This is a genomic window from Streptomyces sp. So13.3 (genome assembly GCF_005860785.2).
GTDB classification, from domain to species: domain Bacteria; phylum Actinomycetota; class Actinomycetes; order Streptomycetales; family Streptomycetaceae; genus Actinacidiphila; species Actinacidiphila fildesensis.
On record NZ_CP048835.1, the window covers coordinates 6,820,741 to 6,878,411 of the forward strand.

Below are 57,671 nucleotides of genomic sequence, written 5' to 3' on the forward strand. Positions count from 1 at the left end.
TCCCAGCGGTGGCTTTGGCGCGACATGTAGGTAGCCTCGGTGGCACCGCACCCGCGGTGTTCAACGCGGCGAACGAGGAATGCGTCGATGCCTTCCTCGCCGGCCGGCTGCCCTTCACGGGGATCGTGGACACCGTCGCCCGGGTGGTCGAGGAACACGGCCATCCGGATCCGGGAACTCGGCTGACCGTCGAGGACGTCCTTGAAGCGGAAGCGTGGGCACGGGCCCGCGCACGGGAACTGGCTACGGAGGCTGCACGGGTATGACGGCACTCATGTGGGGCGTCGGGATCGTCATCTTCGTCGTCGGCCTGCTGTTCTCCATCGCCTGGCACGAGCTCGGCCATCTCTCCACCGCCAAGCTCTTCAAGATCCGTGTGCCGCAGTACATGGTCGGCTTCGGGCCGACGATCTGGTCGCGGCACAAGGGCGAGACCGAGTACGGCTTCAAGGCGATCCCGCTCGGCGGCTACATCCGCATGATCGGCATGTTCCCGCCCGGCGCGGACGGCAAGGTCAGCGCCCGTTCCACCTCGCCGTGGCGCAGCATGATAGAAGACGCCCGTTCGGCCGCCTACGAGGAGCTGCAGCCGGGCGACGAGACGCGGATGTTCTACACGCGTAAGCCGTGGAAGCGCGTCATCGTCATGTTCGCCGGGCCGTTCATGAACCTGATCCTGGCGGTGGCGCTCTTCGCGGTCTCCCTGATGGGGATCGGCGGAAACGTCACGACCACGTCGATCGGCAGCGTCTCGGAGTGTGTGGTCAAGGCCTCCGCGGCGACCGACAAGGCCACCAAGGCCGATGTCTGCCCGAAGAACGCCGTGGCCCCGCCCGCCAAGGCCGCCGGCTTCAAGGCCGGGGACAAGATCGTCTCCTTCAACGGCAAGCCGGTCAGCGACTGGGACGACCTGTCGGACCAGATCCGCGACACCATCGGCCCGGCCACCGTCGGCGTCCTCCGGAACGGGCAGCAGCTCACCCTGCACCCGACCCTGGTCAAGAACACGGTGAACAAGAAGGACAGCGACGGCTTCCCGATCAAGGGCCAGTACGTCGACGCCGGATTCCTCGGCTTCAGCCCGGCCAACGGCGTCAGGACGCTGACCTTCGCCGAGTCCACCGACCGCATGGTCTCGATGACCAAGAACTCGATCCGCGGTATCGCCGACATCCCCTCGAAGATCCCCGCGCTGTGGGGATCGGCCTTCCAGGGCAAGGAGCGCACCGTCGACCAGCCCGTCGGCATGGTCGGTGTCGCCCGGATCGGCGGCGAGGTCTTCTCGCTGAAGATTCCCGCGACGCAGCAGATCGGCGTCATGATCAACCTGCTCGCCGGAGTGAACCTGTCGCTGTTCCTGTTCAACATGCTGCCGCTGCTCCCGCTCGACGGCGGTCACATCGCCGGCGCCCTGTGGGAGTCGCTGCGCCGCAGGCTGGCCAAGCTGACCCGGCGCCCGGACCCGGGCCCCTTCGACGTGGCCAAGCTGATGCCGGTCGCCTATGTCGTCGCGGGCATCTTCATCTGCTTCACGGCATTGGTGCTCGTCGCCGATGTCGTCAATCCGGTGACGCTCTCCTGACGGATGCGGGAGACGTGGGCGGGTTGCCGTAACCTCGGTAAACGGAGCCCGCCCACGCCGGGACCTTGTTCCACACCCTTGGGGATGCCAAGCACATGACCGCGATTTCGCTCGGAATGCCCGACGTTCCGATCAAGCTCGCCGACCGCCGCCACAGCCGCAAGATCCAGGTCGGGTCGGTCGCGGTGGGCGGGGACGCGCCGGTTTCGGTCCAGTCCATGACGACGACGGTGACGGCGGACATCGGGGCGACGCTCCAGCAGATCGCCGAGCTCACCGCTTCCGGCTGCCAGATCGTGCGGGTGGCCTGCCCCACGCAGGACGACGCCGACGCGCTCGCCACCATCGCCAAGAAGTCGCAGATCCCGGTGATCGCGGACATCCACTTCCAGCCGAAGTACGTCTTCGCGGCGCTCGACGCCGGCTGCGCGGCCGTCCGCGTCAACCCCGGCAACATCAAGCAGTTCGACGACAAGGTCAAGGAGATCGCGAAGGCGGCGGCTTCGGTCGGCACCCCGATCCGGATCGGCGTCAACGCGGGCTCGCTGGACCGCCGGCTGATGGAGAAGTACGGCAAGGCCACCCCCGAGGCGCTGGTCGAGTCCGCGCTGTGGGAGTGCTCGCTGTTCGAGGAGCACGGCTTCCGTGACATCAAGATCTCGGTGAAGCACAACGACCCGGTCGTGATGGTCAACGCCTACCGGCTGCTCGCCGGCAAGTGCGACTACCCCCTCCACCTCGGTGTCACCGAGGCCGGTCCCGCGTTCCAGGGCACCATCAAGTCCGCCGTCGCGTTCGGCGCGCTGCTGTCCGAGGGCATCGGCGACACCATCCGCGTCTCGCTCTCGGCCCCGCCGGTCGAGGAGATCAAGGTCGGCCTGCAGATCCTGGAGTCGCTGAACCTCAAGCAGCGCCGCCTGGAGATCGTCTCCTGCCCGTCCTGCGGCCGTGCCCAGGTCGACGTCTACAAGCTCGCCGACCAGGTCTCCGCCGGCCTTGAGGGCATGGAGGTGCCGTTGCGCGTCGCCGTCATGGGGTGCGTCGTGAACGGCCCCGGTGAGGCCCGCGAGGCCGACCTCGGTGTCGCGTCCGGCAACGGCAAGGGCCAGATCTTCGTCAAGGGCGAGGTCATCAAGACCGTGCCGGAGTCGAAGATCGTGGAGACCCTGATCGAAGAGGCGATGAAGATCGCCGAGCAGATGGAAGCGGACGGCATCGCGTCCGGCGAGCCCCAGGTCAACGTGAGCTGACCGGGGAAGGCCGCTGAGGCCACCTCCGCGAAACTCCCCTCCGCGAGGTAAAGTGCGAAGATCTACCCCCGGCCGTGTGGCCGGGGGTACCCCCGCCCCCCGCGGCCTGTAGGTGAGGCGCACACGTGTTGACGACGACGACCGCGAAGGTCCTGGAGGCCGGCGAACTCGACGCCGCCCTCGAAGTGCTCGACCGCGACCCCGTGTCCAACGCGTTCGTCGCCTCCCGTGTGAACGTCGCGGGCCTCGACCCCTGGCGCCTCGGCGGCGAGATGTGGGGCTGGTACTCCGGCGGCCGGCTCGCCTCCCTGTGCTACGCCGGCGCCAATCTGGTGCCGATCTGCGCGGGCCCGGAAGCCGTCCGCGCCTTCGCCGAGCGGGCCCGCCGGGCGGGCCGCCGCTGCTCGTCGATCGTCGGACCCGCCGAGCCCACCACCGAACTGTGGTCGCTGCTCGAACCCAGCTGGGGCCCGGCCCGGGAGATCCGCAGCCGTCAGCCGCTGATGACCACCCGGGCGCTGCCCGCCGGCATCACCCCCGACCCCCTCGTCCGGCGCGTCCGCCGTGACGAGATGGATGTGATCATGCCCGCGTGCGTGGCCATGTTCACCGAAGAGGTCGGCGTCTCCCCGCTCGCGGGGGACGGCGGGCTGCTCTACCAGGCCCGGGTCGCCGAACTCGTCACCGCCGGACGGTCGTTCGCCCGCATCGAGAACGGCCGGGTGGTCTTCAAGGCCGAGATCGGCGCCGTCACCCGGCACGCCTGCCAGATCCAGGGCGTCTGGGTGGCGCCGGAGTACCGGGGACAGGGCCTGTCGGAGGCGGGGATGGCCGCCGTGCTGCACTACGCGCTGCGGGATGTGGCCCCGGTCGCCAGCCTGTACGTCAACGACTTCAACGCACCCGCCCGTGCCTCCTACCGCCGGGTGGGATTCACCGAGGTCGGAGCCTTCATGAGCGTGCTGTTCTGACGTAATGTCCCGTCCCATGGAAGATGTCGTGGTCGGCCGTCTGGACCTCGAGGAACGGGTCGACGAGGCGCTCGCCGTACAGGCCCTCGCCTTCGGTCTCGACGACGACGAGATCGCCATCCGCCGCCAGATCGTCGTGCGGCATCTCGCCTGCCCCGGCGCCCGCGCCCTCGGTGCCACCACCGAGGACGGACGGCTCGTCGGCTTCGTCTACGGCATGCCCAACGACCGCGCGCACTGGTGGTCCACCGTCGTCCAGCCGTATCTGCGGCACCGCGGCACCGAGCAGTGGCTCGACGGCTCCTTCGTCATCACGGAGCTGCACGTACTGCCCGCCTTCCAGGGGCTGGGCATCGGACGGCAGCTGATCACCACCATCACCGACACGGCCACCGAACCGCGCAGCATCCTCTCCGCGATCGACGTCGAGAGCCCCGCCCGCCGGCTCTACCGGGCGCTCGGCTACCAGGACCTGGCCCGTCCCGTGCACTTCCCCAGCGCGACGAGCCCGTACGCGGTGATGGGCGCGCCCCTGCCGCTGCGCCGCCCGGACCGGCCCCGGGATCCGGCATAACGCATTTCCGTGCCGCCGGACGGGCTGGATATCCTCGCGGGAATCCCCGTCAAGCCCCTGGAGAGCCACCATGGTCCTGCGCATGTCCCGTCTGATGCTCAAGACACTGCGCGACGACCCGGCCGACGCCGAGACCGCCAGCCACAAGCTGCTGGTCCGCGCCGGTTTCGTCCGCCGCTCGTCGGCGGGCGTCTGGATCTGGCTGCCGCTCGGCAAGCGGGTCCTGGAGAACGTCTCCCGCGTCGTCCGCGAGGAGATGGACGCCATCGGCGGCCAGGAAGTGCTGCTGCCCGCGCTGCTGCCGCGGGAGAACTACGAGACGACCGGCCGCGCGGGCGAGTACGGCGACCTGCTCTTCCAGCTCAAGGACCGCAAGGGCGCGGACTACGTCCTCGGCCCGACCCACGAGGAGATCTTCACCCAGGTGGTGAAGGACCAGTGCACGTCCTACAAGGACCTGCCGGTGATCCTCTACCAGATCCAGACGAAGTACCGGGACGAGGCCCGCCCGCGCTCCGGCGTGCTGCGCGGCCGTGAGTTCCAGATGAAGGACTCGTACTCCTTCGACACCACGGACGAGGGGCTGGCCGAGGCGTACCGGGCGCACCGTGACGCGTACATCCGGATCTTCACGCGGCTCGGCTTCGACTACCGCATCGTCTCCGCGGTCTCCGGCGCGATGGGCGGCTCGGCGTCCGAGGAGTTCCTCGCTCCGGCCGCGGCCGGCGAGGACACCTTCGTGGACTGTCCGGCCTGCGAGTACGCGGCGAACACCGAGGCCGTCACCACGGTCGTGCCGCCCGTCGAGGGCGTGGAGCACGGCCCCGTCGAGGAACTCGACACCCCCGACACCCCGACCATCGAGACCCTCGCCGCGCACCTGGGCGTCCCGGCGTCCGCGACGCTGAAGAACCTGTTGGTGAAGGTCGACGGCAAGATCACCGCCGTCGGCGTCCCCGGTGACCGCGAGGTCGACCTCGGCAAGCTCGGCGAGCACCTCGCCCCGGCCGTCGTCGAGCTGGTCACCGCCGAGGACTTCGAGGGCCGCCCGGAGCTCGTCCGCGGCTATGTGGGACCGCAGGGCCTGGGCATCGACTACATCGCCGATCCGCGCATCGCCCCCGGCACCGCCTGGATCACGGGCGCCAACACGAGCGGCAAGCACGCCCGCAACGTCGTCTGCGGCCGGGACTTCGAGGTGGACCGCTACCTCGACGTCGTCACCGTGCGGCCCGGCGACCCCTGCCCGCGCTGCGGCGCCGGACTGCGGCTGGACCGTGCGATCGAGATCGGTCACATCTTCCAGCTCGGCCGCAAGTACGCCGACGCCTTCCAGCTCGACGTACTCGGCCAGCAGGGCAAGCCGGTGCGGGTGACCATGGGCTCCTACGGGATCGGCGTCTCCCGTGCGGTCGCCGCCCTCGCCGAGCAGACCGCCGACGGCCAGGGCCTGTGCTGGCCGCGCGAGGTCGCCCCCGCCGATGTGCACCTCGTCGCGGCCGGCAAGGCCCTGCAGACCGAGCTGGCGCTGGAGGTCGCGGAGAAGCTGCACGCCGCAGGTGTCCGGGTGCTGCTCGACGACCGCGCCGGGGTCTCGCCGGGCGTGAAGTTCACCGACGCGGAACTCATCGGCGTCCCGCAGATCCTCGTCGTCGGCCGCCGCGCGGCCGAGGGCGTCGTGGAACTGAAGGACCGCCGGTCGGGCGAGCGGGTCGAGCTGACGGTCGACGAGGCGCTCGCCCGGCTGACCGGCTGACCGACGACACGGACTAGAGCCAGCTGGCGAACTCCAGCAGGAGTTCGCCGGCCTGGCTGTCGCCGACCGACAGCGCCCAGACGCCCGCCTCGACGGCCCGGAAGTGGCTCCAGCCGCGCAGCCGCTCCGGGTCCACGTCGAGCGCGGCGCCGAGCTTGGCGACCCGGCGGCGGGCCGCCGCCTGCGGGCCAGGGGACGCGGCCAGCGTCTCGACCCGGTCCCGGACCAGCCAGGCGAGGTCGTACGCCCGCTCGCCGACCAGCGGCTTGGGGTCGATGGCCAGCCACGGGCTGCGCTCGGCGGCCAGGACGTTGCCGTGGTGGTAGTCGCCGTGCAGCAGCACGTCCTCGGCCGGACCGGCCAGCAGCTGCTCGCGCAGCGCCAGCGCCTCGTCGATGAGCGGGCGCACCTCCGCCGCCCAGGGCTGCTCACGGCGCTCCCGCAGGTGGTCGGCGAGACCGGCGGTGCAGTCGGCGACCGAGGTGAACGGATGGCCCTCGGCCGGCGCCACCCACAGCCGCTGCAAGGTGGCCGTCGCCTCGAGCATCGCCTTGGGCTCCGGGAGGGAGCGCAGGGACACCTCGCCCTGCAGCCGCTCCAGCAGCATCGCGCCCAGGGTGGGCTCCGCGCGCAGCAGCCGGACCGCGCCGCGGCCGTCCCAGTGGGCGAGCGCGGCGTGCTCGTGCTCGGTCTCGGGGGTGACCATGCCCAGCTTGAGCACGGCGGGGGTGCCGTCCGCCGTCCGGACGAGCACGATCATGCTGATCTGGCCGCCGGGGGTGAACACCCGCTCCGGCCGCAGTTCCCACCGCTCCAGCGTTCCGGCCACCCGGCCCGGCAGCGCCGCGAGCCACTCCCGGCCGGCGTCGCCCTCCCAGGCCCCGATCGTGCGGACCAGCCGGTCGGGCGGGTCCAGCGGAATGGTGCCGGGGCCGCCGGGCTGCGGTGCTGAAGCCATGGTTGTGCTGTCCCTCCGTGGATCTTTCGCGGGCGGGCGTCCCCGCGGGGGGATGCCTTCCCGTTCTGCCGTGTCCTACAGCCCTGACACGGCTCCTTGCGGTGCGGCTCTCACGGTGCGCTCCGCTCGGCCAACCCGGGGAAGGCTACGCTGCCGCCGCGCCACCGCACGGCACGCACCGCCGCCTCACGCAGCGCTCCGGCCGCGTCCCGGCGCGGCTCCCCGGTGGCCGCGCGCACCACATCCCCGTACACACCGGCGACCCGGTCCTCGATCACGGCGGCCAGCCGTACGGCCGCCGCGCTGTCGGTGACCGGGAACGGCAGTGCGTACCCGGCGTCCGCCGGCACCGGTTCCGCGCCGAGGTCCCGCACGGTGCGACTCAGCGCGTCGCGGCGGGCGCGGTGCGAGTCGTAGGCAGCGCGGGCGTCGGAGGCGCGCGGCTTCGCGACCCGCGCACCTATCACCCCATAGGCGTAAACCGCGGCGTGTTCCGCGGCGAGCGCCGCCTGGACCGCGTCCAGGGTCCGCTGTGTCATCTCGTCAGCCCTTCCCCGTCAGCAGGACGACGTGCGCCGCCCCGGCGGCGGCCACTGAGGCGAGCAGCCGGGCGAGCTCGGGCGGTGCGTCGAGCAGCGCGGTAGCGCGGGCGTCCGCGAGCCGGCGTTCGGCGGCGGCGAGCGCCCCGAGCGTGGGGGGAGCGGTGGCGGCGGTGGTGCCGGTGGCACCCGGCGTTCCGGCGGGGGCCGGCTTCGGCACCGTGGCGCCGAACGCCTGGGCGTGCCGGGCGACTTCGGCCCGCAGCGGCGCCAGCCGCGCGGTGAGGTCCGGCCGGGCCGCGAGGAGACCGTCGTAGTGCGCGAGGAGTGCGGTGCTGTCCGCGGCCGCCCGCGCCCGCAGCGCGGCACCCGGCACGGCCGGGGGAGTGTCCTTCAGGGTGTCCGCCGCGGCCGGGGTCCCGCCGGAACAGCCCGTGGCGAGTCCGGCCAGCGCCGCCAGCCCGCCCGCGCCGGCCACCAGCGGCACACCGGCGGCCGAGGCCAGTACCGTCCGTCTGCCCGGCGTCCCTCTGCCTGTCACCGCGCCCCCTCCCGTGATCACCGACCAGAGCGTACCGGGCGGCGGCCGGGCGCGGCCCGGGCGACGGTGGCCGGCCGGCTCCGCCGCAGGGCAGCGCTGGGGGGCGAGCCACGCCGAATCGTCGATCCGGTGTCGGAACCGATAGGCTTTGGGGCGACACGCGACCTTCCATACAACAGCACACGCGGCCGAGGAGTCACCCGGATGAGCACCACCCAGAGCGAGAGGCTGCGCGGATTGCTGGAGCCGCTCGTCGCCAAGACGGGTCTGGATCTGGAAGAGGTCACAGTGACCGCGGCGGGCAGCCGCCGGCAGCTGATGGTCGTGGTGGATTCCGATGACGGCGTGCAGCTCGACGCGGTCGCCGAGCTGAGCCGGGACATCGCCCAGGTGCTCGACGACACGGACGCGATGGGCCAGGGCGAGTACGTCCTGGAGGTCAGCTCCCCGGGTACCGACCGGCCGCTGACCACGCCCCGGCACTTCCGCCGCAACGAGGGCCGGCTGGTCAAGCTGACGCTCAACAACCACGAAGAGCTGACCGCGCGGATCATGGCGCTGGACGAGGCGGGCCTCGATCTGGAGGTCCCCGGCATCAAGGGGCGCAAGCCCAAGCCGCGCCGGGTGGAGTTCGCGGAGATCGCGAAGGCCCGGGTGGAGATCGAGTTCAACCGCAAGAACAAGGACGACGACGTCGACGCAGCGGATACGGCCGACGCCGACACCGACAGCGACGAGAGCATTGAGGAGGCGTAGCCGTGGACATCGACATGAAGGCCCTACGGGGGTTGGTGCAGGAGAGGCAGATTTCGTTCGACCTGCTGGTCGGGGCGATCGAGTCCGCGCTCCTCATCGCCTACCACCGGGAGCCGGGCAGCCACCGCCGGGCCCGGGTGGAGCTCGACAAGTCGTCGGGACATGTGACGGTGTGGGCGAAGGAGGACCCGTCCGAGGTCGCCGAGGGCGCCGAGCCCCGCGAGTTCGACGACACCCCTTCCGGGTTCGGCCGGATCGCCGCCTCCACGGCGAAGCAGGTCATCCTGCAGCGGCTGCGGGACGCGGAGGACGACATCACGTTCGGCGAGTACGCCGGCCGTGAGGGCGACATCGTCTCCGGTGTCGTCCAGCAGGGCATGGACGCCAAGAACGTGCTGGTCGACATCGGCAAGATGGAAGCCATCCTGCCGGTGCAGGAGCAGGTGCCGGGCGAGGACTACAAGCACGGTGTGCGGCTGCGCTCCTACGTCGTCCGCGTCGCCAAGGGCGTGCGCGGACCGTCGGTGACGCTGTCGCGCTCGCACCCCAACCTGGTGCGCGCCCTGTTCAAGATGGAGGTCCCGGAGATCGCGGACGGTTCGGTCGTCATCGAGGCGATCGCCCGCGAGGCCGGCCACCGGACGAAGATGGCGGTGCGCTCCACCCGCTCCGGGCTGAACGCCAAGGGCGCCTGCATCGGCCCGATGGGCTCCCGCGTGCGGGCGGTCATGGCCGAGCTGCAGGGCGAGAAGATCGACATCGTGGACTGGTCGGACGACCCGGCCGACATGGTGGCGAACGCCCTGTCGCCGGCCCGGGTGTCCCGCGTCGAGGTCGTGGACCTGTCGGCCCGCTCCGCCCGGGTGACCGTGCCGGACTACCAGCTGTCGCTCGCCATCGGCAAGGAAGGGCAGAACGCCCGCCTCGCCGCCCGGCTGACCGGCTGGCGGATCGACATCCGTCCGGACATCGAGCCGGAGGGCGCCGAGGAGTCCGGCGAATCGGACACTTCACGCGCCTGAATGTCAACCCACGACTGACCGAACAACCGTGCGTCGAATAACCCGAAGGGGTGAGGTCGGCGCGGGGAGGTAGACTGAGCAGTGTCTGGCCGGACGCGTTCCCTTGCGTGCCCTGAGCGAACCTGTGTGGGTTGCCGGGAACGGGTGGCCAAGAACGATCTGCTGCGTGTGGCGGTGAGCGGTGACGCGTGCGTCCCCGATCCTCGCGGTACGCTGCCCGGTCGGGGTGCTCACTTGCACCCTGACCTGGTCTGTTTCGACCTGGCGGTTCGCCGCCGGGCCTTCTCCAGGGCCTTCAGGTCCAAGGAGACGTTCGACACCGCGGAACTCCGCCGGTACGTCGAGCAGAACACCAAGCCCGTCGAAGTGGCGGCACCGTAAGTGAACGGCACGGGTATCCGTGCGGTCAGGTACCTCGCGAGTCGGAAGTAGGTCGAGATTGCGATGAGCACCACTCGATGAGTACGCGATGAGTACGAGCATGAAGTAGCGACGGTCCGGCGGACGATCACCCCGGACCTAAAAGGAGCGAAGTGGCTAAGGTCCGGGTATACGAACTCGCCAAGGAGTTCGGAGTTGAGAGCAAGGTCGTCATGGCCAAGCTCCAAGAACTTGGTGAATTCGTACGTTCGGCGTCCTCGACGATCGAGGCGCCGGTTGTTCGCAAGTTGACTGACGCTTTGCAGGGGCCCGGTGGCGGAAACGCCGCGAAGCCCGCTGCCAAGCCCGGCGCGCCCCGCAAGGCGACGTCTGCCAAGCCTGGCGCCCCCACTCCGGGTGCGCCGGCCCGTCCCGCTGCGCCGGCTCCCAAGCCGGCCGCGGACGCCCCCGTAACTCCGGCGGCTCCGGCCGCCACGGGCACCGGCTCCACGCCGGCCGGCCCCCGTCCGGGTCCGAAGCCGGCCCCGGTCAAGCCCGCTCCGGCGGCTCCGGTCCCGGTCGCGGAGTTCTCCGCCCCGGCTCCGACCCAGCAGGCGCAGCAGGCCCCGCAGGCGCCGGCGGCCTCCGCCCCGGCGGCTCCGTCCTCCGCGCCGCGTCCCGCGGGTGCCACTCCCGGCCCCCGTCCGGCACGTCCGGCCCCGGCACAGCGCGAAGAGCGCCGTGACGGCGGTCAGCGTGACGCCGCGCCGCGTGGCGACCGTCCGGCCCGTCCGGCCGGCCAGGGTGCGCCCGGTGGCGCCCCGCGTCCCGGTGGCGCCCGTCCGGCGGGTCCCCGTCCGGGCAACAACCCCTTCACCTCCGGTGGCTCCACCGGGATGCAGCGCCCCGGTGGCGCCCCGCGTCCCGGCGGTGGCGGCCAGGGTGCTCCCGGCGGCGAGCGTCCCGCTCGTCCGGCCGGCACGGGTGGTCCCGGTGGCGCTCCGCGTCCCGGCGGCGCCCCGCGTCCCGGTGGTGCGGGCGGTCCCGGCGGTGCCGGTCGTCCGGCTCCCGGTGGGATGCCCCGCCCGCAGAGCTCCGGCCCGCGCCCGAACCCGGGCATGATGCCGCAGCGTCCCGCCCCGTCCGGTGGTCCCGGCGGCCGCTCCGGCGGACCCGGCGCCCGTCCCGGTGGCGGTCCCGGTGCTCGTCCCGGTGGTGGCAGCGGTGGTCCCGGTGCTCGTCCCGGTGGTGGCGGCGGCGGTTTCGCCGGCCGTCCGGCCGGTCCCGGTGCGCGTCCCGGCGGCTTCGGCGGCCCGCGTCCCGGTGGTGCTCCCGGCGGTGGCGGTGGCTTCGGTCCCCGTCCCGGCGGCTTCGGCGGCCGTCCCGGCGGCCCCAACGCCCGTGGTGGCACGCAGGGTGCCTTCGGCCGTGGCCCGAACGGCCGTCCGGCCCGTGGCCGCAAGTCGAAGCGCCAGCGTCGCCAGGAGTACGAGAGCATGCAGGCTCCGTCCGTGGGCGGCGTGCTGCTGCCCCGCGGTAACGGTGCTGCCGTACGACTGCGTCGCGGCTCCTCTCTCACCGACTTCGCCGAGAAGATCAACGCCAACCCGGCGTCGCTCGTCCAGGTGATGTTGAACCTCGGCGAAATGGTCACGGCGACGCAGTCGGTTCCCGACGCGACGCTGCAGCTGCTCGCCGACGAGATGAACTACGTCCTGGAGATCGTCAGCCCGGAGGAGGAGGACCGCGAGCTGCTCGAGTCCTTCGACATCGAGTTCGGCGAGGACGAGGGCGGCGAGGAAGAGCTCGTCTCCCGTCCGCCGGTCGTGACCGTCATGGGTCACGTCGACCACGGTAAGACCCGCCTCCTCGACGCGATCCGCAAGACCAACGTGATCGCGGGCGAGGCCGGTGGCATCACCCAGCACATCGGTGCCTACCAGGTCGCGGCCGAGGTGAACGGTGAAGAGCGCAAGATCACCTTCATCGACACCCCCGGTCACGAGGCGTTCACCGCCATGCGTGCCCGTGGTGCCAAGTCGACCGACATCGCGATCCTCGTGGTGGCGGCCAACGACGGTGTCATGCCGCAGACGATCGAAGCGTTGAACCACGCCAAGGCGGCCGGCGTGCCGATCGTGGTCGCGGTCAACAAGATCGACGTCGAGGGCGCCGACCCCGTCAAGGTGCGCGGTCAGCTGACCGAGTTCGGCCTCGTGGCCGAGGAGTACGGCGGCGACACCATGTTCGTCGACATCTCCGCCAAGCAGGGTCTGCACATCGACAGCCTGCTGGAGGCCGTGGTCCTCACCGCGGACGCCTCGCTCGACCTGCGGGCCAACCCGGAGCAGGACGCACAGGGCATCGCGATCGAGGCTCACCTCGACCGTGGCCGTGGCGCCGTGGCGACCGTGCTCGTACAGCGCGGCACCCTGCGCATCGGCGACACCATGGTGGTCGGCGACGCGTACGGCCGGGTCCGCGCGATGCTCGACGACCGTGGCAACACGCTGGAAGAAGCGGGCCCCTCGACTCCGGTCATGGTGCTCGGTCTCACCAACGTGCCCGGCGCCGGCGACAACTTCCTCGTTGTCGACGACGACCGCACGGCCCGTCAGATCGCCGAGAAGCGTGCCGCTCGTGAGCGGAACGCGGCGTTCGCCCGCAAGGGTGTCCGGTTCTCCCTGGAGAACCTGGACGAGGCCCTGCAGGCCGGTCTGGTGCAGCAGCTCAACCTCATCATCAAGGGCGACGCGTCCGGTTCGGTCGAAGCGCTCGAGTCCTCGCTCATGCAGCTGGACGTCGGTGCCGAGGTCGACCTGCGCATCCTGCACCGCGGTGTGGGTGCGGTCACCGAGTCGGACATCAACCTGGCATCGGGTTCCGACGCCATCGTCATCGGCTTCAACGTGCGCGCCGAAGGCCGCGCCACGCAGCTGGCCGAGCGCGAGGGTGTCGACGTCCGGTACTACTCGGTGATCTACCAGGTCATCGATGAGATCGAGGCGGCCCTGAAGGGCATGCTCAAGCCGGAGTACGAAGAGGTCGAGCTCGGCACCGCCGAGATCCGCGACGTCTTCCGCTCCTCCAAGCTGGGCAACATCGCCGGTGTCCTCATCCGCTCGGGCGAGGTCAAGCGCAACACCAAGGCGCGACTCCTCCGCGACGGCAAGGTCATCGCGGAGAACCTCAACATCGAGGGTCTGCGCCGGTTCAAGGACGACGTCACCGAGATCCGGGAAGGCTACGAGGGCGGTATCAACCTCGGCAGCTACAACGACATCAAGGTCGACGACGTCATCGCGACGTACGAGATGCGCGAGAAGCCGCGCGGCTGATCGCCCACCCGCCGCCCGGCCACCACCCCTGGTGGGCCGTGCTGCGCACGGGCAGTGCATTTCACCGGGGCCGGTCGGCGGAGATATTCCGTCGATCGGCCCCGGCCGTTGCGTGTACCGTTCACATCATGGATCGCGCCTGTCACCAGGGGCGTAACGACGAGGCCTCCCAGGGCGGCTAGCCCTGTCGCCCATGTATGCAGGAACGCTGTCCTTCGACCTCCTCCTCGGCGACGTACATTCGCTCAAGGAGAAGAGGTCCGTCGTCCGCCCGATCATCGCCGAGCTGCACCGCAAGTTCGCGGTCAGTGTGGCGGAGACGGGCGAGCAGGACCTTCACCGCAGGGCCGAGATAGGCATCGCGGTCGTGTCCGGGGATCTCGGACACATCAAGGACGTACTCGACCGGTGCGAGCGATGGATGATCGCCCGGCCCGAGGTGGAACTGCTGTCGGCACGGCAGCGGATCCACGGCGACGACGACTGACCGATCGGCGGTCGGCCGGCGCCTGGAAGACCAGAGCAGTAACGAAGAAGGAGACGGACAAGTGACCGACACCTCGCGGGCGCGCAAGCTGGCCGACCGCATCCGGGTCGTGGTCGCGGAAACGCTGCAGCGGCGGATCAAGGACCCGCGGCTCGGCTACGTGACGATCACGGACACCCGGGTCACGGGTGACCTGCAGGACGCGACGGTGTTCTACACGGTCTACGGCGACGACGAGGACCGTGCGGCGTCCGCCGCCGCACTGGAGAGCGCCAAGGGCATCCTGCGCTCCGAGGTCGGTCGGCAGCTCGGGGTGCGCTTCACCCCGACGCTGACGTTCGTCGCGGACGCCCTCCCGGAGAACGCGAAGACCATCGACGATCTGCTGGCCAGGGCCCGTGCCTCGGACGAGCAGGTGCGCAAGGCCGCCACCGACGCCTCGTACGCGGGCGACGCGGACCCGTACCGCAAGCCGGTGGAGGACGAGGACGACGACACGGACGCCGACGCCGACGCGGCGAAGACCGCGAAGGACGACGACAAGGGCTCCGCGACCGCATGAAGCGCAAAGGCCAGGGCCCGGACGGCCTAGTGATCGTCGACAAGCCGGCCGGGCTCACCTCGCACGCCGTGGTCGCCCGCATCCGCCGTTTCGCGGGCACCCGGCGCGTCGGGCACGCGGGCACCCTCGACCCGATGGCGACCGGAGTGCTCGTCATCGGCGTCGAGAAGGCCACCCGGCTCCTCGGCCACCTCGCGCTCACGCGCAAGGAGTACGTCGCGACGATCCGGCTCGGCCAGACCACCGTGACGGACGACGCCGAGGGCGAGGTCACGGAGAGCGCCGGCGCGGCCGGTGTCGAGCTGACGGCCGTCCAGGACGGAATCGCCAAGCTCAGCGGCGACATCATGCAGGTGCCGTCCAAGGTCAGCGCCATCAAGGTCAACGGCGTCCGGTCGTACACCAGGGTCCGGGAGGGCGAGGAGTTCGAGCTGGCCTCCCGCCCGGTGACCATCTCCTCCTTCGTGCTGCACGAGGACCGCACCGCGACGGCGGAGGACGGCACGGCCGTCCTGGACCTGGACGTCACCGTCGAGTGCACCTCCGGCACCTACATCCGGGCCCTGGCCCGCGATCTCGGCGCGGACCTGGGCACCGGCGGCCATCTGACCGCGCTGCGGCGCACCCGGGTGGGCCCGTACGACCTGAGCAGCGCCCGCACCGTGGACGAGCTCGAAGCGACGTACCAGGCCGACGGGGCGGAAGCCTTCCAGGTCATGCCGATCGGCGAGGCCGCCGCCGCGGCGTTCCCCCGCTGGGACGTGGACGCCGACCAGGCCCGCCTGCTCGTCAACGGCGTCCGCCTCAAGACCGACGGCATGGGCCCCGGCACTCACGCGGCCTTCGACCCCGACGGCCGCTTCCTGGCCCTCGTCGAGGACCGCGACGGCCAGACGAAGATCCTCGCGGTCCTCGTCTGACGCGAGTGCGTGACGCGCGTGCGTGACCTGACGGGATCCGGACCGGCCATCGAGCGGGTCCGGATCCTCGGTATCCGCAGTCGTCGCGCTCCCCTAGGGCACGGTCAGGCCCCCATCGTGGAGCGGGCGTCCGTGTCCCCGCGCGGACGCCCGCTCCACGATCCCCCTCCTGCTCGTATACCTATCCTCCTCACACCCGGAATTCACCCCAACGGGTGGGCGCTCGGAGTGAACTTCGGGGTGTACGGGGGCGCGTTGGGTGCGCGATCAATAGCGGGCGATCACCGTGGGCATACCGTGGAAGGCGGTTGACCAGCGGGGAGGTGCGCGGATGGCGGTGCGGCCCTGCGACGGTGACGATGCCTTGGTGCGGGTGTGCGATCTGGCCGGGCGGCCGCGCGGTACCGGATTCCTCGCCGATCTCGGCGGCACTCTCCTGACGAGTCACGAAGCCGTCGACGGACTGGCCCGGCTGGTGCTGCACGCCCCCGGCGACCAGGTCTGCCTCGTCGGTGCGGACGCGATCACGCCGCTGCCGGAACTGGGACTCGCGCTCGTCGCGACCGAAGGCATCAGTCTGCGGCCGCTGCCGGTCGCCGTCTCCGGGCCCGCGCACTCCGAACGCCGGGTGCGGCTGCGGGCCCGCGGCTGGACGGACGCCGTCGTCGTCGGCACCGCGTCCGTGACGTACACCGCGACCGACCGATTCCATCTCCTGGACGAGGTCTACGAACTCGCCCTCGACAGCCCGGAGGTGCTGCGGGTCCACCCGCAGGCGTCCGGCAGCCCCGTGATCGACGCGGAGACCGGAGCGGTGCTGGCCGTCATCGCCACCGCACTGCACGCCGGGCACCGGGCCGGCGGCTTCGCCGTCCCGCTGCGGGCCGGGTCGGGGCCGCTGGCGGAACTGCTCGCCCGCAACGCCGCCACCGTGCCCGCCTACGGGCCGCACCTCAACCTCGCCGGCGCGCTGCAGTTGACGGCCACCTCGGTCGGTTCCGCGGCCGTACCGCGCGAATGGCGTGAGCCGGTCGCCAGGCCGGGGACCGAGGACGAGCTGCGCGACTTCCTCAGCGGGGGAGGGGACCGCGGACCGCTCGTCCTGGGTCTGGTCGGCGACCCCGGCTGCGGGCGCACCACCGAACTGGCGGCGCTCGCCGCACGCCGCGCCCGGGGCGCGGAGCCCGCCCCGACGGTATGGCTGCGCGGCGCCGAACTGCGGCCGGGCGACGGCGGGTTGAAGGACGCGGTGGAACGCTCGCTGCGCACCGCCGCGCGGATCGTCTCGGCGGCGGCCGGCGACAGCAGGGGCGAGGCGCCCGTCGCGTCCCCCGACGCGGTCGCGGACCTGGCCCGGTCGGCGGGCCGGCCGCTGCTCGTGCTGCTCGACGGTCCGGAGGAGATGCCGCCTGTTCTGGCGCACGCGCTGCCCGACTGGACGGCCGGTACGGCGAGTTGGCTGCGGGCGGGCGGCGTCCGGCTGGTCGTGGCGTGCCGCCCCGAGTACTGGGAGCAGGCGGGCGCCCTGTTCCCCGCCGGGATGCTCCATGTGCCCGAGGAGGCGCCGGCCGTACCGCCCGGCGCCCCGGCCCGCGCGCTGCCGTTCTGCGTCCGGCTCGGCGACCTCCCGGAGCGGCAGGCCGGCCGCGCCAGGGCCCGGTACGGCATCCCGCCCGGGGCGCTGGCCGCGACCGACGCCGCCCATCCGCTGGCCCTGCGGCTGTTCGCCGAGATCCGCGCGGCCCTCCCGGAACCGGCGGTGCCCGACCCGGTGGGAACGCCCGCCGCCGAGGACGCCGTGCCCGGCCGTGCGGAGATCTTCTCGGCCTATCTGGACCTGGTGTGCCTGCGGATCGCCGTCCGGCTGACGGCGGGCGCCGAGAGCCCCGCCCGGGGGACCGCCGTCCGGCGGCTGGCCGCCCGGGTCGCCGGGCAGGTGCACGAGGCGGCGCGGCGCTGTCTGGGGCCCGGCCAGGGCGAGCTGGACCGGGAGTCCTTCGAGGACCTCTTCCCCTGGCGTACGGGCTGGGCCTCGGCCGTCCTCACCGAAGGCCTCGTCGTCCCGGCCGGAGCGGGATACCGCTTCGCGCACGAGGAGTTCGCCGACTGGCTGCAAGGGCTGCACCTTGACCTCGACGAGGCCCTGTTCGCCCTCGTCCACCGGTGGTTCGCCGCCCCGGCGGGCGCCGCGGAGGCCCCGGTCCGGCTGCCGTCGCGCCCCGGGGCCCGCGCTGGTCACGCCCCGGGCACACCGTGCCGCTAAGCCTCCGGTCGGCCCCGCCGCCGCTCCGCACTCGCTTCCGGTGCCCCGCCACCGCATCGGCCCCGTCATCCAGTCCCTGCTGCTCACCGCCCGCCAGTCCGGCCCCACCGCGCTCGCCCGGCATCTCGAAACGCTGATCCACGCCCTCGACCAGCAGGCCGCGGAACCGAGCCGCCTCGCCGCCCCGCCAAAGCCGCAGACGCCACCCCGGACACCGCCCTGGCCACCTGTGGTCGGGGAGCCGGAGGGAGCGTCGGAGGGGGAGCCGGACGCGGCAGCCGCCCCGGCTCCCGCCCTGATGGACCGCCTCATGGACCGACCCGCGTTCGACGATCCGCCGGCGGACGAGGCGGATCTCGACGCGGACACCGTCCCCAACCGGCGGCCCGGTGCGGGGCGCGCGGCGGTACCGCCGCCCCGGAGTCCGGTCGCGCCGGGGCCGGCCCCGGCGGCGGCCCCCGAAGCCGGTCCGAGCGGAGAGTCACGGCCACCCCTGCCCGCGCCGGAGGCGGCCCGGCGGGCGGACGCCGTGTGGTGGGCGGCGCATCTGCTGGGCGAGGTCCTGCTGCGGGTGCCGGACGCCGGCCAGTACCGGGGTGTGCTGCGGCTGCTGGCGGAGCGGATCACCGTGCGGTCGATCGAACGCGGCGGGTTCGGTCCGCAGGGCCTCGGCGGCCTGGCGGAGTTCGGTCCGTGGTTCTGGCGGCGGCTGGAGCTGCCGCTGGGGGAGCGGCTCGACCTGCTGCGGCTGCTCCTGCCCGCCGACGGCCCACCCCCGCAGAACCCGCAGAACCCGCAGAACCCGCATCCGCAGAACGTGCACGGCGTCCCGGGCTCGCCGGGTCCCGCCGAGCGCTTCCTCCCGACCGTCGGGGAACTGCTCTGCGACGCCCCGCGCGCCGCGCTGCCCGTGATCTGCGGCTGGTTCGGCGACGACCGGCCGCTGCAGACGGACACGGCGCTCAAAGGCCCGCGCCCGACCGTGGCCGCCGCCGTCCAGGCGCTGCTGCACACCCACCGGCACCGCGCCGTGGACGATCTGACCGAGGCGCTGGTCGAAGCCGCGCACCCCGGCGCCGATGAACTGCTGGCAGCCCTCGCGGAGGACGAACCGTCGGCGGTCTGCCGCGCCGTCGACCGCTGGGCCCACGAGGAACGGCCCGCCCGGCACGTCGCCGCCGCCGCGTACGGGGTGCGCGCCGCGCCCTACGTACGGTCCGACGCCGACCGGGAACTGCTGCGGTACGCGGCGCTGGCGATGCTCGCCCGCACCGAGGACTGCACGCTGCACGGAGCGGCGCTGGCCCTCCTCGTCCGCGACCCCGCGACCCGCTCCCGGCACCTGCCGGCCGCGCTCACCCACTTCGCCGCGGGCGATCCACAGCTGCCGGCCGGCGCCCTCGCCGCCGCGCTCGCCTCGCATCCGGAACCGGTGCTCGCCGCGTTCCAGGCCCGGCTGCGGGAGCCGGGCGCCGGCGCCGGCGAGGTGCTGCGCGAGCTGGCGGCGGTGACCACTCCCGCGCTGGCCCGCCGCGCGGCCGGCCTCGTACGGGACCATCTGCGGCACCGGCCGGAGGGCGCCGTCCATGCGGCGGAGTTCCTCGACCGGCGGCTCGAGCAGGGCGCCTCCGCCCGCGCGGTGGTGTTTCCGCTGGTCGTGGAGTTGCTGCGGGAACACCCGCCGGAGGTGCGGCGCGCGGTCGCCCCGGTGCTCGCCGCGCCCGGCAGCCACATCTCCCGGCCGATGCGCCAGGAACTGCTCGACGTGGCCCTGGAACGCGAACGGGACGCCGACGTCCTGGACGCGCTGCTCGGCGCCGCAGCGGACGGCTGCGCCCGCCGCCCGCCGCTGCTCACCCGCGATCTCGTGCACCGTCTCGGCCTGCTGCTCGGGCGCACCCCCGAAGGCGCCGCGCACTTCGACCGGCGGCTCGTCCAGCTCGCCGCCGCCTCCCCGTGCTTCGCCCGGCTGGTCCGCGGCTGGCTGGACTCCGACGGCGCCTGGGACGCCGTCATCGGCCCCAGCGCCCGCCGGCTGTGCGAACAACTCGCCGTACCGTCCACCCCGTAGGGGCAGGTCGCGGCCCGTGCCGCGGGCGCGGCGGCGGGGCCGGTGGCTGAGCCCGGCACGGGGACATGGCAGGCTTGGACCCGTACAGGCATACACAGCTATTCGGTACGACGATGAAGCGGAGCGTCAAGGTGCAGCGCTGGCGGGGCTTGGAGGACGTTCCCGGGGACTGGGGACGCAGCGTCGTCACCATCGGCTCCTACGACGGCGTGCACAGGGGGCATCAGCTGATCATCGGGCGCGCTGTCGACCGCGCCCGTGAGCTGGGTGTCCGGTCGGTGGTCGTCACGTTCGATCCGCACCCGAGCGAGGTCGTCCGGCCGGGCAGCCACCCGCCGCTGCTGTCCGCGCACCACCGCCGTGCCGAGCTGATGGCGGGACTGGGCGTCGACGCGCTGCTCATCCTTCCCTTCACCGCGGAGTTCTCGAAGCTGTCGCCCGGCGATTTCGTGCGGACGGTGCTCGTCGACGCGCTGCGCGCGAAGCTCGTCGTCGAAGGCCCGAACTTCCGGTTCGGGCACAAGGCCGCCGGTGACGTCGAGTTCCTCTCCGCGATGGGCCTGAAGTACGACTACGAGGTCGACGTCGTGGATCTGTACGTGCGCGGCTCCGCGGGCGGCGGCGAGCCGTTCTCTTCGACGATGACGCGCCGGCTGGTCGCCGAGGGCGACGTGGCGGGCGCGATGGAGATCCTGGGCCGTCCGCACCGCGTCGAGGGCGTCGTCGTCCGGGGCGCGCAGCGCGGCCGCGAGCTGGGCTTCCCGACGGCGAACGTGGAGACGCTGCCGCACACGGCGATCCCCGCGGACGGCGTGTACGCCGGCTGGCTGCACGTCGACGGCGAGCCGATGCCCGCCGCCATCTCGGTCGGCACGAACCCGACCTTCGACGGCACGGCACGCACGGTCGAGGCGTACGCGATCGACCGCGTCGGGCTGGATCTGTACGGGCTGCACGTGGCCGTCGACTTCCTCGCGTATCTGCGGGGGATGGAGAAGTTCGACTCGATCGACGCGCTGCTGGTGCGGATGGCGGAGGACGTGAAGCAGTCCCGCGAACTGATCGACGCGGCGCCGACACCCGAGTAGCGCCGTCGGCCTAGGACGGTCTGATCAGCCGGGTCTCGTACGCGAAGACGACCGCCTGTACGCGGTCGCGCAGCCCGAGCTTGACCAGGATCCGGCTCAGATGGGTCTTCACCGTCGCCTCGGCGAGGTGCAGACCCGCGGCGATCTCCGTGTTGGACAGCCCGCGGCCGACCTCGACGAGGACCTCGCGCTCCCGGGCGGTGAGCCGGCCCAGGCGCTCGTCACCGTCCGCCGCACCGGTTCCGGCCGGGAGCTGGTGGGCGAAGTTCTCCAGCAGGCGGCGGGTGATCCGTGGCGCGACGACGGCGTCGCCCGCGGCGACCGAGCGGATCGCGGCGAGCAGCTCCTCGGGGAGCGCGTTCTTGAGCAGGAAGCCGGAGGCGCCCGCCCGCAGCCCCGCGAAGGCGTATTCGTCCAGGTCGAACGTGGTCAGGATGAGCACCCGGGTCTCCGGGCAGGAATCGACGATCCGGCCGGTGGCCTCGATCCCGTCCGTGCCGGGCATCCGGACGTCCATCAGCACCACATCGGGCCGCAGCGCGAGGGTGAGGCGGACGGCCTCGGCGCCGTCGGCGGCCTCGCCGACCGGCTCCATGTCGGGCTGGGCGTCGAGGACCATCGTGAAGGCCATCCGCAGCAGCGGTTCGTCGTCGACGAGAAGCACCCGGATCGTCACAGCGCACCGTCCCCGTCCTGGGGAGGATTCAGGGTGAGCACGGCCGAGACCCGCCAGCCGCCGTCCGGCTGCGGGCCCGCGTCGAGCTGCCCGCCGTACGCGGCGGCCCGTTCGCGCATCCCGGGAATCCCGTGCCCGGACGCGGTAGGGGACGGATCCGCGGTCGCGGGCGCGGCGGGGCCGTCGTCGGTGATGTCCACCCGGACGGAATCGGGGGAGCAGCGCACCCGGACCTCGGCACGGGTGCCGGCCGGGGCGTGCTTGAGGGTGTTGGTCAAGGCTTCCTGTACCAGTCGGTAGACGGTGAGTTGGGCCGCCGCGGTGGCCGCGGCCGGGTTTCCGCTGACGCTCAGACGGGTCGGCAGTCCGGCGGCGCGCACCTGTTCGGCGAGCGGCTCCAACTGGGCGATGCCGGGCATGGGATGGCGCAGCGCGTCGGGTTCGTCGGCGCGCAGCACCCCGAGGAACCGGCGCATGTCGGTGATGGCCTGCCGGCCGGTCCCGGACACCTGCCGCATCGCGGCGGCCGCCTTCTCCGGGTGCCGCTCCTGCGCGAAGACCGCGCCGTCGGCGAGCGCGACCATCACCGACAGGTTGTGCGTGACGATGTCGTGCATCTCGCGGGCGATCCTGGCTCGTTCACCGGCCACCGCGAGCTGCGCCTGCTGGTCGCGCTCCCGCTCCAGCCGTCCGGCCCGGTCCTCCAGCGCGGCGAGGTAGGCGCGCCGGGTGCGCACGTTGACCCCGGTCACGGCGGCGGCGATCACCATCGCCGACAGCGCGATGAACGACTGGGTGGTGCGTCCGTGCGTCGCCCAGGTCAACGAGGCCAGCAGAGCGCCGAGTTCGAGCACGCCGACGGCCGACAGCGTCCGGAGCCGGGAGGAGTGGGCGGCCACGGTGTACAGCGCGATGAGCAGCGCGACATCGGCGGGCAGCGGGGCTCCCGCCAGCCATTGGAGGAACGCGACCGCCGCCATGGCACCGAAGACGGCCAGCGGGGCCCGGCGCCGCCACACCAGCGGGATCAGCAGCAGCCACTGGAAGACCACGAGGGATGTCGAGCGGGACAGATCACGGTGAGCCAGGCCCGCCGTCGCGAACAGCAGCGCCGCGGTGAGCACCGCGTCGACGGCGACCGGCGGCAGCTTCGCCCGCACCAGCAGCCTGGCGCGCCCGAGGTGGGCGCGCCAGGACCGCACCGTCCGCCGGAGCGCGGGCGCGGCGGGCGTCACCGCCTCACGCGTCCCGGCGCTTGAGCGCTGCCGCCGCCGCTGCCAGGGCGACGACCGTGTAGAGACAGAAGACTGCGAAGCCGGTCCATGGGGCCAAGATATGCGGCTCCCGGTGGGCCGCCAGCAGCGCCTGTCCCGCATTGCTCGGCAGGTACTCGCTGATGGACCAGGTCGTCGGCAGCGCCTCGGTCAGCAGCGGCAGCACCATGAGCAGCCCGAAGACGGTGGCGATGCCGCCCGCCGTACTGCGGATGAGGGTGCCGAGCGCCACGCTCAGCAGGCCGACGACGGTGAGGTACAGGCCGGCGCCGAACACCATGCGGGCGGCGCCGGGCGCGCCGAGGGACGTACCGATGTGCTGCGACGACAGGATCGCCTGGCCGGCCAGGAACGCGACGAGCGACGCCGTCGTCATCGCGAGGAACGTCACCGCCGTGTACACGGCGGCCTTCGCCCACAGCACCGGAAGCCGTCGCGGGACGGCGGAGAGCGTCGCGCGGATCATGCCGGTCGCGTACTCGCCGGAGACGACGAGGACACCGAGGACCGCGACGGCGAGCTGCGCGAGCAGGAAGCCACGCACGCTCACCCCGGCCGCGCTGAACCTGAGCTGTTCACCCCGGTCCATATGCGGCCAGCGGTTCGCGCTGACCGCGCAGAAGAGCAGTCCGAGGCCGATCATCACGACCACGGCGGCGGTCAGCGTGACGAGCGTGGACCGCAGGGTGCGCAGCTTGATCCACTCGGAGTGCAGCACCCGGAGCTGGGTGACGTGGCCGCGGACGGCGGGGCCGCTCGCGGCGGCCGGGCGGGCGGGGAGAGTGGTCATGCCGCACGTCCTTCGTGATCTGCGACGGGAGGCGCCTGGTACTCCACGGCGTCCCGGGTGAGTTCCATGAACGCCTGCTCCAGGGAGGCCTGTTGCGGGGTCAGCTCCGCCAGCGCGATGGCGTGGTCGGCGGCGATCCTGCCGATCCGGTCGCTGGTCAGACCGGTTACCTCCAGCACCCCCGCCGCCTCCGACGCCACGGTCACCTCGGGACCCGCCAGCAGCCTCCGCAGCCGCTCCGCGTCATCGGTCCGCACCCGTACCGAGGTGCCCGCCGCGCCGCGGACGAACTCCGCCACGGAGGTGTCGGCGATCAGCCGGCCGCGGCCGATGACGATCAGGTGCTCGGCGGTCAGCGCCATCTCGGACATCAGGTGCGACGAGACCAGGACCGTACGTCCTTCGGCGGCCAGGCTCCGCAGCAGATTGCGGATCCACAGGATGCCCTCGGGGCCCAGGCCGTTCACCGGCTCGTCCAGGAGCAGCGTCGCAGGGTCGCCGAGCAGCGCGCTCGCGATGCCGAGGCGCTGCCCCATACCGAGCGAGAAGCCGCCCGCGCGCTTCCTCGCGACCTCGCGCAGACCCACGAGGTCGATCACCTCGTCGACCCGGCCGCGCGGAATGCCCGTCGTGACGGCGAGCGCCAGGAGGTGGTGGTACGCCGAGCGCCCGGTGTGGATCGCACGGGCCTCCAGCATCGCGCCGACCTCGTGCAGCGGGGCCCGGTGGTCGGCGTAGTGGCGGCCGTTCACCGTGACCCGGCCGGCCGACGGGGCGTCCAGGCCCAGGATCATCCGCATCGTGGTGGACTTCCCGGCGCCGTTCGGGCCGAGGAAACCGGTGACGGCGCCCGGCCGCACGGTGAAGCTGAGGTCCTCGACGGCGGTGCGCTCGCCGTAGCGCTTGGTGAGTGCGTGGGCTTCGATCATCGGAAGGTCCTCGTGGCCGGCAGCGATCGGGGGATGCCCCAACGCTAGGCCGCCGACCAGGGCGCGCACGATGACCCACAGGCGGAACTCCCGGGCGCCCGGCTGCATCCCGGGATGGAACGGGACTACACCCGGTGATGTACGCCGCGGTCCGTTCCCCTGCGCGAAGAGGGTCCCGCCGCTGGTGCGGCGGGACGGTGCTGTGGTTACTGCTCCGCGCTACTGCTCCGAGCTATTGCTGAGGCGGCGGCGGGTAGCCGTAGCCCGGCGGCTGCTCGGGCGGTGCCTGCTGCTGCGGCGGCTGCTGCGGCCAGCCCTGCTGGGGCTGCGGCTGGTACGGCTGCGGCGCCTGCGGCTGGTACTGCTGCGGCGGCTGAGGTGCCTGCGGATACGGCTGGCCCGGACCCTGGGGCGGCTGGCCGTGGAACCCGGGCGGAGGCGGCTGCTGCTGGTACTGCGGCTGGCCCTGCTGCGGACCCTGCTGCTGGCCGGGGACCGGCGGTGCCAGGTGCGGCGGCGGGTTCCCGTCGGCGGTCCACAGCCCCTGCGCCTGCTGCGCGCGGATGAAGTCCTCGGCGACCATCGCCGAGAGGTTGAAGTACGCCTCCCGGGTCTTGGGACGCATCATGTCGAGGTCGACCTCGGCGCCCGCGGCCAGGTGCTCGTCGAACGGGACGACCATCACCCCGCGGCAGCGCGTCTGGAAGTGGGCGACGATGTCGTCCACCTTGATCATCTTTCCGGTCTCGCGGACCCCGGAGATGACCGTGATGCTGCGCTGCACCAGTTCTGCGTAGCCGTGCGCCGACAGCCAGTCCAGCGTGGTGCTCGCGCTGCTCGCGCCGTCGACGGACGGTGTGGACACGATGATCAGCTGGTCGGCCAGGTCGAGCACGCCGCGCATCGCGCTGTAGAGCAGACCGGTACCCGAGTCGGTGAGGATGATCGGGTACTGCTTGCCCAGCACGTCGAGGACCCGGCGGTAGTCCTCGTCGTTGAACGCGGTCGACACGGCCGGGTCCACGTCGTTGGCGATGATCTCCAGCCCGGAGGACGCCTGCGAGGTGAACCGCCGGATGTCCATGTAGCTGTTGAGGTACGGGATCGCCTGCACCAGGTCACGGATGGTTGCACCGGTCTCCCGGCGGACCCGGCGGCCGAGCGTGCCGGCGTCCGGGTTGGCGTCGATCGCGAGGATCTTGTCCTGGCGCTCGGTCGCCAGCGTCGAGCCCAGAGCGGTGGTCGTCGTGGTCTTGCCGACGCCGCCCTTGAGGCTGATCACCGCGATCCGGTAGCAGGACAGCACCGGAGTACGGATCAGCTCCAGCTTCCGCTGCCGCTCCGCCTCCTCCTTCTTGCCGCCGAGCTTGAACCGCGACGGCGTCGCGTTGGCACCGGGCCGCTTCGGCTTCGGCTGGTTCTTCAGCAGCCGGTCCGACGACAGCTCGACGGCCGCGGTGTAGCCGAGCGGCGCGCCCTGCACCGAACGCTGCCGCTGGTCCGGCGTCACCGTCGGCCAGCCACCGGTACGCGGATCGGCCGACGGGTCCTCCGCCGGAGCCGGGTGCTGCGGCTGGACCTGCGGTTGGGCCTGCGGCGGCGCGTACTGCTGGGGCTGCGGCGGCTGCTGTTGCTGCGGGGCCGGCGGCTGGGCCTGCGGCTGCTGTCCCGGCGGCGGGAATCCGTACCCGCCGTGCGGCGGCAGCGGCTGCAACGCCGCACCGGGGTTGGCCTCCGGCGGCAACGGCGCCGCGGGCGGCGGGAATCCGTATTGGCGGGCATGGGCGCGGACGCCTCAGGACCGGGCGCGACGGGCGGCTGCGGGCTCCGCTCTGCGGGAATCCGTAACCCTGCTGGGGCGCCGGCGCCGGGGGCCTGGGCGGGGCGGCCGGGGGCAGCGCCGGGTTGGGCCAGGGGCGCCGGTGGGCGGGCGGCGCGGTCCTCGGAGCGGGCTGCGGCAGCGGCGCGTACGTGCCCGGCTGCGGCTGACCGCTCTGCGGGAACCCGTAACCAGGCTGCGGCGCTAGGCGGATTGGGGCTCGGCCACGGGGCGGCCGACGGCGCGGGGCGCGGTCCTCAGGCACCTGCGGCGCCGGGGAGCGTCTGCGGGCTGCGGGAACCCGTACCCACCCTGCGGCGGCTGCTGCGACACTGGGGCTGGGGCTGCGCTCCGGTAAGCGGGAACCCGTACTCGGGCTGCGGCGCGGGGCCGGTGCCGGGGCGGGGCTCTACCAGGGCGCGGGCGGCGGCGGCGTAATGGTCCTCCGGGCGCGGGCGCCGGTGCGGGTCCTGCGGAGCCGGAGCCGGAGCCGGTGTGGGCGCAGGGGCGGGCGCGTCGGCGGCGGGTCGCGGGAACCCGTAGCCGTCCTGCGCGAGCGGCGGTCGCTGCGCTCCCGTCTGCGGGAATCCGTACGCCGGCTGCGGCGGGGGAGTGCGGTCTTCCTGCCGGTCCTCCGGGACGGGCGCCGGCGCGGGCGCGGTTACGGGTGCGTCGGCGGGCCGCGGGAAGCCGTATCCGCCCTGCGGCAGCGGCGCCGCCGCGCGCGGGGCGGGGAGGTTCGGCGTGCCCGGTCCCGGCTGGGCCGGCGGGAAGCCGTAGCCGGCCGGCGGAGCGGCGGGCTCGACGGTGTCGGACGGCGCCGGGGGAGCGAACGTGTAGTCGGCACCAGGAGGCGTCGGCGCGGACTGCGCGGGAGCCGGCCAGGGCGCACCCGTGGGCGGGGTGGCCCGGTCGTCGGGGAGCGGCGGCGCGGGGGCGTCCGCGGCCTGGAAGTGCGGCGGCAGCGGCGGGACCGCGCTCTGCGGAGGAGCCGGCGACCACGGCGCGACCGGGGCCGGCGGCGGCGTCGGCACCCACACCGGACCCTCGGACGGCGGAGCGTCCACCACCGGTGCCGGCTTCGGCTCCGGCTCCACGGGCGCCGACGGGGTCTCGGCCGTACCCGCTCCGGGCCGCGCGCGCAGCGACCCGGGCGCGATCCGCACCGTCGACTCGCTCCGCACCGCGCCCGGCAGCTCGTCGTCGTCCCGCTCGGGCACCGCCACGGGGGCGTCCGCGGGACGGTCCTCGCCGACGCTCGGCTTGAGCGTCGGGAACGCCGGAACAGCGGAAGCGGCGGGCGCGGGCGCCGCAGCCTCGGCGGCAGCCGGTTCCGGAGCCGCTGCCGCAGCAGGAGCAGGAGCAGGAGCAGGAGCAGGAGCAGGAGCAGGAGCAGGAGCAGGAGCAGGAGCAGGTGCGGGCGCCGGAACGAACGGCACCGATGTCGCCGACCAGGACGGCTCGCTCGCGGCCTCAGGAGCCGGTGACGGCGCCGCGAACGGCGCAGCCGGCGGTGCGGGAGGCGACGAAACCGGGTTCAAGGGCAGCGGAGCAGGAGGAGCGGGCGCCACCGGAGGCGTCACCCGGGCCTCGATCTCAGGCTCGGGCCGGGACTCCTCCACCGCCGCGGGAGCCGGAGCGTCATCGGCACCGGAGCCCGTATCCGGGTCGTCGCCGCTGTCACCGCTGTCGTCCCCACCGGCGTTCTGCATGTACCAGGCGGGCGGCGTGTAGTCGAAGGTGAACTCACCGGTGTAGTCGGCGTCGCCTTGCTCCTCGACAGGGGCGGCCCCGCCCACGCGGTTCTCGTCCCGATCGCTGCTCACAATGCCTCCTGGTATATCTCTGAAACGCATCCGAACGACAGGGACGCACGGTCGGCCGGTTGCTCGCGGCGGACGGGATCGAGGAATCCGGCGTGCTTCACCGTTGATCCCCTCCCCGTGTACCGCAGCAGACCTGCCGCGCCCCGTTCGGGCTGTCTGCCCCCTACAGCTCCTGCCGCTCTGAGGGACAGCCTAATCATCGGTGGCAGTTCCACGGCAGGCCCGCCCTGTCCGCCGGATCTCCGGGAGCCGCGCAGACCTTCGCCCACTGCTCCGGATCCGCCCTCGTCAGCCCGCCGGAGCCGGTCCTCCCTTAGGACCTAGTCCATACGGCGCGGGGTGCCGAGCAGTCCCGTCTCGACATCCGTCGGCTGCAGCATGACGAACTTCTGATGTTGAGATGTACACCACAGCATCATGTTGTCGCCCAAGGACGACAGGGACTCCGCCTCTGCCCGGGGCAGCCGCAGAATCTCGGACAGGACCTGCGCCTCCTCCGGAGAGACCCGCTGGATGCCGACCAGCCCGGCGTTGGCGAGCAGCCGCGGTGCCGTCGGACCCAGGAAGGGCAGGAGTGTCAGTACGGACTGCCACGGCCCGGCCGCCAGCCGACTGCGCGGTGGCCGCATTCCGCAGTCCCTTACGACCAGCACCGGGCTGGAAACCGAAGGACCCTGCGGCCCCACCTGTTTGACGTCGTGCACCGTCATGCACTGCTGTCCGCCACCCGCGGCCTGCGCCAGCCCCGTCCAGGCCTGTGGCCGGGCCGTTTCGACGGCCACACGCGCACCCGTGCCGGCCGTGCGCAGGGCCAGCACCTGCGCTGTCCACACACTGCCGATGACGACGACATCGAGCTGGGAGGGGCGGAAGAACCCGAGTACCGCGGGCTGTCCCTCGGCGTCGACGCCCGCCACGACTCCGTCGTCACCGAGCGGCAGTGACAGCGCGCCGAGCTGATCCGCGGGCAGTACGTGCCGGTCGTGGCGTGGGCCGAGCAGTCCGAATCCCGGCCGCCCCTGTCTGGTCGCAGGCGTCGCGGTCGCGGTCGCGGACGTCATGCCGTTGGCTGTCACCGGGCTCCTCCGAGGGGCAGGGTCGCCAGAACGCCTGGCAGCTGTTCACGATCCAGCCGTACGAGGCCGACCCTGACTCCCCGTGCGGCACGTTCCAACTGCTTCCGCACCGACACCAGTTCCTGGTCGCTGCGTGCGGTCAGCCGGACGTATCCACTGATCGCCGCCGTCCGGCCGGTCCCGCGCGACACCGCCAGGCTGAAATTGCTGGCCAGCGCGGGCATCGAGGTCAGCAGGGCGACCAGATTCGCCGCCGGGACCGCGCTCGCACCCAAGTGCGGCCAGCGGCCGACCCAGTACGTCGTGTGCCAGCGGTCGTCGCAGCGCCAGGCACGGGTGCTCTCCATGGTGCGCCGCAGTGGCACGCCGGCCCGCGCGGCGAGCGCGCTCGCCTGGGGATTCACTCCGGCCGAAGTCGCCAGCGCGGACGTCACCTCCGCCTCCGTCAGCACTGAGGCGTCGATTCCCGCCCCCGCGAGCCGACTCGCCAGCTGGTCCGTGGCGCGCAGCAGCGCCCGCTGCGCCCCGCCGACCCCGCCGCCGCGCGCCTGAACCGCCTCCGGGCACAACTCCGGATCGAGCTTCAACGCGATCCATGTGAGCCGGATCGCCGGTGTACCGGCCTTCTCCTGCAGCGGCCTGTAGGACCGTGCCGCCGCGGCCTGTTCGGGCAGATGCGGTCCGGGCGCGGGCTGCGTGTACTGCACGACCTGCACCGACTCCAGACGGATGTCGTCCACTTCCAGTGCGTCGTGCAACAGCGCCAAAGGCAGCGGCCGCGCGTTGCGTGCCATCCGCAGTGGTTCATCGCGTGCCTGCACCAGCAACAGGGCCGTCAGGAACGTCCCGTCACCCACCATGCCGATATCGCGTTCACGTTGCCGGTCGGTGTACGTACACGTCCGCAGTGCCGCCTCGCACTCGACAACCGGTGCCAGCGCGGGATCCACCCCATCAGGTGCCCACGGCTGACTCGCCGTCCGTTGCCGCGCGCGCAGCATGAGCGCCGCGTTCAGCCACTCCGCGACCGGCCGGCCCCGCCGTCGCAGCACCGCCAGCAGCACCAACACCACTGCCACCAAGCCCATCGGTACGAGCAGGATCCTGTTCGTCGCCCACCCGACCAGCACCAGCGCGGCGGCAATCTCCACCAGCACCACCTGATGCAGCCGCACTCCGCCGATCCGCCCTGGCCGTGGGTGCACGCTCATCACTGCGGTCGTCGCGCTGCTCATCCCCCGGTAAATCCCTCCGTGTTACGGCATTACGGCGTGCGCAAGTCAGCCAACCGTATCGGTACGCCACCTCATGATCCGTACTCGGCCGTACGGCGGCACCTCGTCGGCGCCAGGCCTCTGGTCATGGCCGGATGCGGCGCAGGGGGTCCCCGATACAGCAGGGGCCGAACCCGGCATAGTAAGTGCCGTATTCACGTAAACAGGGGAGAGCGGCAGCGGATGGCTTCACGCAAGGAACAGCTCAACGCCTACACCTTCGCTCGCAAGCGGACCGTGGCAGCGTTTCTGCAGCCGAATCCATCCGGTTCCGAGGAGGGCGCACCACGCCCGCTGCGCGCGCTGGCCCCGGGCATCGTGGTCGGCGCGCTGATTCTTGCGGGGTTCGGCGCCTGGGGTCTGGTCAAACCGACCGCGCCCAAGGGCTGGGACGACCCCGGAAAGAACGTCATCGTCGCCGATGAATCGACCACCCGTTACGTCATCCTCAAGGACGAGAGGACGGGCGAGAAACTCCTGCACCCCGTCCTCAACTTCGCCTCCGCCAGGCTGCTCCTCGACCCACAGGGCTATCAGGTCATCAAGGTCAGGGAATCGGTGATCGACAAGTCGGGCATCAAGCACGGCGCCACCATTGGCATCCCCTACGCCCCCGACCGCCTCCCCAGTCCGGTGGAAGCGGGTCTCGCGAAGAAATGGGCCGTCTGCGACCGACCCGGCAGCGGCGCGGACAAGGTGGCGGACCAGGCGGTGTTCGTACTGGGCGGCGCCGACGCCCGGGCGGTCGACAGCAGCAAACGCCTGGCGGGGAACGAGGTGCTCTACGTAGAGAGCCCGGACTCGTCGCGCTACCTCGTCGACAAGGACGGTACGAGTTTCCCGCTCGGGGGCAGGAACGGACGCACCCTCGGCCGGCAGAAGACGGACCTTCTGCTCCGTACGCTCTTCGGCCAGTCCGCCGAGCCGCAGCGCGTCACCCTGGGGTGGCTCGGTTCCCTCAATCCCGGCAGTCCGATCGTCTTCCCGACGGTCGCGCACCTCGGCGACCCGGCCCATGTCGACGGACTGTCGGCCGCGGAGAGCAGGATCGGCAATGTCCTCGAGGCCACCTCCGCGGCAGGCAAGGAGTACTACGTCGTCCAGAAGGACGGCGTTGCCCCCACCACCGCGTTCACCGCGCTGCTGCTGGAGCAGATGACAAGCCAGACGGAACCCATCCGCACCAGCGTCCCCACCGAAATCCTCCCCGTCTTCACGGGCGCCGGCAGAGACTGGCCCGTCCAGCAGCCCACCCAGGTCAACAAGACCGGCACCTACGATGCCCAGGGCCGCACCGTCGCGTGCTCCGTTCTGCGAGGTACGGCCGGCGCCCGCCCCGAGCTCAGTGTCTGGGCCGGTACCGCGTATCCGGCGTCCATCGTGGACGGAGCCACCAGCGCGTACGTCACCCCCGGGTCCGGCCTTCTCTATCTGGAGATCACCGGCAAGGACCTCAGGAACGGCACCCTCTATCTGACCACCGACACCGGTCTGCGTTACGCCGTCCCTCGTAACAACGACAGCGATGCCGCCGACGGAACCAAGGCCAGGAAGGTGGACGAAGCCGTCAACCAAGCTCAGGCCCGGCTCGGCTACGACTCGGTGACCCCGGATGCCGTCCCGCTCAACTGGTCCGAATTCCTGCCCAAGGGACCGGCGTTGGACACGGAGAGTGCACGGCGGCCGCAGGGCTCGTGACGGGAGGGGCCAGTGCCGCTGTCGTAGCAGCTGGGTAAGCTGCTGAGTCAACGGTGGAATACGGGGAGTGATTTGCCATGCTCGAGCGAGACATGGACATCGGCCTGCAGGATCTGCGTGGCTTCAAGCAACGTGTCGACGGTCTTCTCAAGGATCTCGACGATTCCCAGGCCGCGCCGGACAAGATGGGCGACGGCAGACTGCATCAAGGCCAGATCGGCACCGGGTTCGCGGGCGCCGAGGAACTGATGAGTGCCTACACCCATGTGCATTCCCAACTCGAACTGCTGTCGACGACCATGGCCAATCAGATCGAGGCCATGAGCATCTCCGTCGAAATCGCGCGCGTCGGCTACGAGAACGTCGACATCGATACCCGCAACCACCTTCTCAATTTGAACGATGTGACGAAGAAGTACTACAACCCCGAACTCGACCCGGACGCGCCGGCCACCCGGAAGCCGGCCTCCGTCACCGGCAGCACTCCGCCCACGGAGGACACCTCCGGCGGCGGAGGCATGGGCTGATGCCCCCATCCGTGGACCTGGAACACCTGAACAGCGAAGGGGAGGGGTGAGTCGTGGGAATCTTCGACGGCATTACCGAGGACGCGCACACCGCGATCTACGGCGACGAGTTCGACGCCCGCTCCCATGAAGAAATGCTCGCCATGGTCAAGGACGCCGACCCTGGTGCGCTCACAGCTCTCAGCCAGAAACTCCTGGCCGCGCATGCGGCGATCGACAGCATTGGCAGCGACCTCAACACTCGGGTCGCCTACGTCGACTGGCAGAGCGATGGCGGTGATGCCTTCAAGGAGTGGGGCAAGAGCATCGCCAAGTCCACCCTCAGCCTTGCCGAGTACTCCAGGAGCGCCGGTGACACCCTGGCTGTAGCAGCCGAGACCCTGCTCGCCGTCAAACGCGACATGCCGCCGGTCCCCGCCGACGCCAAGTCCATGGTCGACCTGTACCGAACCGACCTGGTCGCCCAGCACGACCCGGACGGCAAGCTCGCCAACCAGCAGGCCGTGACCCACCTGGAGAGAGCCCGCGAGGGCGCCGTCGACCAGATGAACAAACTGGCGCTGGCCTACAAGTACTCGGCAAGCGTGATCAGCGCCCAGGAACCACCGACGTTCCAGCCGGTGCCTGCACGCATTCTGCCGAAGGACAATCGGCGGTCGGATCTCACGGCGGTGCCCATCGACGGCTCGGGGTCATCGGCGGAGGGATCCGGACGGGAGAGCTCTGACACCGCGGCTTCGAAGACACATCTTCATGCGGGCTCCGACCGCAGCAACCTCGGGCCGATCCCAACCCGGTCGGTTGCTCCAGCGGACCTGGCAGGGAGTCCCGCAGCCGTGTCTGCCGATCCGGGCACTCACATCGCCTCGGCAGGCACGACTACCCCAGTGGCTCCGGCATCCTCGACCCCGCTCACTCACCATCCGTCCGGAGTTGCTGGTGATGTGCCGTCATCGCGCACGTTTGTGCCTCCGGATACGGGTTCTGGCGCTCCTCCGTTCTCCTCTGGTCCGAATGGACGAGTGAACGCAGGCACGCCGTCGCCACGCCTTCCGCAGGCCGCAGGGTCGCCGGCAGGCAGGGGCCCGAGCAATGGTCTCAGGTTGAGGCCCGTTGGCGAATCGGGCATTCATGGGGGGCAGGCGACCGTGCGAGGGACCACGTCAAGCCGCATGATCCCCAAGGGCAACGTCGTCGGAGCGGAGGGCGCTGATCGCCGATCGCCGATGGGTGGGATTCATGGCACCGGATCCGGTGAGCAGGGAGGGACCCGGGGCAGTTCCGGAAGTTCCATGCGCCGACTCGCTGGCCAACCCGGAGGCATTGTGGGCGGGACCCGCAGGCAGGGCGCCGCCATACCGGACACCTTCGCCCAGGGCGCGACGAATCAAGCGGGACGCACTTCGACGGGCGGGACTGCTCCGAGCGGGGTATCGGCAATTACCGGGCGCGCTGTCCCCAACTCCGGAAAGGCGGGCGAGAAGAAGCAGCGACGAAACAGCCGACGTCCTGACTACCTGATCGAGGACGAGCCGGATCGCACGCAACGTGATAACGATTCAGGTCCTCCGGTCGTCAAGTGACCCGACGCGGAGTCGTGAGGGACACCGAAAGAAGGAATATGCGACGACACCGGGTTGGTTGGAGGCAGCGCGCACTGACTGTGGGTTCAGTCGGTGGCGCCGCGTTGATCGGATTCGTATCAGTAGCTGTACCGGCACACGCGGAGTCGATCCGGAGTCAGGAATGGCACGTCGAAGCGATGGGCCTTGCCGCAGCATGGAAGATCAGCGAGGGAAAGGACATCACGGTTGCCGTCATCGACAGCGGTGTTGACCGGACTGCGCCCGACCTCCGCGGACAACTTGTTGTGGGTAGGGACTTCGGCACCAAGCCTGTAGCCGCAGACATCGATCTGGTGGGGCACGGTACAAGCATGGCCAGCTTGATCGCCGGCACAGGTGAAGGTGCTGATGGTTCAGGGGTGGTCGGAGTGGCTCCCAAAGCCAAGATCCTTCCCCTCCGCCTGCCGGACAACGAGGGTGAGAAGATCGGCGCCGCCGCAAACCCTGAGTTCTACTCCGAGTTGGTCAAAGCCATCCGTTACGCAGCGGACAGCGATGCCCGTGTCATCAGCATCTCTTTGGGCGACTCCGGGATCGGGGACGCAGCCCAGCATCAAAGCCTCCAAGAAGCGGTAGATTTTGCCCGATCCAAGGGAAAACTGATCTTCGCCGCTGCGGGAAACAGCGGCGACGGAGGAAGCCCCGTCGAGTACCCGGCGGCCACACGTGGCGTTGTCGGCGTCGCGGCTCTCGGGAAAGACGTGAAAGCGATCCCGACGTCCACCAAGGGTCCGCAGGTTGATCTCTCTGCTGCAGGAAACGAGATCATCGGGGCCTGCCCCACCCAGATCGCCGCGTCCGGGTACTGCAAGGGGACCGGTACGAGCCCCTCCACGGCCCTCGCGTCCGGCTCCGCCGCCCTCCTTTGGTCCGCCCATCCCACCTGGACCGCCAACCAGGTTCTGCGTGTCCTTCTGAACACTGCCGGTGCGCCCACCAGTGGGGCCAAGCGCAACGACTCCATCGGCTACGGCGCCGTCCGCCCCCGGGTTGCCTTGCAGACACCCGGCGACCCCGGTGCACCGGACGTGTATCCCCTCGCCGCATACGAGGCCCAGACCGCGCCGAACAGCCCGGTCCCCTCGGAGAGCGCAGCCGCGCCGGCGCCGAGCGCGACTGCTCCCGCCGCCCAGGCGGAGGCCACGTCGGACGCCTCCGACAGCGGCAACACCGTCCTCTGGTTCGGATTCGGCGGCGCGGCCGTCGTCATAGCTGCCACCGCGGTGCTGGTCGTCCGTAACCGGAACCGCCTCGCCGCCCCACCAGGCCCGCCTCCGGCACCTCCGTACGGCTCCGCCCCACCCCCGACGTACGAGACCAACCCCCAGCACACCTGGCAGCAAGGTCCACCCGCCCCGCCGCAGTAGTAGCCATACGACCGACCCACGGGAGAGAGGCCGACGATGACCAGCCCTGACTGGACCGGAACCCACCATCCACCGGCCTCCGGCTCCATCGCACGGCTCACCACGGCCTCCGGGGATCCGAATCACCAGGCGAGGCCCGACCGCCCCACGCGGTTGTCCGACATCGTGCGTGGGGCCGGTAGCGAGCAGCAGGCTCCTGATGCAGGTAGGGCGAGTTGGCGAAGGCTCGCCTCGGCAGAGGCCGTGGAGGCCCTGACCTGCGAGATGGAGGGCATGTATCGCGGAAACGGAGACCCGACCGCGCTGGTGGATGCGTTCCGGCGGGCTGCGGTGCTGGTGCCGGTGACCGGCGGCGGTCTGTGGTCGGCGGCGATGGGCGGAGTGCGCTGGATCTATGGGTTCTCCAGCGAAGTGGCGCTGGCGCGCTTCGCGTTGACGCAGGAGACATCGGAACTCTCCGATTGGGAGTACATGACCGTTTTCGGGGCACGGTTGCTGGACGTCGTGATTCCGGCAGTGCAGGAACCTGCGGGAGTGGCCCTGGACGTGGGGAGCGACCGGCCCATGATCTTTCCACCGGTGATGGGGATCGTGCCGAATGCCGTTGCGCTAGACGCCCGCGCGGGTGAAGGGATGTTCCGATGAGTACGGGCGGCGAGGATCTCGCGGTGGACTCTGCGGCCCTGGCACTGGCCGCCCAGGGCCTCAACGGGGCCATCGGGGAGCTGAAGTCTCTGGGGACGCAGGGGTCGGCGGACACCGGGCGCGGTTTCGGCGATCTGGCGTTGACGGGAATGCAGCTTGGCCACAGTGGTCTGACCTCCGCCTTCGGCTCGTTCTGCGGACGTTGGGAATGGGGAGTACGCACGCTGGTGCAGGAAGGCAACGAGTTCGCCGAGCGACTGGGTCTGTCGGCGGGCATCAGCCATGACGAGGACCAGTACATCAAGGACACGTTCAAGGTCGTCACGAATGCCGCGATGGGGAATCCCAACTTGACCGAGGAGCAGGTCGAGGGGATGTCCTGGGATCGGGTCAAGGCGGACAACCCGATCTCGGACTGGCAGCACCCCGACTTCAGCGCCAAGTCCGTCGAGCAGGCCCAGCACGACATCGGGCAGACCTGGAAGGACACCGGGCGGGACCTGTCCAACGGTCCGATGGGATTCAACCTGTACGAACAGGTCGCAAAGGCCACCGGACACGAGGACGATGTCGAGGCCGCGCGGGACCAACTGTTCGGACCGTCGCCCGAACAACGGCAGCAGCAGGCCGAGACCGGGGTGCGGACACCGCCCGGGGGCGAAGGCTGATGGGGGCTTTCAGTTGGCTCGAGGACAAGGTCGATCAGGCCGGGGACGGCCTCGAACACCTCGTCGACTCGGGGAAGAAGGCGGCCGGAGAGGGCGCCGATTGGGCAGCACACCGGGTCGGCGACGGCTTGGACTACGTCGGACTGCACGACGCGGCCGACGCGGTAGAGGACTTCGGTGACGATCTCGCCGATGACCTGGGCGCCTCCGTCGCCGAGCAGCAACTGGGTCGGAGCGAGGAGCCGAAGGAGCTGATCCATGGCGATCCGAAGGCGATCCAGGAGACGGCTGGACACCTGAGGAAGTTCGGCAGCTCCTTCGGCGATGTGCATCGTGGCCTGACCCGCCTGGACCCTGGAAATTGGCAGGGAGAAGGTGCGGACGCCTTTCGGGTGAAATTCGAGGCACATCCGAAGAAGTGGCTGCAGGGAGCGGACGCCTGCCTGCAGGCGGCTGAGGCGCTGGGACGCTTCGCGGACATCGTGGACTGGGCACAACGGCAGGCGCAGACGGCGATCGACACGTACCGGCAGGGAAAGGACGCCCACAAGAAGGCGGTGGACGCATACAACACGAAGGTCGGCGCCTACAACACGGACCTCGCCTCCTACCAGCACCTGGTGAACGGGGAAGGCGATCCGGGGAGACCTCCGGTCGCCCCGGATCCGTTCCACGACCCGGGTGCCACTGCCATCGCCGAGGCGAAGGAAATCCTGACGGAAGCACGCCGACAACGTGACGCGGTGGCCGACGAGGCGCGGATCGCCATTGATGCGGCGGCAGAACTGGCGCCGGCCAAGCCGGAATTCACCGACCGCATGAGCGGCGATCTCCAGGACGTCCTCGTCCAGGGTGAGGTCGAGGCCCTGCACTACGGCGGCGGCCTGGTCCGCAGCGTCACGGACGCGACGAAGTTCGTCCGGGGTCTGAACCCGTGGGACACGTACAACGTGACGCACCCGGCGGAGTACCTGACGCATCTGGATTCGACCGTGGCGGGTCTGGTCACCATGGCGTACCACCCGGAGCGGCTGCCGCAGGCGATCGTGGGCACCGGCTGGGGCGACGACCCTTCCGAGTCCGGAGGACGACTGACCGGAAACCTCGTCATGGCCCTGGCGACAGGCGGCACCAGCACCGCAGCCACCGCCGCCGAACGCACGGCCATGGCCGCGGGGAGAGACGCCGCCGAAGCGGTGGCGGAGCGAGGTGCGGTCAAATCCGGGGTGCCTGCCGCAATCCCCAAGGCATGGGATGACCTGGCCCAGCCGACGGAACACGTGACGCAAAAGGCGATCCACGCCGATTCGGTTGACGCGGCCACGGCGCGCGAGTTCGTGGACGATCAGTATCCTTGGCTCAAGGATATGAACTCTGATCGCTACGAAGCAAAAACTCCTGGCTATGTCGACAACTGTTCCAACAATGTTATTGCTGTAGATCAGAGACTGGACGGCCATGAAGTGTCAACGGCGCCTCTGCATGAGCCGCGATGGCCGGACCCGAAGGCGCTCGGTAACCCGGATGCCGCATGGCAGAATGTTGGAAGCTATGACGATATTATCGGTGATATGGGAGCCAGGGGTGAAGGATCGAGAGGAATTGTCTATGTAGAAAGACAGAACAAGACTGCGCACGTCTTCAATGTTATTCATGACAGTCATGGCGTTGTGTTTTTGGATGGCCAGACCGGCGCGCTGGGTAGATTGGAGGAGTTGAATAATTCGGAATGGGGCGTCAAGAGTATTAAATACATGCCTTACAAATAGTGTTTCTGGCACTGAAGAGAGGATTGAGCCATGACAAAGGACGAAGCGCTGATTGCGGCAGAGAAATTCTTGCACCGCACCTATGGCGATGGGCCGCCGACGATTGTGATGGAGCCGGAATCAACGGTAGAGCACAAATTGGCGTGGGTGGTGTGTTTTGATACAGAGGAACACCTGGATACTGGAGATTTCACCAGGGCGCCCATGAATCGTGTGATTGTGGTGTTCAAGGACGGATCGGAATTGGGGTTCGCCCCTGGTGCGCTGACCACCGATGAGTTCAACTCCTGGTTGACTACTGGGCAGTGGCCGCCCGGAGCTGGGGCATGAGCGGTGCAATGACTCCGGCCCAGCGGGCCGACGAATGGTTGCAGCAGCAATACCATGGATTGGTCGAGTTGTCCGTCCCGCATCCTGTCGCAGAGAGCTCGCAGGCTTGGGTGTTCGGTTGCAGGACGCTCAGTCAGTCCGGATATTCTGACACTCCGATGCTAAATAGTTCTTTCGCTGTTCCGAAAAATTCTGTGGGCCCCTTCCATTTGGCGACAGGTGATCCGTGGGGCGACCTGGCGGAATTCGATGGAAGCCCGCAGCGTAACTCGGCAGCGCAGGCACGTCGCATTAATGATCGTGGATGTGTGGTGGCCATCGACGCAGGGATGGATGGTGGCCGGGCGACGGCCCTTCCCTGGCAAGCCGTCCATGAGGCGCCGGGTTGGTGGGATCGGCTCGTACGGCAGTACTTCAGTGGTGCTGAGGTGTCATCGTTCGCCAATTGGGATGCTGTGATCTCTGCCCTCCTTGAGGTTGGTCCGTACGCCCGGGGCGTGGTGTGGGTGCGGCGGGAGCTGAATGGCGTGGAGGCAACCGGGCACCTCATGTACGCAACCATCAACAACGGCCAATTCGTCTTGCTCGATGGTCAAACCGGTGGTCTGGGGCGTATGGAGAAAGAAGGCATCCGCCAGTTGGTACTCGCACGTTTTTCTCGCGGGCGCCCGAGTCCTGACGCGCACCGGTCGGAGTGGCGGATTCCGGCCGAGGATTTCGCTAGCGCTGTCCGAAAAGCTGACGCCTGGCTCGATGAAGTCTACGGTGGTCAAGTCGCTCTTGTGGATGCATCCCCTGCGGATGAAACTCGTCGAGGCTGGTTGTTCGCCTGCAACACAAAGCAGTTTCTGGCCGGCGGCGACCTGGCCAATGCGATGCTTGACGCGTCCATAGTTGTGCCGAAGGACCACCAGGAACCCTTTGGATTGCCGAATTCTGACCCATGGGGGTGGTTCTCACGTTGGGTGGAGGGCGCGCAGCCAGGTGTCGATGGCCAAACGCTTCCGCCGAAGGCCGGTCCTGCTGCGTGGATGCCGGACACCATGCGGAAACTCGGACCGATCCTCTCCATCTCCGAGCACAGTGATTGGGCACCGTTGCTTGCTGAACTTGCCACACTGCCGGAGGCCATGAGGGCACTGGTGTGGGTTCGCCGACAGGACTGGACGGGACGTGAGTCTGTTGGATTGCTCCTCAACGCAGCCCGTACTGCCAATGGAGTGGTACTCATCGACGGCATGCGTGATGGGCAGGCTGAGCTGGAGGTGGACGGCCTCCGAAGCCTTCACCTGATCAGGTACCGATGACGAATCGCCTGGCCAATAGATAGCGCAGCGCGATGGGCTCCCCGAGCCCATGAGCGGTATTCAGGTGGTGCGGCCCGGCTGCGGGTGCCCCCTCGCCGGGGGCCTGTTGGGCCTGTGGACGAATGTGGCTAGAGTGGTCGGAAGCTAGATCATCTCAACTGCTTCACAGGCCAGTTGTGAATGGAGAGAGGGGTTTCGAGCCCCTTGAAGCGACCGCATATTGCATGGGGGAAGGTACGAAATGGCTGGAACAGTGAGGGTTACCGACGCGGAGCTCAAGCGCGTCGAGGACGAGATCGAGCGGGTCAGTGGCTCGATGGCGGCGCAGCTCGTGAAGCTGAACGCTGCCATTGACGGGCTGGAAGGCCAGTGGAAGGGCATCGGGGCCGGTGCCTTCAACACACAGCAGGACGAGATCAACAGGCGGCATCAGAAGTTGCGGGTGGTCATCGACGGCATCAAGGAAGCGATCGTCGCGACCCGGGCCGGTCACGGGAACACCGATGAAGAGGTTCTCGAGGACCTGAAGAAGATCGACATCAATGGCGCCGCCGGCGGCAGCGGTATCGCCGGTCTCTGACCTGCTTGTGCGGGACCGGTGGTTCGCCCGTGTGAGTGCCGGTGCCAGTGCCGATTCCGTTCCCGAAAACTTCGACCCACATTCACTCCAGGGGGAGCCATGTCTGAGCTCAAGGTTCACTATTCCTCGCTGACGGATGCCGCCAGCAGTATTCAGTTGGCGGCCAATCAGCTCAAGTCCGACCTCGACGGCCTGCTGGCCAAGGTCAAGGGCGTGGCTGCCAGCTGGGAGGGCGAGGCCCACCAGGCGTTCGACGCGACCGCGCGGGCATGGCAGGACCAGGCTGACCACATCCACAGCACGCTGATCCAGATCTCCTCCAAGGTGGAGTCCGCCAGCCACAACTACAGTGCCACCGACAAGAAGACGGCCGGATACTTTCAGTAGCCAGGACGTCTGCAGCAAGAGTTGCGCAGGGGCGGGTGCCCGCACGAGGGTGTCCGCCCCGCAGTGTGTTCCGTACCCGGTCGGACCGTCAGCAGGAGGAAGCAGCCCTCATGGGATCCGGGACCACGCATGAGCTCGGCCTGTCCGCACTGACCTCGGGGGTAGCGGCATTCGCCCTGCTGGCCGGCCCCGCTGCCCCGCCCGTCACCGCAGGGCTGACGGCCGCCGCGGAGATCACGCTCGCCGCTGACGGCGAGTGCACGTTCCCCGCGAAGGACATCAAGGGAACGCCGTGGTCCCTCCAGCGGGTGCTGCTGAATCAACTCTGGCAGGACACGAAGGGCAAGGGTGTACGTGTCGCCGTCATCGACACCGGAGTCGACGCGACGAACCCGCAGTTGAAATCGGCCGTTGACGTCGCCCATGGTGTGGACGTCATCGGTGGCAAGGACCACGGCGCCAATGACACGGTCGGTCATGGAACGAAGGTCGCCGGGATCATCGCCGCCCGCCCACTGCCGGGCACCGGATTCACCGGGATCGCGCCCGAGGCCACGATCATCCCGATCCGGCAGAACGACAACCAGGGCGCGGGAAGGATCCCGAGCATGGTGCGGGCCATCGACGCGGCTGTTGCCGCGCATGCACGTGTCATCAACATCTCGCAGGACACCTCCGGCGATGTCCGGGAGCTTGCCCAGGCCATCCACCGGGCCGTCGCCGCGAACGTCGTCGTGGTCGTCGCCGCGGGAAATGCCGGAGCGGACGGAAAGCTCGGTACGACGTTCCCCGGTGCTTACGAGGGCGTGCTCGCTGTCGGGGCATCGGACCGCAACAACGAGCGGGCGTCGTTCTCCCAGGCCGGGACGTTCGTGGGGGTGTCGGCTCCCGGGGTCGATATGGTCTCGACCGTTCCCAAGGGAGGCCAGTGTGTCGACAACGGCACGAGTTTCTCGGCCCCCTATGTCGCGGGCGTCGCGGCCCTGATCCGTGCCAAGCACCCGGCCTGGCGGGCGCACGAGGTCATCGCCCAGATCGAGCAGACCGCGCAGCGCACCTCCCTGGGCCACAACGACTTCACCGGCTGGGGCGTGGTCGACCCGGTGCGCGCGCTCACCGACGACGCCGTGCCCATTGCGGCACCGGTCGCTGACCCCGGCGTCGCGAAGGGCGACAGCAGGGTCATCCCGGCCACGCTGACGCTGGGGGAGACCCCACAGCAACGGGACCAGCGGGTGGCAACTTATGTGCTGGGTCTGGGCGTTGTCCTGTCCGCGGCGATCAGCGGCAGCTCGGTGGCTCTGCGGGACCTACGGCGTCGGCGGCGGTTCCCGCGCTGAACGGGACCACCTCTCGAGGTAAGTCGCAGCAATCCCAGTACCTGGTGCGCCGCAGACATGCGGGGGCTCCGGAACCGCGAGTGCCGTTTGTCAGGGGGCGCCTAGGCAGCCGGCCTCGGAGTGCGCATTTTTGCCGAATGCTTGAGCGGCATCGGCCACCGCCTTGCGTACTGTGCCGGCGTCCGCGTCCGCATCACCGTTGAACCTGACATTGACCTGCAGATAGTAGGAATCCTTCGCGGGGGTGGCCTCTGCACGAGGGTAACGCGGTGTACACGGAATATAGAGGTAAGTGGTTGTCGGGTAGGAGACTCCTCCCTTGCCCATCTTTACGGGAACGCCGGAGCCGTCGTCTCGTGTTTCACCTTTGACCCACTTCTGCCAGTCCTGAAATGCTGCGTTTTGGATTTTCGCCCTGATGGTGAGAGTCCCAGAAGTTCCGCTGGAGATGATGCAGGACTGGTTGAAATCCTGGCCGGCTCCGAGGGCGGTGTAGTGCTCCATCGCGGTATGGCTTTTGGGGAGAACGCTCTTCACCGAGTCACTGGTCATCATGTCTCCGCACACTGTTTCCTGGAGGCTGTCCACAGCGTTTGAATAGAGCAAGAATTTGTTGGTGAAGAACCCTGCGGCAAATGATGCTGCAACGCCTAGGGTTGCGACGTAGGCTAGCGCAGTAGTCCGTTTCATAATTCTCTCAATCATTAGTCGGCCTTCGGGTGACCGGGTCGTCCCTCGTAGCCGCTGAGGTTGGTTGATGAATTACCCCAGCCCTCCCTGAAGCCATCGGTGATCAGGCCTTCGATGTTTCCGGGACGCATGGCTGAATTGGTGTGCGCGGCGGCGTAGTGACCTGAAAACTCCGTGGACTGCAGAGCTGATTGCTTTACCTTGTCCTGGTTCGCCCCAGTGCTCAAAAGAATATCGTCGTAGCCGTCGATTTTTCGTCCATCGAAGATATTATCGATGAGAATGTTGCCGGTGGACGTGGCCATTGCACCGGCTGCAATTCCTCCGATGGGGCTGGTCATCGTGGCGACTCCGACGCCGATTCCTACTGTGGCGATACCCTTCATCAGTTCGTTCTGAGGCTTCAGGGAATCGTTGAAGGACTGATTTGCGGAAATCTCGTCCATGATATTGTGATCCTGAACCGAATAGGCCATAATGCCCTGGAAGAGCCCCGCATTATTCGCAATCTGCTTTATCGTTATCTGTGGATCGCCGTCAAATTCCTCAGGATGGGCGAGATGATAATCGAATAGATTTCCGGTATATGTCTTCTGTGCCACATCCAGAATTTTGTAAGCACCCGGATCTGCTGCGAGTGCATACAAAAACCTGTGCGTGTCGATCGGTTCGAACCTGGGTTCGCCGGAGTTTCCCGTAGGAAAGAACTTTTCAATCGAGTACGGGCCTTCGCCACCTGCCAAGGATCGGTTGATCTCCGGCATGTACTCGCTACTCATCCTCGCCAGGCTGTCACGCATCTGATCCGTCGCCACCCCCGCGTCCTTCGACACCGACTCGACGACCTGCTTCATGATTTCCGTCTGCGCCACACTGTGCGGCGGCAGCGTGGAATCCAGTGGAGTGCCATACGGGTGTCCTGTGACTCCCGCCTCCAGCGCGTGTCCCAGTGCGTCGGAGCGGAGTGGGTTCTCCTGCCCGGTCGTGAGGAGGTGCTTGAGGTCGCCGTCGTTGTGGAGGAACTGCGTCGCGAATTCCGGGTTCCGAGAACTGGCTTCCAGCAGGCCCACGAGGGGGTCGGTCCCCTGGCGGTTCTGCGTCTGGTCCGTCAAGTCCAGATGGATTTCCTGCGAGCCGCTGGGCCAGACCCCGTGGAGCTCCTTGTCCAGCTTCAGCATGTCCTTCGAGACGTCGCCGAGGAACTCCGTGCTGTACTCGCCGTTCTTGAGCAGCGCTCCGAGCGGCTGATAGCCGTACGGCATCATCTGGTACAGGCCGCGGGACCTCATATCGAGTGGCTGGTGGCCGGCCTCCTTGAGGCCCTCCACCCATTGGTTGCTCAGGTATCCGTCGCCGTTGACGTCCTGTGTCGCGGCAGCCAGTGTCAGTCCCAGTTGCTTCTGGACGTCCTGGGCGGCCTTGAGGCGGACGGGGTCGTGGATCAGGCTTGTCCGGATGGCGAGGTCGGCCTGGAACTCCAGGGCCTTCTTCGGCCCCAGTTCCGTGTAGAACTTCGTCCCGAAGGTCGGGTCACTGGCGTGCTTGGCCAGCAGGGTGTCGAGCCTCTTGAGCTCATCGACGGACAGGATGCCTTGCTGGGACGCGAGTCGGGCCGCGTCGTGGGCGTCCTTGGCCGCCTGGGCACGGTCCTTCAGCGCGTTGTTGATGTCCGCATAGGCGTTGGCGTTGAATCCCTGGTCCGCACCGTTGGGATCCTGGAGCAGAGCCCAGTGCAGGGCGTTGTCCGCCTCGGTCGCGGATTCCACGGCGCCGTCCACACGACCCTGATAGTCGAGGATGGCCGCGCCGAGGCTCGGACCTGCGCCGGGCATCGGCCCCGCAGCCGGGTCGGCGCCCACATTGCCCGCTCCGTCGATGACCAAGACGCCCTTGGCGTTGGTGCGGACCTCCTCCGTCACGTCCCGGAGAGTCTTCTGCGCGGCTTTGAACGTGGACAGGGCGTCGCTGAGGATGCTGTGCACATCAAAGGCCTCGTCGGCGGCGGCCTGGATCTGCTGCTTCGCCACGACTGTCTTCTGAAGTGCCGCCTCAGCGGTCTCGCCCTGCATGTTGGCCGTTTGGAGGCCCTTGGTCACGGTGTTGTCGAAGGCCGACGCGATGCCGTGGAACTTCCCCGGGAGGGCTTGCCACTTGTCGACAGCGGCGTCGAGCGGAGCGAGATCGGCTTCCATGATGTCGTGGTAACTGGGCATGACTGGATCCCCCGAAGCGATGGTTACTTCTTCTTCAACTTCTTGGCCACGTCGGTGTCGGCGTCCTGATGGTCATTGGCGGCAGCGCGGAGGCCGCCCGCCACGTCTCGCAGAAGGGTGGTCTTCACATACCGCATCTGATGACCCCAGCGTTCCTGGAAGGCCGCGAAGGCGCTGGAACAGTGGAATCCCCGGAGCCCGGCCGCGATCTGGCCGGTGTTCCCCGCGGTGGCGCTTCCCTGACCCATCGCGCTGTCGTCCGCCTTTTCGAAGTCGGCGGCGACGATCTCGGCCTTGCCCGCTCTCTCACGGAGCACAGAAGGCGTCACCTTCAGCGCCGGTCCGGCCTGACCGGTGCTGCCACCGCTCTCCGGAGCGACATGATCAAGGGTCATCTCCGCATCGCGCTGCTTGGCGGATTCCGTGAGGTCGCCGTTCTTGTCGTAGCGGAACGGATTGAGTGTGCGATCCCAGTTCGACATCGTCGTTATCCCCCCGTGGGCAGGCCTCTCCGCCCGCGCGGGGCCGGAGAGTGCGGATCAGGAACGTTGGCGGATCATTCAGCGGTCGGGAAGCCATCCCAGCTGGACGAGCGGAGTACGCCGGCGGCGCGACACGAACACGCCTCGTCCCGGTGGGAACTGCCGCGGACGAACGCTACCGAGCAGATCGCCCTCGTTCGGATCACCGGACAGGACGACGCCCTGGGCTCCGAGTTCCTTGATGCGCTGGATGAACGGCTCGTACATGGAGCGCCCGGCACCGCCCGAACTGCGGGCGATGATGAAGCGAACACCCGCATCGCGGGCGAACGGCAGCGTGTCGGCGAGGACGGCCATGGGATTGCCGCCACTGGAGGCGACCAGTTCGTAGTCGTCGACGACGACGAAGACCTGCGGCCCGCTCCACCAGCTGCGGTCGCGCAGTTGCTGCGGGGTGACATCGGGTCCGGGGGCGCGGCGCTGCACAAGGCCGGCCATCTCGTTCATGTGCAGTTCGAGGGCGGACTGCGTGGCCGCGTACTCGAGCAGATGGCCGTCGGGGATCGCACCCAGCAGGGTGCGGCGGTAGTCACCGACGACGATCCGCGCCTGGTCGGGGGAGTAGCGCTCGCAGATCTGCTTGATCAGCAGACGCAGCAGTGCGGTCTTGCCGGACTCGCTGTCACCGAAAGCGACGAAGAACGGATCGGTGTCGAAGTTGACGAAGACCGGAGCCAGCGCGGTCTCGTCGATGGCGAAGGCGACACCCTGGTCCGGATACTCATGACCCTTCGGCAGCTGTTCGGCTGCCAGCTGGTGCGGCAGCATGCGTACCCGTGGCGCGGGGGCGCCGGTCCAGGCACTGTTGACCGCGGACACCAGAGCGGCCGTTCCGTCGGACAGGTCGTGCGCCGTCGAGGACCCGTCGATGCGGGGCAGCGCGGCCAGGAAGTGCAGGCTGTCGGGGGTCAGGCCACGGCCGGGAGCGCCGACCGGGACGTTCGCCGCGGCCTTGCGGTTGAACTCCGAGTCCATGGTGTCGCCGAGCCGCAGTTCGATGCGGTTGAGCAGTTGGTCCTTTAGAGCCGGCCGTATCTCCATGTAGCGGGAGGCGGAGATGACGACATGTACGCCGTAACCGAGGCCGCGGGCGGCCAGGTCGGTGACGACGCCCTCGAGCATGTCGTAGTCCTGCTTGAACGCTCCCCAACCGTCGATGACGAGGAAGACGTCCCCCCACGGCTCACCCGGAAGCTGACCCGCCGCCCGGCGCTGCCGGTAGGTGGCGATGGTATCGATGCCTTGGACGCGGAAGAGTTCTTCGCGCCGTGCGAGGACGCCGGCGACCTCCGCGACCGTGCGGCGCACCTTGTCCGGCTCCAGGCGTCCGGTGACCCCGCCGACGTGCGCGAGACCGTCCAACGCGCGCAGCGCGCCACCGCCGAAGTCGAGGCAGTAGAACTGCACTTCGTCGGGGGTGTGGGTGAGGGCAAAGGACGAGACGAGCGTACGCAGCAACGTCGACTTGCCGCTGCGGGGACCACCGAGCACCAGGCCGTGGCCGGCCGCTCCCGAGTAGTCCTGGCAGAAGGCGTCACGGCTCTGCTCGAAGGGCTTGTCCACGACTCCGAGCGGCACACGGAGCCGGCCGTTCGCACCGGAGTCGGCGGATCGGAGCCCGCGGTCGGGCGAGACCGTCAGAGGGGCCATCACCTGGTCCAGAGGCGGTGCCTCCCCGAGCGGTGGTAGCCACACCTGGTGGGCCGCCGTTCCCTGGCCTTCGAGCTGGCGGACGAGAACGTCCAGCACGGTGTCGGCCAGCGCGTCATCCGTACGCGGGGGCACGGCGGGGTGCGCGGGACTTGTGGTGCTGCTGGCGACGGCGACAGGTGCCGCGGTGAACACCGCCGGTCTGCGCAGTACCGCGGGTCGGGAGCCGTCGTCCACGACGCCGCCCGAGCGGTGTGTCCCCGACACATAAGCGGCCTTGAAACGCAGCATCGTCTCGGTCCCGAACTTCAGGTATCCGGAACCCGGCACCGAAGGCAGGTGATAGGCGTCCGGAACGCCGAGCGCCGCCCGGGACTCCGACGCCGAGAAGGTCCGCAGGCCGATCCGGTAGGAGAGATAGGTGTCGAGTCCCCGCAGCTTGCCCTCCTCGAGGCGTTGCGAGGCCAGCAGCAGGTGCACTCCGAGGGAACGACCGATCCGCCCGATCTGGATGAACATGTCGATGAACTCGGGCTTGGCCGTGAGCAGTTCGCTGAACTCGTCGATCACGATCACGAGCGACGCGATCGGCTCCAGAGCGGCACCCGCCGCACGGGCCCTCTCGTAGTCGTGGATGTTCGCGAAGCTGCCGGACGAGCGCAGCAGCTCCTGCCGCCGCTGCAGTTCGCCGGTGATGGAGTCGCGCATGCGGTCGACGAGTGTCAGGTCGTCGGCGAGGTTGGTGATGACGGCCGCGACGTGCGGCATGGCGGACATGCCGGCGAATGTCGCGCCACCCTTGAAGTCCGCGAGTACGAAGTTCAGGGTCTCCGAGGAGTGCGTGACGGCAAGACCGAGTACCAGGGTGCGCAACAGCTCCGATTTGCCGGAGCCGGTCGCGCCGACGCACAGGCCGTGCGGGCCCATGCCCTCCTGCGCGGCCTCCTTGAGGTCGAGAAACACCGGCTCACCGTTCTCGCCGACACCGATCGGCACCCGTAGCCGGTCGTGCTGCGCGCGGGGCCGCCAGCTGCGAGTCACATCGAGCGCCGCCGCCTCGCCGATGCCCATCAGATCGGTGAAGTCCAGGTTGGCCAGCAGCGGTTCGTCGTCCCTGCCGCTTCCGATGCGCAAGGGCGCGAGCTGCCGGGCCAGGGATTCCGACTCCACCGGTCCCAGTACATCGGCCGTACCGCTGTAGACCGCGCCTCCCGAATCGATCCGCATCTCGAAAGGGGTCACGTCGACGGACAGGCCACCGCGGGACTCGTCGGGCTCTCCCGGGGCGATCCTGATCAGGGTGACCCCCTGCAGTCCCTCGGGCGGCGCCAGGGAGGACCCCGGCACGACGGTGGCGCCGTCGAGGACGACGACGATGTGCGGCCGGTCCAGCAACGGCTGGGCGTCGCGCTGGAAGCGCGGACGCCCCTCCAGAGTGCTGTGCAGCAGCGCCTCCAGTTCCAGCACGCTGTCGGTGATCAGCCGTACCGATCCGGCGCCGTCGGAGAGGGCGGGGTGCTGCGCATGGGGGAGCCACTTGGCCCACTCCCACTCCGGCGCGGATCCGGCGGACCGGACGACGGCCACCACCAGGTCCTCGGGTGTGTGCAACGACGCCAGCTGGGCGAGCACCGCGCGTGCCGTCCCGTAGACCGTCGTTGCGTCACCGGACAGCCCGATCTCGGAGAACGCCCGCATCGAGACTGCCAGCGGAAGGTCCTCGACCTGCCCGTGATGTTGCAGGAAGTTGTCCATCGCGTGCGTCGTGAGCGGTTCCAGCTCGTCGACGGGTGCCGTCTCGGGTGCGACGAGGGGCGTCGCCAGCTGCTGCGAACCCAGCCCGAAACGCACCTGGCCGAAGTCCTCATCGCCCGGACGGCGTTCCCACACCCGGGCGCCCTGGCCACCGCCGACCGGTTGCGGACCGGCTCCGCCCAACAGAGCCCACAACTGGTCGGGAGCCGGATGCGTGTACAGCTGGGCGGCGCGCTGCTGCTCAGCGGTCTGACGCGCCTGCTTGCGCATCTGCGCGAGATACTTGAGGTAGTCGCGGCGTGCGTCGGCCATGTGTCCGGCCACGCCCTGCCGCATCTTGACGGCCTGCGCGATCGCCATCACGACGGTGGATGCGAGCATCAACCCGCCCATGATCTTCATGATGGGCTGGGAACCCGGCATGAAGAAGTAGGCCGCGGAACCACCCATGCCGAGCATGGGCAACAGACTCATCAACAGGCCCTGGTCCTGGGCGCGGGGGAGTTCCGGCGGCGGTTCCAGACGGAGTTCTCCCGACGGGACCGCGGGCGGCAGTGCCCTCGGCGGTCGTTTGACGATGACGACGCTCACCGATGTATCAATCCCCCGTGCGCAGCAGATGGTTCCGCACCGACGCCCCCGTGGCGGCGGCCGCTGTCCGCGCGTCAGTGATCCTAGTGGTGCTGCCGCACGGCCCAGTTGACCGGCCCCGATAGGGTGGCGCACCGCAGCAGACGACACCGACGAGGGGGATCCACCAGGTGATCACGACCGCAGCGACAGGCTACTGCCGCGTCACCGTCGTAGCGCCGGACAGCAGGATCGACCTGGCACTGCCCGACGACGTACCCGTGGCCGATCTGCGGTCGGAGCTCCTCACGCTGTCGGGGCAGACTCAGGTGGCGGGAGAGCCCACCGGGTTCCACCTCACGCGCCGTGACGGGTCCGTCCTCGACGGCGGGCTATCCCTCGCCGCCCAGCGCGTCCTCGACGGCGAGCTGCTCAGTCTCCGCCCGTTCGCGGACTCGCTCCCGCCGGCCGTCCACGACGACGTGGTGGACGCCATCGCTTCCGCTGTGGACCGCGACCGCCACAGCTGGAGCGACGACCTGATGCGGGCGGCCGGGCTGAGCGGCGGAGTGGTCCTGCTGCTGATGACGGGCTTCGTCCTGTGGTTCGCGGACCCGCTCAGGCACGACATGCACAGCCTGCCCGGCGTCATCGCGGGCGCCTCGGGCGTACTGCTGACGGCGCTGGCCGGTGTGCGGGCCCGGGTGTACGACGACCGGGCCTCCGCCGTGGCCCTCGGTCTCGGCGGACTGCCGATGCTGCTCATCGCGGGCTCCGGGATCATCGAGCCCCGATCGGGTGAAGGCCCCGGCAGACTTCAGTTCCTCGTCGGCTGCGTCACCGTGCTCATCGCCGCGATCCTGCTGATCGCGCTGCTCCCGTACGGAGACGCGCCCTTCGTCGGCGCGGCCATGGCGGCCGCCGCCGGCACCCTCACGACCTTTGGCACGATCATGACCGGCGCTGCTCCCAGGGAAGCCGCAGCGGTCGCCGGGGTGACCGCGGTCGCCCTGGTCGGATTCCTCCCCGGCTGGTCCGCTCGTTTCGCCCGGCTGCCGATCGGGTTCCGCTCCCCGCAGGAGAGTGCAGGGCCGGGCCGGCCCGTAGAGCGCTTCGGAGAGCGGCCCACCACGGAGCCGGTCGACTACGGGCCTATCGCCGCGCAGGCACGCCGCGGCCACGAGATGCTGCTCGGCCTGGTCGGCGGGTGCTCCGCCGTCGTGCTGGGGTCCGCGGCCGTCCTCGGATTCTCGGACTCCGTGTGGGCGCAGCTGCTCGCCCTGGCCGTCGGCGTCGCCACTCTCCTGCGCGCCCGTCTCTTCCGCTACACGGCGCAGGTCGTGTGTCTGCTGGTCGCCGGGATCGGCGCCGTGACCCTGCTCATTCTGGGCCTGGCGCTCAACCCGCCGGCCGGGGTGGTCCGGGAGCTGCTGCAGGGTGACCGTGGGCCGCTCGATGTGCGGACGATCTGGTTGTCGGCCGCGGTGGCGATGGGTGCGGCACTCCTCACCGCGATCGCCCTGATCGTCCCCCGCCAGGGTGTCTCGCCGTTCTGGGGACGTACCCTCGACCTCGCCGAGGGATTCATCCTCCTGGCCCTTGTTCCTCTCTGCCTGGCTGTCCTCGACGTGTACACCTCGGTGCGCAGCCTGACCAGTGGCTGAATAGGCCCCCGGACCCGCGCGGCGAAGCGTCGCCCGTGCGGCTGGTACCCTGGCTGACGGATGTGTGTGTAAGAACCCGCGTCCTCGCCTCCAGAGTTATCCAAGATCGCCTGTGATTCCAGTCCAGGGGCACTCGGAGGCAAACCAACACCTGAGGAGTTCGTATGCCGCTCGACGCCGCGACGAAGAAGCAGATCATCGCCGAGTTCGGTGCCAAGGAGGGCGACACGGGCTCCCCCGAGGTGCAGGTCGCGATGCTCTCGCGCCGTATCTCGGACCTCACCGAGCACCTCAAGCTGCACAAGCACGACCACCACTCCCGCCGTGGTCTGCTGCTGCTCGTCGGCCAGCGCCGCCGTCTGCTGCAGTACCTGGCCAAGAAGGACATCACGCGCTTCCGCGCCCTGGTCGAGCGCCTCGGCATCCGCCGCGGTGCGGCCGGCGCCAAGTAGGACGTTGTGCGGGGGAGCGGTTCCCACCCGGGAGCCGCTCCCTTTGCGTACTCGACCGGCGATTCTTTGTAGTCTGGTGTGAGCACGCTGTAACACACGAGGAGGAGCGTCCTCCTAATGAGCCACGAACGCCGGTCCTCGGTAGTGGCCTCCGGGCAGCAGGACTCCCCGAAGGCTTCGATCGAAGACCGGCCCCTGGCGGGACGCTTCCCCTCACCGAAGGTCCCCGGGATACGCCCTGGGACATGAATGAGGAGAATCCCCATAGTGGAGAACGAGACCCACTACGCCGAGGCCGTTATCGACAACGGTTCCTTCGGCACCCGCACCATCCGCTTCGAGACGGGCCGTCTGGCCCGTCAGGCCGCCGGCTCCGCCGTGGCCTACCTGGACGACGACACCATGGTGCTGTCGGCCACCAGTGCCTCGAAGCACCCCAAGGAGAACCTCGACTTCTTCCCCCTCACGGTGGACGTCGAGGAGCGCATGTACGCGGCCGGCCGGATCCCCGGTTCGTTCTTCCGCCGCGAAGGGCGCCCCTCCGAGGACGCGATCCTCACCTGCCGTCTGATCGACCGCCCGCTGCGCCCGTCCTTCGCCAAGGGCCTGCGCAACGAGATCCAGGTCGTCTGCACGATCATGGCGCTCAACCCCGATGACCTGTACGACGTGGTCGCGATCAACGCCGCCTCCGCCTCGACGCAGCTCGCCGGTCTCCCCTTCTCCGGCCCGATCGGCGGCGTCCGCGTCGCACTGATCAAGGGCCAGTGGGTCGCCTTCCCGCGTCACAGCCAGCTCGAGGACGCCGTCTTCGACATGGTCGTGGCCGGCCGCGCCCTCGAGGACGGCGACGTCGCGATCATGATGGTGGAGGCCGAGGCCACCGCCCGCACGATCGCGCTCGTCGAGGGTGGCGCCGAGGCGCCGACCGAGGAGATCGTGGCCGCCGGCCTCGAAGCCTCGAAGCCCTTCATCAAGGCCCTGTGCAAGGCGCAGTCCGAGCTGGCGGCCAAGGCCGCCAAGCCGACCGCCGAGTTCCCGCGCTACCTCGACTACCAGGACGACGTCTTCGCCGCCCTGTCCGAGGCCGTCACCGGTGAGCTCGCCCAGGCCCTGACGATCCCCGGCAAGCAGGCCCGCGAGGCCGAGCTGGACCGCGTCAAGGCCATCGCCGCCGAGAAGCTTCTCCCGAAGTTCGAAGGCCGCGAGAAGGAGATCTCCGCCGCGTACCGTTCGCTGACCAAGAAGCTGGTCCGCGAGCGCGTCATCAAGGACAAGGTCCGCATCGACGGCCGTGGCGTGACGGACATCCGTACGCTGGCCGCCGAGGTCGAGGCCATCCCGCGCGTCCACGGTTCCGCCCTGTTCGAGCGCGGCGAGACCCAGATCCTGGGTGTCACCACGCTGAACATGCTCCGCATGGAGCAGCAGATGGACACGCTGGCGCCCGAGACGCGCAAGCGCTACATGCACAACTACAACTTCCCGCCGTACTCCGTCGGTGAGACGGGCCGCGTCGGTTCGCCGAAGCGCCGCGAGATCGGTCACGGCGCGCTGGCCGAGCGGGCGATCCTGCCCGTGCTGCCGTCCCGCGAGGACTTCCCGTACGCGATCCGCCAGGTCTCCGAGGCGCTGAGCTCCAACGGCTCGACGTCCATGGGCTCGGTCTGCGCCTCCACCATGTCGCTGCTGAACGCCGGTGTGCCGCTCAAGGCCCCCGTCGCCGGTATCGCCATGGGTCTGATCTCCGAGGAGATCGACGGCAAGACGCACTACGTCGCCCTCACCGACATCCTCGGTGCGGAAGACGCGTTCGGCGACATGGACTTCAAGGTCGCCGGTACGAAGACCTTCGTCACCGCGCTGCAGCTCGACACCAAGCTCGACGGCATCCCCGCCTCGGTCCTGGCCGCCGCGCTGAAGCAGGCTCGCGACGCCCGCCTCCACATCCTCGATGTGATGAACGAGGCGATCGACGTTCCGGACGAGATGTCCCCGAACGCACCGCGGATCATCAGCATCAAGATCCCCGTGGACAAGATCGGCGAGGTCATCGGCCCCAAGGGCAAGATGATCAACCAGATCCAGGAGGACACGGGCGCCGACATCTCCATCGAGGATGACGGCACGGTCCTCATCGGCGCGACCGAAGGCTCCCAGGCCGAGGCCGCGCGCGCGGTGATCAACCAGATCGCCAACCCGACGATGCCCGAGGTCGGCGAGCGCTACCTCGGCACCGTCGTGAAGACCACCACCTTCGGTGCCTTCGTCTCGCTCATGCCGGGCAAGGACGGTCTGCTGCACATCTCGCAGATCCGCAAGCTCGCCGGCGGCAAGCGCGTCGAGAACGTCGAGGACGTCCTCGCCGTGGGCTCCAAGGTCCAGGTCGAGATCGCCGAGATCGACGCCCGTGGCAAGCTCTCGCTGATCCCGGTCATCGAGGGTGAAGAAGCGGGCGACCCCGAGGACGAGTCCGGCTCGTGACCTCTCGCACCACTGTCGTGACGGCCCGTCCCTCCACCAAGGGGCGGGCCGTCCGCACACAGACCCTGATTCCCGGCACCGACGGCATCGGCACCGTGCGCAGGACCGTGCTCCCCGGCGGTCTGCGCGTCGTCACCGAGACCCTGCCGACGGTCCGCTCCGCGACCTTCGGCATCTGGGTCGGCGTCGGCTCCCGCGACGAGACCCCGGCGCTGAACGGCGCCACCCATTACCTGGAGCACCTGCTCTTCAAGGGCACCAAGCGGCGCAGCGCGCTCGACATCTCCTCGGTGATCGACGCGGTCGGCGGCGAGATGAACGCGTTCACCGCCAAGGAGTACACGTGCTACTACGCACGTGTCCTCGACAACGACCTGCCGCTCGCCATCGACGTGGTGTGCGACATGCTCACCGGCTCGCTGATCCGCCAGGAGGACATCGACGCCGAGCGCGGCGTCGTCCTCGAGGAGATCGCGATGACCGAGGACGATCCGGGCGACCAGGTCCACGACCTGTTCACCACGGCGATGCTCGGTGACTCCCCGCTGGGCCGCCCGGTCCTCGGCACCGTCGAGACCATCAACGCCCTCACCCGCGACCAGGTCGCCCGCTTCTACAAGCGGCACTACGACCCGACGCACCTCGTCGTCGCCGCGGCCGGGAACGTCGACCACGCCACGGTCGTCCGTCAGGTCCGCAAGGCGTTCGAGAACGCCGGCTCCCTGCGCGACACCGACGCCGTCCCGATGGACCCGCGCTCCGGCGCCCGCACGCTGCGCACCGCCGGCCGCGTCGAGCTGCTGGACCGCAGGACCGAGCAGGCGCACGTCGTGCTCGGCATGCCGGGCCTGGCCCGTACCGACGAGCGCCGCTGGGCGCTCGGCGTGCTCAACACCGCGCTGGGCGGCGGCATGAGCTCACGGCTGTTCCAGGAGGTCCGCGAGAAGCGCGGCCTGGCGTACTCGGTGTACTCGTACACCTCGTCGTTCGCGGACTGCGGGCTGTTCGGCGTCTACGCCGGTTGCAAGCCGCGCCGGGTCCCCGAGGTGCTCAAGATCTGCCGCGACGAGCTCAACAACGTGTCCGAGCACGGTCTGACCGACGAGGAGCTGCAGCGCGCCATCGGCCAGCTGTCCGGCTCGACGGTGCTGGGCCTGGAGGACACCGGGGCGCTGATGAACCGCCTCGGCAAGAGCGAGCTGTGCTGGGGCGAGCAGATGTCGGTGGACTCGATGCTGGAGCGCATCGCCGCCGTCACCCCGGACGACGTGCGCGCGGTCGCCCGCGATGTACTGGGACAGCGTCCCTCGCTGGCCGTCATCGGCCCGCTGAAGGACAAGCAGGCCTCGCGTCTGCACGAATCGGTCGCGTAACCCACGCGCGACGGGTCGTACCCCGCGCCGCGGTCGCAGCACGCGACCGCGGCGCACAACCGGAGGAACGGATCAGCATGAGCAAGCTCCGTGTGGCCGTCATCGGCGCCACCGGCCGGATCGGCTCCGAGGCCGTGCGGGCCGTCGAGGCGGCCGACGACCTGGAACTGGTCGCCGCGCTCGGTAGGAACGACCCGCTGACGGCGCTCACCGACGCCGGCGCGCAGGTCGCCGTCGAGCTGACGCACCCGGACGCCGTCATGACGAACCTGGAGTTCTGCGTCCGCAACGGCATCCACGGCGTCGTGGGAACCACCGGCTGGACCGAGGAGCGTCTGATGGCGCTCAACGGCTGGCTGGCGGAGTCCCCGGCCACCGGAGTGCTCATCGCCCCGAACTTCTCCATCGGCGCGGTCCTGACGATGCGCTTCGCGCAGCAGGCGGCCCGCTGGTTCGAGACCGTCGAGGTCATCGAACTGCACCACAACAAGAAGGCGGACGCCCCCAGCGGCACCGCCACCCGGACCGCCCAGCTCATCGCGGCCGCCCGCGACAAGGCCGGGATGCCGCGCCAGCAGGACCCGACCACGCACGGCCTGGACGGCGCGCGCGGCGCGGACGTCGACGGGGTGCCGGTGCACTCGGTGCGGCTGCGCGGCCTGCTCGCCCACCAGGAAGTCCTGTTCGGCGACACGGGCGAGACCCTCACGATCCGGCACGACTCGCTGCACCACAGCAGTTTCATGCCGGGCATCCTGCTCGCCGCCCGGAAGGTCACCGGAACCCCGGGCCTGACCTTCGGCCTCGAGCACTTCCTTGCCGATGAACACAGCCTGGACCAGGACTGATCGCCGTGCGCGCCAAAGTGACCTACTTCGTCCTGGCCGGGGCGCTGGTCTGCTACTTCGTCCTGGTCGGCAGCCGGGGTGTGCTGCTCCTGGAGGAGGGCACGTGGATCACCGTGCCCTTCGGCATCGCCGTCCTGGTGCTGCCGTTCATCGGGGCCTGGTTCCTGTGGCAGACCACCCAGTTCGCCCGGCACGCGAACCGGCTCTCCCGGGAACTGGACGCCGAGGGCGGCCTCCCCGTCGACGAGCTCGTCCGCACCCCCAGCGGCCGGATCGACCGTGACTCGGCCGACGCGGTCTTCGCGAAGCGCCAGGCCGAGACGGAAGCTTCCCCGGACGACTGGCGCAGCTGGTTCCGGCTCGCCATCGCCTACTTCGACGCCCGCGACACCCCGCGGGCCCGCAAGGCCATGCAGCGCGCCATCGCGCTACGCGACGGCAAGCCGGTACGCACGAGCTGAATCGGTTCGCCGGGCTGCCCGTGG

General features: G+C 69.8%; 48 protein-coding genes and 2 pseudogenes (1 of these 50 running past the window's edge). 34 read left to right on the plus strand and 16 right to left on the minus strand.

Features of this window, described 5'->3' with window-relative positions:
- The 6 genes from dxr to C8250_RS30610 form a co-directional block, all read left to right on the plus strand.
- A protein-coding gene (dxr, locus tag C8250_RS30585; protein ID WP_138356701.1) for a 1-deoxy-D-xylulose-5-phosphate reductoisomerase crosses the window boundary here: on the plus strand, positions 1–266 show its 3' end. Its footprint begins 982 nt before the window's first position; only the last 266 of its 1,248 coding nucleotides appear in the window; its start codon lies beyond the left edge, outside the window; its stop codon occupies positions 264–266.
- Entirely contained in the window at positions 263–1,582 is a 1,320-nt protein-coding gene (locus tag C8250_RS30590) for a site-2 protease family protein (protein ID WP_138356700.1), read from the plus strand. The genes dxr and C8250_RS30590 overlap by 4 nt, the downstream gene beginning before the upstream one ends.
- A gap of 95 nt (positions 1,583–1,677) precedes the next feature.
- Positions 1,678–2,832 carry a flavodoxin-dependent (E)-4-hydroxy-3-methylbut-2-enyl-diphosphate synthase gene (ispG, locus tag C8250_RS30595; protein ID WP_138356699.1) on the plus strand — a complete coding sequence of 385 codons (1,155 nt, stop codon included), beginning with the start codon at positions 1,678–1,680 and terminating at the stop codon, positions 2,830–2,832.
- A 125-nt stretch (positions 2,833–2,957) separates the two neighbouring features.
- Positions 2,958–3,803 carry a GNAT family N-acetyltransferase gene (locus C8250_RS30600; protein WP_138356698.1) on the plus strand — a complete coding sequence of 282 codons (846 nt, stop codon included), beginning with the start codon at positions 2,958–2,960 and terminating at the stop codon, positions 3,801–3,803.
- 16 nt (positions 3,804–3,819) lie between these two features.
- Positions 3,820–4,377 carry a GNAT family N-acetyltransferase gene (locus C8250_RS30605; RefSeq protein ID WP_138356697.1) on the plus strand — a complete coding sequence of 186 codons (558 nt, stop codon included), beginning with the start codon at positions 3,820–3,822 and terminating at the stop codon, positions 4,375–4,377.
- A 70-nt stretch (positions 4,378–4,447) separates the two neighbouring features.
- Complete coding sequence (locus C8250_RS30610; protein WP_138356696.1) at positions 4,448–6,133, plus strand: proline--tRNA ligase; 1,686 nt, start codon at positions 4,448–4,450, stop codon at positions 6,131–6,133.
- A 13-nt stretch (positions 6,134–6,146) separates the two neighbouring features.
- Here the strand turns inward: C8250_RS30610 and C8250_RS30615 are convergent, their stop codons facing one another.
- The 3 genes from C8250_RS30615 to C8250_RS30625 form a co-directional block, all read right to left on the minus strand.
- Complete coding sequence (locus C8250_RS30615; protein ID WP_138356695.1) at positions 6,147–7,091, minus strand: aminoglycoside phosphotransferase family protein; 945 nt, start codon at positions 7,089–7,091, stop codon at positions 6,147–6,149.
- Between the two features lie 110 nt (positions 7,092–7,201).
- Positions 7,202–7,630, minus strand: a complete 429-nt coding sequence (locus C8250_RS30620; protein WP_138356694.1) for a ferritin-like domain-containing protein — start codon at positions 7,628–7,630, stop codon at positions 7,202–7,204.
- A 4-nt stretch (positions 7,631–7,634) separates the two neighbouring features.
- The gene (locus C8250_RS30625; protein ID WP_244809457.1) at positions 7,635–8,192 is read right to left on the minus strand and encodes a hypothetical protein; all 558 of its coding nucleotides are present in this window, start codon (positions 8,190–8,192) and stop codon (positions 7,635–7,637) included.
- A 183-nt stretch (positions 8,193–8,375) separates the two neighbouring features.
- On the opposite strand from C8250_RS30625, the gene rimP reads away from it, so the two are divergent.
- From rimP to C8250_RS30675, 10 genes and pseudogenes are all read left to right on the plus strand, one after another.
- Positions 8,376–8,927, plus strand: coding sequence for a ribosome maturation factor RimP (gene rimP / locus C8250_RS30630; RefSeq protein ID WP_138356693.1), 552 nt, complete (start codon positions 8,376–8,378; stop codon positions 8,925–8,927).
- Positions 8,928–8,929: 2 nt separating this feature from the next.
- Complete coding sequence (nusA, locus tag C8250_RS30635; RefSeq protein WP_138356692.1) at positions 8,930–9,949, plus strand: transcription termination factor NusA; 1,020 nt, start codon at positions 8,930–8,932, stop codon at positions 9,947–9,949.
- Positions 9,950–10,030: 81 nt separating this feature from the next.
- Positions 10,031–10,330: a YlxR family protein gene (locus C8250_RS30640; protein WP_138356691.1), complete on the plus strand. Its 300-nt coding sequence runs from the start codon at positions 10,031–10,033 to the stop codon at positions 10,328–10,330.
- A 152-nt stretch (positions 10,331–10,482) separates the two neighbouring features.
- A complete protein-coding gene (infB, locus tag C8250_RS30645; protein WP_138356690.1) occupies positions 10,483–13,647 on the plus strand; it encodes a translation initiation factor IF-2 in 3,165 nt (1,054 codons plus the stop codon).
- Between the two features lie 193 nt (positions 13,648–13,840).
- The gene (locus tag C8250_RS30650; RefSeq protein WP_138356689.1) at positions 13,841–14,134 is read left to right on the plus strand and encodes a DUF503 domain-containing protein; all 294 of its coding nucleotides are present in this window, start codon (positions 13,841–13,843) and stop codon (positions 14,132–14,134) included.
- A 61-nt stretch (positions 14,135–14,195) separates the two neighbouring features.
- Positions 14,196–14,696 carry a 30S ribosome-binding factor RbfA gene (rbfA, locus tag C8250_RS30655; protein WP_138356688.1) on the plus strand — a complete coding sequence of 167 codons (501 nt, stop codon included), beginning with the start codon at positions 14,196–14,198 and terminating at the stop codon, positions 14,694–14,696.
- A complete protein-coding gene (truB, locus tag C8250_RS30660; protein ID WP_138356687.1) occupies positions 14,693–15,616 on the plus strand; it encodes a tRNA pseudouridine(55) synthase TruB in 924 nt (307 codons plus the stop codon). The genes rbfA and truB overlap by 4 nt, the downstream gene beginning before the upstream one ends.
- 331 nt (positions 15,617–15,947) lie before the next feature.
- Positions 15,948–17,879, plus strand: a complete 1,932-nt coding sequence (locus C8250_RS30665) for a hypothetical protein (protein WP_187145037.1) — start codon at positions 15,948–15,950, stop codon at positions 17,877–17,879.
- A 523-nt stretch (positions 17,880–18,402) separates the two neighbouring features.
- Positions 18,403–19,950, plus strand: a pseudogene (locus tag C8250_RS30670) (serine protease); the annotation flags it as partial.
- A gap of 131 nt (positions 19,951–20,081) precedes the next feature.
- Entirely contained in the window at positions 20,082–21,038 is a 957-nt protein-coding gene (locus tag C8250_RS30675; RefSeq protein WP_138357432.1) for a bifunctional riboflavin kinase/FAD synthetase, read from the plus strand.
- A gap of 10 nt (positions 21,039–21,048) precedes the next feature.
- On the opposite strand, the gene C8250_RS30680 is transcribed toward C8250_RS30675, so the two are convergent.
- The 8 genes and pseudogenes from C8250_RS30680 to eccE form a co-directional block, all read right to left on the minus strand.
- Entirely contained in the window at positions 21,049–21,714 is a 666-nt protein-coding gene (locus C8250_RS30680; protein WP_138357402.1) for a response regulator transcription factor, read from the minus strand.
- Positions 21,711–22,880, minus strand: a complete 1,170-nt coding sequence (locus C8250_RS30685) for a sensor histidine kinase (RefSeq protein ID WP_232485860.1) — start codon at positions 22,878–22,880, stop codon at positions 21,711–21,713. Before C8250_RS30685 ends, C8250_RS30680 begins: the two co-directional genes overlap by 4 nt.
- 73 nt (positions 22,881–22,953) lie before the next feature.
- The gene (locus C8250_RS30690; RefSeq protein ID WP_138357403.1) at positions 22,954–23,778 is read right to left on the minus strand and encodes an ABC transporter permease subunit; all 825 of its coding nucleotides are present in this window, start codon (positions 23,776–23,778) and stop codon (positions 22,954–22,956) included.
- Entirely contained in the window at positions 23,775–24,707 is a 933-nt protein-coding gene (locus C8250_RS30695) for an ATP-binding cassette domain-containing protein (RefSeq protein WP_138357404.1), read from the minus strand. The genes C8250_RS30690 and C8250_RS30695 overlap by 4 nt, the downstream gene beginning before the upstream one ends.
- A gap of 268 nt (positions 24,708–24,975) precedes the next feature.
- Positions 24,976–26,671: pseudogene (locus C8250_RS30700) on the minus strand (MinD/ParA family protein); the annotation flags it as partial.
- Positions 26,672–26,783: 112 nt separating this feature from the next.
- Complete coding sequence (locus tag C8250_RS30705) at positions 26,784–28,352, minus strand: SCO5717 family growth-regulating ATPase (RefSeq protein WP_187145039.1); 1,569 nt, start codon at positions 28,350–28,352, stop codon at positions 26,784–26,786.
- Positions 28,353–28,672: 320 nt separating this feature from the next.
- Positions 28,673–29,413: a hypothetical protein gene (locus tag C8250_RS30710; RefSeq protein ID WP_138357434.1), complete on the minus strand. Its 741-nt coding sequence runs from the start codon at positions 29,411–29,413 to the stop codon at positions 28,673–28,675.
- Positions 29,414–29,424: 11 nt separating this feature from the next.
- Positions 29,425–30,663 (minus strand): type VII secretion protein EccE, encoded by a 1,239-nt coding sequence (gene eccE / locus C8250_RS30715; RefSeq protein WP_244809459.1) that lies wholly within the window; start codon positions 30,661–30,663, stop codon positions 29,425–29,427.
- Positions 30,664–30,885: 222 nt separating this feature from the next.
- On the opposite strand from eccE, the gene eccB reads away from it, so the two are divergent.
- The 3 genes from eccB to C8250_RS30730 all read left to right on the plus strand — a co-directional run bounded on the left by eccB (position 30,886) and on the right by C8250_RS30730 (position 34,510).
- Positions 30,886–32,400, plus strand: a complete 1,515-nt coding sequence (gene eccB / locus C8250_RS30720) for a type VII secretion protein EccB (RefSeq protein WP_138357406.1) — start codon at positions 30,886–30,888, stop codon at positions 32,398–32,400.
- Positions 32,401–32,492: 92 nt separating this feature from the next.
- Positions 32,493–32,927, plus strand: a complete 435-nt coding sequence (locus C8250_RS30725) for a hypothetical protein (protein WP_138357407.1) — start codon at positions 32,493–32,495, stop codon at positions 32,925–32,927.
- A 53-nt stretch (positions 32,928–32,980) separates the two neighbouring features.
- Complete coding sequence (locus C8250_RS30730; RefSeq protein ID WP_138357408.1) at positions 32,981–34,510, plus strand: hypothetical protein; 1,530 nt, start codon at positions 32,981–32,983, stop codon at positions 34,508–34,510.
- 119 nt (positions 34,511–34,629) lie between these two features.
- Here the strand turns inward: C8250_RS30730 and C8250_RS43780 are convergent, their stop codons facing one another.
- Positions 34,630–34,854, minus strand: coding sequence for a hypothetical protein (locus C8250_RS43780; RefSeq protein WP_244809944.1), 225 nt, complete (start codon positions 34,852–34,854; stop codon positions 34,630–34,632).
- On the opposite strand from C8250_RS43780, the gene C8250_RS30735 reads away from it, so the two are divergent.
- From C8250_RS30735 to mycP, 9 genes are all read left to right on the plus strand, one after another.
- Positions 34,747–35,919, plus strand: coding sequence for a S8 family serine peptidase (locus tag C8250_RS30735; RefSeq protein ID WP_244809875.1), 1,173 nt, complete (start codon positions 34,747–34,749; stop codon positions 35,917–35,919). The two genes, C8250_RS43780 and C8250_RS30735, sit on opposite strands and share 108 nt — an antisense overlap.
- Positions 35,920–35,955: 36 nt before the next feature.
- On the plus strand, positions 35,956–36,564 hold the full coding sequence (locus C8250_RS43785) for an SseB family protein (protein ID WP_244809461.1): 609 nt from the start codon (positions 35,956–35,958) through the stop codon (positions 36,562–36,564).
- Positions 36,561–37,232, plus strand: coding sequence for a hypothetical protein (locus tag C8250_RS30745; protein ID WP_138357410.1), 672 nt, complete (start codon positions 36,561–36,563; stop codon positions 37,230–37,232). The genes C8250_RS43785 and C8250_RS30745 overlap by 4 nt, the downstream gene beginning before the upstream one ends.
- A complete protein-coding gene (locus C8250_RS30750; protein WP_138357411.1) occupies positions 37,232–39,001 on the plus strand; it encodes a putative T7SS-secreted protein in 1,770 nt (589 codons plus the stop codon). The genes C8250_RS30745 and C8250_RS30750 overlap by 1 nt, the downstream gene beginning before the upstream one ends.
- A 30-nt stretch (positions 39,002–39,031) precedes the next feature.
- Positions 39,032–39,331 carry a YrhB domain-containing protein gene (locus C8250_RS30755; RefSeq protein ID WP_138357412.1) on the plus strand — a complete coding sequence of 100 codons (300 nt, stop codon included), beginning with the start codon at positions 39,032–39,034 and terminating at the stop codon, positions 39,329–39,331.
- On the plus strand, positions 39,328–40,638 hold the full coding sequence (locus C8250_RS30760) for a YrhB domain-containing protein (RefSeq protein ID WP_138357413.1): 1,311 nt from the start codon (positions 39,328–39,330) through the stop codon (positions 40,636–40,638). The genes C8250_RS30755 and C8250_RS30760 overlap by 4 nt, the downstream gene beginning before the upstream one ends.
- A 241-nt stretch (positions 40,639–40,879) precedes the next feature.
- A complete protein-coding gene (locus C8250_RS30765; RefSeq protein ID WP_138357414.1) occupies positions 40,880–41,218 on the plus strand; it encodes a WXG100 family type VII secretion target in 339 nt (112 codons plus the stop codon).
- Between the two features lie 99 nt (positions 41,219–41,317).
- Positions 41,318–41,605 (plus strand): WXG100 family type VII secretion target, encoded by a 288-nt coding sequence (locus tag C8250_RS30770; protein WP_138357415.1) that lies wholly within the window; start codon positions 41,318–41,320, stop codon positions 41,603–41,605.
- 110 nt (positions 41,606–41,715) lie between these two features.
- Positions 41,716–42,945, plus strand: a complete 1,230-nt coding sequence (gene mycP, locus C8250_RS30775) for a type VII secretion-associated serine protease mycosin (RefSeq protein ID WP_138357416.1) — start codon at positions 41,716–41,718, stop codon at positions 42,943–42,945.
- 90 nt (positions 42,946–43,035) lie between these two features.
- Here the strand turns inward: mycP and C8250_RS30780 are convergent, their stop codons facing one another.
- From C8250_RS30780 to eccCa, 4 genes are all read right to left on the minus strand, one after another.
- Positions 43,036–43,635: a hypothetical protein gene (locus C8250_RS30780; RefSeq protein ID WP_138357417.1), complete on the minus strand. Its 600-nt coding sequence runs from the start codon at positions 43,633–43,635 to the stop codon at positions 43,036–43,038.
- Positions 43,636–43,649: 14 nt separating this feature from the next.
- Positions 43,650–45,848 carry a DUF6571 family protein gene (locus C8250_RS30785; protein ID WP_138357418.1) on the minus strand — a complete coding sequence of 733 codons (2,199 nt, stop codon included), beginning with the start codon at positions 45,846–45,848 and terminating at the stop codon, positions 43,650–43,652.
- A gap of 23 nt (positions 45,849–45,871) precedes the next feature.
- Positions 45,872–46,330, minus strand: coding sequence for a type VII secretion target (locus C8250_RS30790; RefSeq protein WP_138357419.1), 459 nt, complete (start codon positions 46,328–46,330; stop codon positions 45,872–45,874).
- Between the two features lie 78 nt (positions 46,331–46,408).
- On the minus strand, positions 46,409–50,386 hold the full coding sequence (eccCa, locus tag C8250_RS30795; RefSeq protein WP_138357420.1) for a type VII secretion protein EccCa: 3,978 nt from the start codon (positions 50,384–50,386) through the stop codon (positions 46,409–46,411).
- A gap of 170 nt (positions 50,387–50,556) precedes the next feature.
- Here eccCa and eccD point away from each other — a divergent pair, with 170 nt between their 5' ends.
- The 6 genes from eccD to C8250_RS30825 all read left to right on the plus strand — a co-directional run bounded on the left by eccD (position 50,557) and on the right by C8250_RS30825 (position 57,647).
- Positions 50,557–52,029 carry a type VII secretion integral membrane protein EccD gene (gene eccD, locus C8250_RS30800; RefSeq protein ID WP_138357421.1) on the plus strand — a complete coding sequence of 491 codons (1,473 nt, stop codon included), beginning with the start codon at positions 50,557–50,559 and terminating at the stop codon, positions 52,027–52,029.
- A gap of 164 nt (positions 52,030–52,193) precedes the next feature.
- Positions 52,194–52,481 (plus strand): 30S ribosomal protein S15, encoded by a 288-nt coding sequence (gene rpsO, locus C8250_RS30805; protein ID WP_138357422.1) that lies wholly within the window; start codon positions 52,194–52,196, stop codon positions 52,479–52,481.
- A gap of 267 nt (positions 52,482–52,748) precedes the next feature.
- A complete protein-coding gene (locus C8250_RS30810) occupies positions 52,749–54,965 on the plus strand; it encodes a polyribonucleotide nucleotidyltransferase (RefSeq protein ID WP_138357423.1) in 2,217 nt (738 codons plus the stop codon).
- Positions 54,962–56,338 carry a pitrilysin family protein gene (locus C8250_RS30815; protein ID WP_138357424.1) on the plus strand — a complete coding sequence of 459 codons (1,377 nt, stop codon included), beginning with the start codon at positions 54,962–54,964 and terminating at the stop codon, positions 56,336–56,338. The genes C8250_RS30810 and C8250_RS30815 overlap by 4 nt, the downstream gene beginning before the upstream one ends.
- Positions 56,339–56,415: 77 nt before the next feature.
- Entirely contained in the window at positions 56,416–57,186 is a 771-nt protein-coding gene (gene dapB / locus C8250_RS30820) for a 4-hydroxy-tetrahydrodipicolinate reductase (RefSeq protein ID WP_138357425.1), read from the plus strand.
- A 5-nt stretch (positions 57,187–57,191) separates the two neighbouring features.
- Positions 57,192–57,647 carry a tetratricopeptide repeat protein gene (locus tag C8250_RS30825; protein ID WP_138357426.1) on the plus strand — a complete coding sequence of 152 codons (456 nt, stop codon included), beginning with the start codon at positions 57,192–57,194 and terminating at the stop codon, positions 57,645–57,647.
- The last annotated feature ends 24 nt before the right edge of the window (positions 57,648–57,671 follow it).

Bases quoted from the DNA above. Each gene is read 5' to 3' on its own strand.
- C8250_RS30725 (WP_138357407.1), top strand. From the start codon at position 32,493: ATGGACATCGGCCTGCAGGATCTGCGTGGCTTCAAGCAACGTGTCGAC.
- C8250_RS30650 (WP_138356689.1), top strand. From the start codon at position 13,841: ATGTATGCAGGAACGCTGTCCTTCGACCTCCTCCTCGGCGACGTACAT.
- C8250_RS30785 (WP_138357418.1), bottom strand. From the start codon at position 45,848: ATGCCCAGTTACCACGACATCATGGAAGCCGATCTCGCTCCGCTCGAC.
- ispG (WP_138356699.1), top strand. From the start codon at position 1,678: ATGACCGCGATTTCGCTCGGAATGCCCGACGTTCCGATCAAGCTCGCC.
- C8250_RS43785 (WP_244809461.1), top strand. From the start codon at position 35,956: ATGACCAGCCCTGACTGGACCGGAACCCACCATCCACCGGCCTCCGGC.
- mycP (WP_138357416.1), top strand. From the start codon at position 41,716: ATGGGATCCGGGACCACGCATGAGCTCGGCCTGTCCGCACTGACCTCG.
- C8250_RS30605 (WP_138356697.1), top strand. From the start codon at position 3,820: ATGGAAGATGTCGTGGTCGGCCGTCTGGACCTCGAGGAACGGGTCGAC.
- truB (WP_138356687.1), top strand. From the start codon at position 14,693: ATGAAGCGCAAAGGCCAGGGCCCGGACGGCCTAGTGATCGTCGACAAG.
- rpsO (WP_138357422.1), top strand. From the start codon at position 52,194: ATGCCGCTCGACGCCGCGACGAAGAAGCAGATCATCGCCGAGTTCGGT.
- eccB (WP_138357406.1), top strand. From the start codon at position 30,886: ATGGCTTCACGCAAGGAACAGCTCAACGCCTACACCTTCGCTCGCAAG.
- C8250_RS30790 (WP_138357419.1), bottom strand. From the start codon at position 46,330: ATGTCGAACTGGGATCGCACACTCAATCCGTTCCGCTACGACAAGAAC.
- C8250_RS30695 (WP_138357404.1), bottom strand. From the start codon at position 24,707: ATGATCGAAGCCCACGCACTCACCAAGCGCTACGGCGAGCGCACCGCC.
- C8250_RS30710 (WP_138357434.1), bottom strand. From the start codon at position 29,413: ATGACGTCCGCGACCGCGACCGCGACGCCTGCGACCAGACAGGGGCGG.
- C8250_RS30745 (WP_138357410.1), top strand. From the start codon at position 36,561: ATGAGTACGGGCGGCGAGGATCTCGCGGTGGACTCTGCGGCCCTGGCA.
- C8250_RS30620 (WP_138356694.1), bottom strand. From the start codon at position 7,630: ATGACACAGCGGACCCTGGACGCGGTCCAGGCGGCGCTCGCCGCGGAA.
- C8250_RS30765 (WP_138357414.1), top strand. From the start codon at position 40,880: ATGGCTGGAACAGTGAGGGTTACCGACGCGGAGCTCAAGCGCGTCGAG.
- C8250_RS30780 (WP_138357417.1), bottom strand. From the start codon at position 43,635: ATGAAACGGACTACTGCGCTAGCCTACGTCGCAACCCTAGGCGTTGCA.
- dapB (WP_138357425.1), top strand. From the start codon at position 56,416: ATGAGCAAGCTCCGTGTGGCCGTCATCGGCGCCACCGGCCGGATCGGC.
- C8250_RS30760 (WP_138357413.1), top strand. From the start codon at position 39,328: ATGAGCGGTGCAATGACTCCGGCCCAGCGGGCCGACGAATGGTTGCAG.
- rimP (WP_138356693.1), top strand. From the start codon at position 8,376: ATGAGCACCACCCAGAGCGAGAGGCTGCGCGGATTGCTGGAGCCGCTC.
- C8250_RS30615 (WP_138356695.1), bottom strand. From the start codon at position 7,091: ATGGCTTCAGCACCGCAGCCCGGCGGCCCCGGCACCATTCCGCTGGAC.
- C8250_RS30750 (WP_138357411.1), top strand. From the start codon at position 37,232: ATGGGGGCTTTCAGTTGGCTCGAGGACAAGGTCGATCAGGCCGGGGAC.
- C8250_RS30610 (WP_138356696.1), top strand. From the start codon at position 4,448: ATGGTCCTGCGCATGTCCCGTCTGATGCTCAAGACACTGCGCGACGAC.
- C8250_RS30755 (WP_138357412.1), top strand. From the start codon at position 39,032: ATGACAAAGGACGAAGCGCTGATTGCGGCAGAGAAATTCTTGCACCGC.
- eccE (WP_244809459.1), bottom strand. From the start codon at position 30,663: ATGAGCAGCGCGACGACCGCAGTGATGAGCGTGCACCCACGGCCAGGG.
- C8250_RS30665 (WP_187145037.1), top strand. From the start codon at position 15,948: ATGGCGGTGCGGCCCTGCGACGGTGACGATGCCTTGGTGCGGGTGTGC.
- C8250_RS30690 (WP_138357403.1), bottom strand. From the start codon at position 23,778: ATGACCACTCTCCCCGCCCGCCCGGCCGCCGCGAGCGGCCCCGCCGTC.
- C8250_RS30770 (WP_138357415.1), top strand. From the start codon at position 41,318: ATGTCTGAGCTCAAGGTTCACTATTCCTCGCTGACGGATGCCGCCAGC.
- C8250_RS30590 (WP_138356700.1), top strand. From the start codon at position 263: ATGACGGCACTCATGTGGGGCGTCGGGATCGTCATCTTCGTCGTCGGC.